The organism is Streptomyces canus, from assembly GCF_001514145.1.
Taxonomy (GTDB): domain Bacteria; phylum Actinomycetota; class Actinomycetes; order Streptomycetales; family Streptomycetaceae; genus Streptomyces; species Streptomyces canus.
Genome location: NZ_KQ948677.1, coordinates 1 through 56553 on the forward strand (window position 1 = coordinate 1; position 56553 = coordinate 56553).

The window sequence follows — 56553 nt, forward strand, 5'->3', positions numbered from 1 at the left end:
GGGGGCGGTCTCAGCCGGACGCGAAGATCGTCTTCTTCTGGCGCTCGATCGAGGACAGCAGGCTGTCGATCCCCTTGGGATCGCGGATGAACTTCTGCAGCGCGGGCTGCATGACCGTCGAGGTGAAGTCCGGTCGGCTGTCACGGTCCATGAACTGCGTGAGGTGCTTCGCGCCGCTGATCATCTCGTACGCCTTCTTCTGGAGGGCGCTGTAGGCGGAGGTGTCGGCCTTCGAGGAGGCGGCGATGAGGCTCGGGTCGGCCTTCAGGTAGGTCTCCTCGGCCTCCGGCGTGCCGAGGAATTCGAGCAGCTTGACGGAACCGGCGTGGTTCTTGGGCTTCTTGCTGAGCATGATGCCGTCGGTCGGCGCCTCGACGGTGTCCTGCCCGTACGCCGGGTCGATCTCGGGGAAGGCGAAGAAGTCGAGGTCGTCCAGGTCCGCCTTGTTGGTGAACTGCTGGGCCACGAACATGCCGAGCATATACATGCCGGCCTTCTTCGCCACCAGCGTCTGGGCGGCGTCCTGCCAGGTACGGCCGACCGCGCCTTCCTGGTGGTAGGGGAGGGTCTCGGCCCAGGTGTCGAAGACCTTGCGGACCTTCGCGTCGGTCCACGAAGCCTTGCCCGCCATCAGCTCGACGTGGAAGTCGTAGCCGTTGAGACGGAAGTTGATCTGGTCGAAGGAGCCCATGGCCGGCCAGGCGTCCTTGTCGCCGAACGCGATCGGGACCAGGCCGTCCTTCTTCATCTGCTTGCACAGGGCGATGTACGCGTCCCACGTGGTGGGGACCTCGTAGCCGTACTTCTGGAAGACGCTCTTGCGGTAGAAGACCGCCCACGGCGACGTGGTCAGCGGCACCAGGTAGTACTTGCCGTCCTGCCCCTTGCTCAGGTCGTGCATCGCCGGAGGGAAGTTGCCGCCGATCGTCTTCCACACGTCGTCGATCGGGGTGGCCAGACCCTTGGCCGCGAAGAACTGCATCCGGTATCCGGCGAACCACTGGAACACGTCGTCCGGCGTTCCCTGGAGGTAGGAGTTGATCTGCTCCTGGAAGGTGTTGTGGTCCTTGGTGTTGATGGCGACCTTGATCCCGGACTGCTTCGTGAAGGCTGCGTAGACGTCGCCGTACGCCTTCTTCGGGACGGCGTCTGACGCGTTGGAGCCGACGGTGACGGTCTTGGTGTCCGACGAGGCGGAACTGCCGGCGCAGGCACTCAGCAGGGGGATGCCGGCACCCAGGACCGCGGCTCCGCCGAGTCCGCGGAGCACGGTGCGGCGGCTGGTTCCGGACATGGGCTGACCGAGGGAGGAACGGTGCATTTCGGCTCCTACAGGGCTGGCGGTACCCAGGTATGGCACGTCAGCCGGACGGTGGGTATGACGGAGGGCGGGTCGTCGAGGGACCGTTTGCAGGTCAGTCGAGAGCCAGAATCCAACACGATCGAACAAACGCGATCGTCGGACGCCAGGAAGCGTGAACGCTCCGTGGACTCACTGTCAAGACTTTCCGTCTGGTAATCCATGAGGGGCCGGCTTCGTTCGCAAGCCCGATGTGGCGCCAACCGGACCGGACGGACGGGGCTGACATGGTCGGCCATCGAACTGCCGCGGACCCGCCAACCGGCGCTTGATCTGCAGGAATGCATGACGGGCACGCCTTCCTTTGACGCCTCAAGCGCCTCGCTCCGCCAGCCCGCGGACCTCGATGTCCGTCGCATCGCGGGCAAGTGGCGTTGCGCGGACTCTTGACGTGTGCTCGGCCGATGACTACACATTGACCGCGCGGTCAGACCGCGCGGTCAGGTAACTTGACTTCGTTCGATGGAGAACACGGCCATGGGGAGACTTCATGACAACAGGGCTGGAGCGCGGTGCGGGCTCCGCCGCGCCGCGTAGTGAGGATGTGGCCAGGCTGGCCGGCGTCTCACGCAAGACGGTCTCCCGGGTCCTCAACAACGAGCCGTATGTCTCCGAGGAGTCCCGCCGACGCGTCCTGGCGGCCGCAGAGGAACTCGGCTACCGGCTGAACCACGCGGCCAGGGCACTGGCCTCCGGCCGTACCCGGTCCATCGGTGTGGTCGCCCTGGCAACAGCCGGGTACGGAACCGCCTCCCTGCTCGTGGGCATCGAACAGGCCGTACGGGACGCCGGTTACGCGCTGCGCGTGGTCAACACCCCGGACGGCGACCCGCACAGCATCGCCGGCGCGCTGGAATCACTCCTGGAGCAGGGCGTGGACGGCATCGTCGTCTCCGTACCCATCGTCGAGGGCGAAGTCCCGCTCGGCGTGGACGTGCCGGTCCTCTTCGTCGGCGCGCCACCCGCCTTCACCGCCGCCCGCACCCTGTCCGTCGGCGTGGGCGCCCATGAGCTGGCACGTGCGGCCACGGAACACCTGCTGGACCTGGGGCATGCGACCGTCCATCACCTCGCCGGGCCGCGCCGCTGGTACGCCACCAAGGACCGTATCGAGGGATGGCAGGCGGCGCTGGCGGACCGGGGCGCGCACGAGCCGCCCGTGCTGAACGGCGACTGGTCGGCGGCCTCCGGGTATACCGCGGGCCTCGGGCTGGCCTCGGACCGCTTGGTGACCGCGGTGTTCGCCGCCGGTGACGAGATGGCCATCGGCCTGATCCACGGCCTGCGGGAAAGCGGTCGTCGGGTGCCGGAAGATGTCAGTGTCGTCGGTTTCGACGGCAACCCCGTCTTCGCCTACGTCTCCCCGCCCCTGACCACCGTCCGTCAGCCCTTCGAAGCCGCGTCGAGCGAGGGAATCCGGCTTCTCCTCCACGCCATCGAGAAGCCTGACACCGACCTGCCGCCCGCGAACGACCCACCCGTCGAACTCGTCGTCCGCGGCTCGACGGCACCCCCGCCCTCCCTCTGACCCACCCCACCCCCTCGCACCACCGCTCCGGCACACCCACACGCCGAGGCGCTCCACCTTCGCCGTTTCCGCGCTTGTCGCGCCGCGCCCCTGCGCGCGCAGCCGCGCCCGGCAGTGTTGCCCGGCTGCCCCCCGGGCCACGCGCCCAACAAACCCCGCCGCGTCACTCCGAGCCGTTCCGAGCCGGCGGACACCGAACACACCTTCCCCTGGGAGCCGCAATGTCCCCTGCGCAGCCAGCCGCCAGACCCGGCGTCGCTCCGCTTTCCCGTCCCGTCTCCTTCCTGTCCCTGGCCTTCATCCTGCTCGTCTCGGTGATGACCCTGGTCATACCCGCCGGCCGGGCAGACGCCCTGGCCCGTCCCTCGCAGACGATGTACACCCCGCCGTCGGGTGCGCCCTCGCCCGGGTCGCTCTACCCGCGGGCGATGCGGATGCAGCACAACGGCTCCGCCAACGGCACCATCCTCGCGACGTTCGAGCAGTACACCACCGGCACGCCGGTCCTTCCGATCTACCGCAGTACGGACAACGGCAACTCCTGGTCGAAGATCTCCGAGGTTGCCGACACGCAGAACGGCTGGGGCATGCGCTGGGAGCCCGAGCTGTTCGAACTGCCCACGGCGGTGGGCAACTTCCCCGCAGGGACCATCCTGGCCGCCGGTGCCTCCGTCCCCTCCGACCGCTCGGCCATCAAGATCGACGTCTATGCCAGCACCGACCGCGGGCAGTCCTGGACCTTCGTCAGCAACATCGCCACCGGCGGCCCGGCGTTCGACACGAACGGCAACACCCCCGTATGGGAGCCGTTCTTCCTCTACGCCAACGGAAAGCTGATCGTCTACTACTCCGACCAGCGCGACCCCGACCACGGCCAGAAGGTCGTGCACCAGGTCACCACCGACCTGCACACCTGGGGTCCGGTCGTGGACGACGTGGCGATGCCCACCTACAGCCAGCGCCCGGGCATGCCCACCGTCGCGAAGCTGCCCAACGGCAACTACGTCATGACGTATGAGTACGGCGGCTCGCCCTCGGGCAACTTCGCCGTCTACTACAAGATCTCCGCCGACCCGGAGGCCTTCAACTCCGTCACGGGCATCCCCCTGCAAGCGACGGACGGCACGATACCCACCAGCACCCCGTACATCACGTGGCTGCCCACCGGCGGTCCGAACGGCACGCTGGTCGTCGGCGCCTACAGCACCAGCGACCTGTTCCTCAACACCCAGAACGGTGCCGCGAACACCTGGACGCGCATCAGCTCCAACGTCGCCGGCGGCTACAGCCGGGGCATGGTGCCCCTGTCCGACGGCCACAGCCTGCTCGTGCTCAGTGGCGGCAGCGGAGGCCCCAACCTCTCCAACCCCGTCACCTACAGCACCATCGACCTGGGCGGCGGCATCTCCGACGGTGCCACCTACACCGTGGCGAACGCGGGCAGCAACCTCATGCTGAGCATCGCGGGCGGCTCCACCGCCAACGGCACGAACGCCACCCAGCAGAACGCCGACAACGCCACCGACCAGCAGTGGCGCTTCGTACAGCAGAGCTCCGGCTACTTCAAGATCCTCAACGTCGCCAGCGGCAAGGTCCTCGGCGTGGAGAACCAGTCCACCGCCGACGGAGCCAAGATCCTCCAGTGGGACGACAACGGCACCCTGGACCACGAGTGGGCCGTCGCCCCGAACCCGGCCGGCGGGTACAGCCTCACCAACCGGGTGACCGGCAAGTACCTGGAGATCCCGAACGCCTCCACCGCCACCGGGACTGCCGCCGGCCAGTGGAGCGGGACCAGCTGTGCCTGCCAGCGCTGGAACGTCACCCAGACCGCTCTGCCGGCGCTGGGCACCGGGCAGTACGTCCTCGTCAACAAGAACAGCGGGAAGTACCTGGACATCCCGCAGGGTTCGACGGCCACCAACACGGCAGCCCAGCAGTGGCAGAACTCGGCATGTTTCTGCCAGCTGTTCACCTTCCAGTCCGCCGGCGGCGGAGCCTGGACCGTCAGGAACGCCAACAGCAACCTGAACCTGGACATCCGTAGCGGCTCCACCACCGCCGGAGCCGCCGTCGTCCAGAACACGCCGTCCACCGCGAACTCACAGAAATGGACCCTCACCGACGCGGGCAACGGCTACTACGAACTCAAGAATGTGGGCAGCGGCTTCAACGCCGCCGTCGCCCAGTCCTCCACCACCAACGGCGCGGCAGTCGTGCAGTGGAACGATCTGAACATCGACGACCAGTTCTGGAAGATCGTGCGCATCAACTGAACGGTTTGACGAAGGGTCTTCTGCCGGCTCGGGATCGCGATGCGAACCGAGTGGCAGGAGACCCTGGGGCGCCGTCCCCTACGTACGTGATCGGTACGGTGGTACCGGGACGACGAGAGGGGCAGCGCGGCTGTGGATGAGGAAGCGGAGATCAGGACGGCGAAGGAGGCCGCCGACCATGAGCTCATCCTGGCGTTCGGACGGTTGCAGGGGGCGGCGAACCGACTGGAGTACATCCTCGGCCGGGCCCTTGAGGTGGAGTGCGGCATCAGCCACCTGGTCTTCGAGGTGCTGCTGATCCTCGGGCGGGCGAGTGAGCCGGGGCTTTCCATGCGGGCCGTCGCGCAGGAGCAGGTCCTGACCACCGGCGGTGCCACCCGGCTGGTGGATCGCATGGAGACGGCCGGCCTCGTGACGCGCGTGGAGTCCCCTGGCGACCGGCGCGGAAAGCTGGTGCGGCTGACCCCGCTGGGCGAGGAGACAGCCGTACGCGCTGCCAGGGTGCACCTGGAGAACATCAAGCGGTACTTCGTGGAGCCGCTCCCGGCGGCCGACCGCGAGCGGTTCGCGGAGGATCTGCGCATCCTCAGCCACACGGCCCGGGACGTACTGCCTCGACTTCCCTGACCTGCGGACCGGTGGTAGCGCAGATCCAATGGCATGGAGTGCTCGCCTGTGCCCCAGATCACACGAGTCGAGAAATATCTGACGAGTCAGTTACTGTTTGATCAGATGAATCGCTCGCAGTCGGCGGGCGCCCCTCTCTGCCGAGGTCCTCGATGAAGCTCGTCTACGTCTTCGACGCCTACTGCGGCTGGTCGCACGGATTCACTGCGACCCTGCGCGAGATCACCACGCGCCACCCCGACCTGCCGGTCGAGGTCGTCTCCGGCGGTCTGTTCACCGGCGGCCGCCGGGTCCCCATCCGTGAATTCGGCTACGTCCAGGGGGCCAACGCCCAGATCGCCGAGCAGACCGGTGCCGAGTTCGGCGAGGCCTACGAACGACTGATCGCCGACGGTTCGTTCGTGATGGACTCCGAGGCCGCCGCCCGTGGCGTCGCAGCCCTGCGGCAGGTGGCTCCCGACCGCGCGGCGGAGCTGGCCACGGCCTTGCAGCACGCCTTCTACGTCGACGGCCTGAGCCTGTCGGAGGCGGCCACGTACCGGACAGTCGCCCAGGCGGCCGGGCTCGACGCGGATGCCGTCGTCGCCGCCTTCGAAGCGCCCGAGGCGCAGACCGCGGCCCGCGCCGACTTCCGCCGCGCGGCCCAGCACGGAGTCTCCAGCTTCCCCACCCTCCTCGCCATCGACGACGAGCACATCGTCCCCCTGGCACTCGGACACGCCACCGCGGACGAGGTGGACCGGCGTCTCGCAAACCTCAACTGACCCCGCAACCCTCCACCCCTCCAAGGAGCCCCGAGCATGAGCACCCTCGACTACAAGATCCTCGACCTCGACTTCCCCGCCGGATCCAAGAACAAGACCGCCACCCTCGTCACCGGCGACACCGATGCCCTGCTGGTGGACGCCGCGTTCACCCGCGCCGACGGCCACCGCCTGGCCGCCGCGGTCCTCGACTCCGGCAAGAAGCTCACCACCGTCTTCGTCTCCCACGCCGACCCCGACTTCTATTTCGGCGCCGAGGTGATCGCCGACGCCTTCCCCGACGCGGTGTTCGTCGCCACCCCGATCGTCATCGAGCACATCCAGCACTCCTACGAGGGCAAGCTGAAGGCGTGGGCGGCCCTCGGCCCGAACCTGCCCACCCGCCTGGTCGACCTCAGCCCTCTGACCGGCGACCTCACCCTGGAGGGGCACCGCTTCGAGCTCAAGGGCGGCCCCGCGGGTCTGCCCGACCGCCACTACCTGTGGCAGGCGGAGTCCCGCGCCCTGCTCGGCGGCGTCCTGCTGTTCCAGCAGGAGCACGTCTGGGTCGCCGACACCGCCACCCCCGAGTCCCGCGCGACCTGGATCGACCTGCTCGACGAGATGGCCGCCCTCGACCCGCAGCTCGTCGTCCCCGGTCACCGCCTGCCCGACACCGCCGCCGACGCCTCCGCCATCACCGCCACCCGCGACTACCTGCTGGCCTTCGAGGAGGAACTCGGCAAGGCGGCCGACGGCGCCGCGCTGACCGAGGCGCTCGTGGCCCGCTACCCGGACAACGGCATGCTGATCGCCGCCCAGATCGGCGCGAAGGTCGCCAAGGGCGAGATGAAGTGGGGCTGACCATGAGCGAGTTCGCCACCTCCACCGCACCCGCCGACGTCGTACGGCGCCAGTACCTGGCGTCCGCCGCCGGGGACCTCGAGGCCCTGCGGGCCACCCTCGCCCCGGACGTGGAGTGGACCGAGATGGCCGGCTTCCCCCTGGCCGGCACCTACCGCACCCCCGACGGCGTCACCGCCAACGTCATGGAACAGCTCGGCAAGGACTGGGACGGCTGGACCGCCCATGACGACACCTACGTCGTCGACGGCGAGAACGTCGTCGTCCTCGCCCGCTACACCGCGACCAACAAGGCCACCGGCAAGCGGATCAACGTGCGGGTCGCCCACCACTTCGTCGTACGCGGCGGACTCATCGTCCGCTTCGAGCAGTTCGTCGACACCGCACTCGTCCGCGACGCCATGACCGGCTGACGCGTTTCCGTTCCATCCGCATGGCAGGAGAACTGCATGTCCGCTGACGACAACAAGGCACTCGTGATCGCCTTCTACGAGCAGGCGTTCAACGACTACCAGCCGGAACAGGCCGCCGAAGCCCACCTCGGTGAGACCTACATCCAGCACAACCCCGAGGCGCAGGACAGTCCGCAGGCGTTCGTCGGCTATGTCCACTGGCTGCGCGGGCAGTTTCCCGACCTGCGCCTGGACATCAAGCGCGCGGTCGCCGAAGGGGATCTGGTGGTCACCCATAGCAACCTGCACCTCAAGCCCGGCGACCGCGGCATGGCCGTCGCGGACTTCTGGCGCGTCGTCGACGGGAAGATCGTCGAGCACTGGGACGTGATCCAGGAGGTGCCGGAGAAGAGCGCCAACGACAACACCATGTTCTGAGGTCCGCGGTGGCATCCGCGCCGGGATCGGGTGCGGATGCCCCTGGATCTTCGGCCCGCCGCGGGAACGGCCCACTGCGCGGCGTAACTTCCCGCGCCGTGCAGTTGACCGGCAGCAACCCGGACCTGCGGTGGAGTTCCCGGGACCTGTGCCGTCGCTGATGCCGGGTCGACGCCGCGGTCGCACCAGCCGCGCTCGACCATTTTCAGCCTGCTCGGCATGCACAGGCATTTCCTGATGTTCTCTCAACCCCCGCACCGAGGGTTCCCATCGGCCACCGGGTCCACGGCGCGAGGCCCCGACAGGGGAGAGCGGGGTGTCGCGCCTGTTTCCGAACCACCGTGAAGGCCTGGTGCGGCTCGGGATGCGGTGCGACGAGACGTCACAGACGTTGCCGCGCCTCGCGCCGCCGCCGCTGTTCGGTCGGGTCCGGGACCGGTGCGGCGAGCAACAGGCGTTGGGTGTAAGGGTGTTCGGGGGTCGTGGTGACCTCGCCCGCCGGTCCGGTCTCGACGATGTTGCCCTGGTGGATGACGCTCACGCGGTGGCTCACGTGCCGGATGACCGTGAGGTCGTGCGAGATGAAGAGGTAGGCGACGCCGGTGCGCCGCTGGATGTCGACGAGGAGATCGAGGACGCGGGCCTGGGTGGTGAGGTCGAGCGCGGAGACGGGTTCGTCGCACACGATGAGCCGCGGTGCGGGAGCCAGGGCGCGGGCGATCGCGACGCGCTGTCGCTGGCCGCCGCTGAACTCCCGCGGCAGCCGCTGTGAGGCGTTCTTCGGCAACCCCACCTGGTCGAGCAGTTCCGCCACCCGGTGCCGGGCCTCACCCGCCGCGGTGCCCTGCACGATCAGCGGTTCGCTGAGGATGTCCCCGATGGTGAGGCCCGGGTTGAGGGAGGAGTAGGGGTCCTGGAACACCACCTGGATGTCCCGGGCCAAAGCACGGCGCTCCTTGCGTCCGGCGCGGGTGATGTCGTGGCCCTGGAAGCGGACCGTGCCGCCACTGGGCGCGACCAGACCGAGCACGGAGCGGCCGATGGTCGTCTTCCCGGACCCCGACTCGCCGACGACGCCCAGCGTCTCGCCCTGCCCCACGGTGAGCGACACACCGTGCAGGACCTCGTGCGGGCGGCCTCTGAAGCCCCGCCCCGGGTAGGCGACGCGCAGGTCGCCCACCTCCAGCACTGTGCTCATCGCTTCTCCGTTTCGAGTGCGTCCGCGGAGGCGGCCGGCGGGTCGGTGCGCAGCGTGGTCTCGTCGAGGACGGAGTTCAGGAGTCCCCGCGTGTACGGGTGCTTCGGCACGGCGAACAGCTCCTCCGTCGTGCCGGTCTCGACGACCGTGCCCTCCCGCATGACGGCCACGCGGCCGCAGATGTCCGCGACCACACCGAAGTTGTGGGTCACGAGCAGTACGGCCATGTTCAGATCCTTCTGCAGGTCGCGCAGGAGGTCGAGGACCTCCGCCTGGACGGTGACGTCGAGGGCGGTGGTCGGTTCGTCGGCGATGAGCAGCAGGGGTCGACCGGCGACGGCGCCGGCGATGAGGACGCGCTGTGCCATGCCGCCGGAGATCTGGTGCGGATACGAGCGGAAGGTGCGTTCGGGGTCGGGAATGCCGCACCTGGCGAGCAGTGCCAGGACCCGCTTGCGGGCCTCACCCCTGGACATGGGCATCGCGGCCCGCACGCCCTCGACGAGCTGGGCGCCCACCGTGCAGGACGGGTCCAGGTTGGACATCGGCTCCTGGGGGACGTACGCGATGGACGTCCCCCGTACAGCGCGCAGTTCGCGCTCACTCAGGCCGAGCAACTCGCGGCCGTCGAGCCGGATCGAGCCGCGTATGACGACCGCTTCAGCGGGCAGCACCCCGAGCGCGGCGAACGCGGTCTGCGTCTTGCCGGAGCCGGACTCGCCGACCAGGCCGAGGGTCTCCCCGGCGGCCACGCTCAGGGTGACGCCGCTGACGACTTCCTTCAGTTCGCCGGTCGGCGTCGGGTAGGCGATCGCCAGGTCGTTCACGGTGAGCAGTTTGGTGACGGCGTCACCCTCCGCGGCAGGCGGCCGGTACCCGGTGGTGGTCACGATCCGGACCGGCTGGGGACGCCCGCCCTCCAAGGCGTCCCGCAGCGCGTTGCCCAGGAGCACCAGCGAAGCGGTGATGATCCCGAGCACGAGGCTCGGCCACAGGAACTGCAGTGGCTCCTCGTACAGGTTGGTGAAGCCCTCGGAGATCATCGCGCCGAAGCTGGGCACGGTGCTTGAGCCCAGGCCCAGGAAGGCCAGGCCCGACTGGACGGCGATGGAGGAACCGGCGAGGAACGCGGTGGCGATGATCACCGGGCCGCGCACCACGGTGAGCACGTGCCGTCGCAGGATGCGCCGGTCGGGCAGTCCGGAGACCCGGGCGGCGTCGACGTAGAGCTCGTTCTTCACGCCGAGGACGAGATTGCGCACGAGCCGGTAGATGCCGGGGGAGAGCAGTACCCCGAAGACGACCATGGTGGCCCGGTAGTCGCCCTTGGTGACCGGCATCAGGATGATGAGCAGGAGCAGCCCGGGGAACGTCATGATCAGACTGAAGAGCCATTCGGCGGCGCCGCTGACCCGCCTCCCGAAGTATCCGCCGATCAGCCCGGACGTGATCCCGATCGCGAGCGCGATGCTCGCGCCGATGAGCGCCGAGACCACGCTGGTGTTGATGGAGTACAGGAGTCTGGCGAGGATGTCGCGGCCGCTTTTGTCCCCGCCGAGCAGGTAGCCGTGGTCGCCGATGCCGACGTTGACCGCGTCCAGGTTCGCCTGGTTGGCACCGTGGTCGGTGAGGGCCGGCGCGAGCAGACCGAGCAGGACGACGACGGTCAGCAGGCTCGCGCTGACCATGGCCTGGGGGTCGGTGAGGAGGCGCCGCAGGGCCGGCCTGCGCCGTGCGTCCGTACGCGCTGTGGTCAACGGACCATCCTCGCCTTCGGGTTGAGCCAGCCGCCCAGCAGGTCGACAACGAGGTTGACGGCCACGACGAGCAGCACACCGAACAGACTGATGCCCATGATGATCGGTACGTCGCCCTGCAAGGAGGCGTTGAACGCGTACTGACCAAAGCCGGGCAGCGCGAAGATCTGCTCGATGATCAGGGCCCCGCCGAGCATCTGGAGGAACTCCAGGGAGAGCACGGTCAGGGCCGGTCCCGCGGCATTGCGCAGGGCGTGCCGCAGCACGATGGAGTGGGTGGGGATGCCCCGGGTGCGCAGCGTACGGACGTAGTCCTTGCGCAGTTCGCCGATCATGGCGCCGCGGATCTGCGAGGTCAGACCGGCGACGCCGCCCATCATCAGGGCGACCACGGGGATGGCGATGCTGCCGGCCCAGCGGCTCGGGCTCTCGCTGAAATCGGTGTATCCGGTGGCCGGAAACACATGCATCTTGATGGCGAACACGTAGACCAGCGCGATGGCGACGAGCAGGCTCGGGACGACATAGCCGATCATCGCGGCGCCCTGTGCGAACCGGTCGACGGCGCCGCCGCGTGCGGCGGCGGCCACACCGAGCGCGACGCTGATGACCGAGGTGGCCAGCAGCGCGACCACGACGATCGACAGGGTGACGCCCAGCCGGGCGGTGATGGCAGAGCGGACCGGTTCGCTGGTGAAGTACGAGGCGCCGAGGTCGCCGCGGACGGCGTGCGCGAGCCAGTCGGCGTACTGGACGGCCACGGGCCGGTCGAGGCCCATCTGCGCTTTTTGGGCGGCGATTTGATGCGGGGCGGCGCCGTTGCCGAGGACACTGCCCGCGACGTCGTCGAAGGACGTGCTGAGCAGCAGAAACGTGATCATGGTCACCAGGACCGCGAGCGCGAGGCCCGCGGTCAGGCGACGCAGCAGATAGACCGTCATGGGCGCGGACTCACTCTCCGGACTGCTGCGAGGAGCCGGCGACGCCGAACTGCCGGATGGTGGACATCGTGGAGGAGCCGTCGCCGAGGTAGGTGATGCCCTTCTTGGTGGCCCAGTCGCTGCCGAGATGGAAGACGGGCGCCAGCCAGGCGTTCTCGACGCCGAACTCGTTGATCTTCCGGTAGATTCCGGCGGCCTTCGCCGGGTCGAGTTCCCGGGCGGCCTGGCCGAGAAGTTCGGTCAGCTTCGGGTCGGTGGTGCGGAAGACGTTGCGGAAGCCGGTCGGGGTGTAGAAGCTGCGGGTCATGATCGCGTCGGAGGCGAGGCCCTCGACGAGCAGGAACATCGGGTACTTGCCCGACGCGACGGCTGACGCGGTTTGCTGCGCGGGCACCGGTTCCCAGGTCGCCTTGATGCCGATGTCGGCGAGCGCCTGGGTGAAGATCGGCTCGAAGCTCTTGGTGAAGACCAGGCTTGGCATGGTGACCGAGAAGCCGTTCGGGTAACCGGCCTCGGAAAGCAGCTTCTCGGCCCCGGCGACGTCATACGGGTACAGCTTGTTGAGCGTTTGGTCATAGGCCCCGCCCTGGGGGTTGAACAACTGGTCGGTGGCCTTGCCGGAACCGCGCAGCACCTGTGTGACGATCTTCTGCCGGTCGAAGGCCATATTGATGGCCTTGCGGACGCGCAGGTCGCCGAGCGGCTTCAACTTGGTACCGGCGCGGTCGGCGAGGACGAGGAAGGCACCCGCGGTCGCCTTCACGTGCGTGATCTGGAAGCCGGCCGCCTTGAGCGCGGGTAGCTGAGAGACGTCGGCGGTGCCGGCGTTGGTCTCGCCCGCCTTGAGGGCGTTGGCCGAGGCGGTCGGATCGGTGATCACGCGGATCTTGACCGTCCGGAACGGATACGCCTTCTTGTTCCAGTAGTCGTCGCGCCGCTTGAGGACGTACACGGAGCCGTTGACCGTGGCCTTCGTGTCCAGGATGTACGGGCCCGAGCCGACCGGGTTCAGGGCGCTGCTCTTGTTCGCCATCGTCTTCGGGTCGCCGATCACGCCGGGCGATGTCGACAGGGCGCCGAGCAGCGAGGCGTCGGGCTGCTTGAGCTCGATGACCACCGTCGAGGCGTCGGGGGCTTCGACCGCGGAGACGGAGGATAGCGACAGCTGGCTCTGACCCGGCGTCGACCGGATGCGCTCCAGGGTGGCCTTCACCGCGTTCGCGTCGACCGGATCGCCGGAGCTGAACTTCATGCCCTGGCGGATCTTCAGCGTCAGCGTGCGCCCGTCCTTCGCGTACGACCAGCTCTGCGCGGCGCCGGGATGCAACTCGCCCTTGTTGTCCTGGAGGAGCAGCGTGTCGAAGATCGAGTCCCAGACGTAGGTCTGCTGGCCCTCGATGAGCTGGGCGGGGTCGAACGAGTTGGGGGTGCCGAGGATGGACAGTGCGAGGGTCACGTCGGTGCCGGAGTTCGACGTGGCGGCCGGGGTGCTGTCGCAGGCCGCTGTGGCCGTCGCCAGCACTGCGACGGCCACAGCGGCCGCCAGGGCCTGCGAGAGCTGTCGCGGCGGTCGGCCGGGCCGGGGGTGCGAGGAGCGGATGCGCATGAGTGGATTCCTTCGTCCTGGAACCTGAAGAGCCGAGGCCTTCGTCAGTGCGTCGGTGTGTCGGTGCGGTCATGCACGGGTGCACGAGAGGGCCGATGCACGTGTGGGGATGTGCGACGGGGCCCGTGAGGCCGGCATGCGGGTGGTCAAGGACGCTGCGGCGGTCGCGGATCCGCCGAGTGGTCCAGTCGCGTGAACAGTTACCACGTGGTTGAATTTCATTCGGAAGGTAAGCCCCGGCGGGAGGTGCGGGAAGATGGGAGACTCTGTTCGTGACCAGAGCGTTACCTGGCGCGAAATCGCCGTGGCCCGCCCCTTGTGCTCGCGACGGTCGCCGCCCACACTGCCGAGCAGGCAAAATGCTAAGTCTTGGAAGGTTTTGAGAATCGTGATGCGGGATTCGAGAAGAGGAAGCGCACTGTGACCCAGGCCAAGGCCCGCGGCCCGTACACCAAGACCCCCGCCAGACGGGCCGAGATCGTCCGGGCGGCGCGTGAGAGCTTCGCGGAACACGGATTCACGAAGGCTTCGCTGCGTGACATCGCCGAGCGGGCCGGCATCACCCATGCCGGGCTGCTGCATCACTTCCGCAACAAGGACGACCTCCTGGCCGCCGTGCTCGCCGAACGCGACGCCGAGGAGCGGCAGTACGCCGAGTCACAGGTGCCGGACATGGACCATCTGGCGCCGTACCTCGGCGACCTGCTGCGCCACCATCAGAAGGCCCCCGAACTGATGCGCCTGTGGATCGAGCTCGCGGCGGCCGCCTCCCGCCCGGAGCACCCCGCGCACGACTACTTCGCGCAGCGCTACGCCTGGGGACGCGAACAGTTCGCCCAAGGCATGAGCGGGAAGGCCGATCGCGGAGAACTGAACGAAGCGCTCGCCCCCGAACATGCGGCCACGCTGCTCCAAGCCGTGCTCAACGGCCTGCAATTGCAGTGGCTGCTGGACCAGGATCTCGACATCGTCGGGCCGGTCCGGGCCTTCATGCGGATGACCTTCCCGCAGGTCGCAGAGCCGGAGGACGAAGAATGAGCCCCGGTCGCCTCGGCGGCCAGCTGTGCAGCGTGATCGCGGCTCTGGACGCCGACTGCGCGGTGGCCCACGTCCCCTGACGAACTGCTTGCCGCGGCACGTGAGTTACGCGCGGATCTGAGTGAGGCCGGCCACGGCGTCAGTTCCGTACACATCGCCGTTCCGGCCGAGGCTGGTCCGTCGCGAAGCCCAACCGGCGTAGCGAGCCGGTGTGGAGGCGATGCGAGACGCTGTCCGGCCTGCGGACCGCTCCGCACGACCACCCGCCCCGGCGGCGGGCTGCCCGCGGCGACACCGTCGGCGGGTCGGCTCCCGGCCACCGCGGTCATCGGGCGTCACCAGTGACGGGCCCCTCGCGGTTGAGGCCGTCTCAACTCGCCTTCCCCACACGCCCGGTGGCGCTGAACCTGCCGGGTCCCACAAGCCCCTCGATCGTGCCGTCGGGGAAGACGATGCGGGCGGTGGTGGCCGGTGGGACGTCGACCGTGATGGTGAGGGTGCCGCCGGTCGTGTTCCAGTCGACGGCGATCGTGCCCTGCGGGGACTCGTGGGTGCCCCGGGCCCACGGCACGGACGGGTGCGGGACGGGCGCGACCTCGAAGGACTCCCAGGCGATCGACCCTGGCGTCTGCCGCAGTCCCAGGGTGTGGGTGTGCAGGAAGCGGATCACCGCGCCCTTGCTGTAGTGGTTGAGCGAGTCGTGGGCCGTGCCGTTGTCGTCGATGCCCTCCCAGTCCTCCCAGATGGTGGTCGCGCCGCGATCGAGCATGTACAGCCAGGAGGGTGCGGTGCGCTGGAGGAGCAACTCGTAGGCGACGTCGGCGTGGCCGGTGTCGCCCAGGACGAGGAGCAGATCGCCGGTCGAGAGGAAACCGGTGGTGAGGTGGGTGCCGGCGGCGCGGATCAGCTCGACCAGCCGCGCGGCGGAAGCCTCGCGCAGCTCGTCGGAGACGAGCCCGAAGGAGAGTGCGCGCACATAACCGGCCTGCGTGTCGCCGGCGGTGCGTCCGTCGGGGGAGAGGAACTCGGTGCGCCATGCGTCACGGACCCGCTCGGCGATCGCGGCGTAGCGGTCCGACTCTTCGATGCGCCCCAGCGCCCGGCCGACGCGGGCCACGGTCGCCGTCGAGCGGTACAGGAACGCCGTGCCCACCTCGCCCTTGTCGGCCATGAACCAGGCGGCGGGATCGTCCATGACCGGGTCGACACGGGTGCCGTCGGCCGCCTTCGACTTGGGCTCGGTCCACTCTCCCCAGTGGAAGGAGCCGTCCCAGAGGTACTGCTCGTGCGGCAGCGGTTCAGCCGAACGCTCGACCCGGGACGGATGGCGGGCGGTGCGGGCGGTCGTGAGCGCCCACTCCACCCAGCGGACCATCGCCGCCCAGTTCTCGGCGAGGATCTCCCGGTCGCCGTACGCCTCGTACAGCTCCCACGGGACGGCGACGACGGCGTCTCCCCAGCCGGCCGAGCCGGTCATCAGGGCGAACTGGTCGTCCAGGTGGTGTTTGATCCGGCGCCCGTCCGGCGAGAAGTTGGCGATCCGGCCGTCGGGCAACTGGTCGTCGCGCACGGAGCGCAGCCATTTGCGGCTGAAGCCCAGGACGTCGTACAGGCGTGTCGCGGTGGGAGTGAAGACCTGGTAGTCGCCGGTCCAGGCGAGGCGTTCGCGTGTCGGGCAGTCCGTGGGCACGTCGACGGCGTTGCCGCGGAAGCTCCACTCGGCGATCTCGTGGAGGCGGTCGAGGTCGTCGTGACCGCACGCGAAGGTGCCGGTGCGGCGCAGGTCGGAGTGGACGACCCGCATGACGAGGCGCTCCGGGTCCAGAGGGGCGCCGTCGCGCCGGATGCGGGCGTACCGGAAGCCGTGCACGGTATGACGCGGCTCGAACGTCTCAGCCCCTCCCGCGGAGACGGCCACGTCGCGCTGGACGAAGGGGATGGGGGCCTGCCCGGGGCGCGTCGAGTCCAGGTGAGTGGTCGTCAGGTCGCCGTCCGGGCCGAGGTGCTCGCCGTGGTCGACGATCGTGCGGGTGCCGGCCGGGCCGAGGCCGCCCAGGGCGATCCACCCGGAGGCGTTCTGGCCGAAGTCGGCGATCCACACGCCGTCTTCGCGCTGTTCGACCGACTGCGCCGGGCGCGACTCGACCACGCGGACCGGGGGTGCCGGCGACCAGTCGACCTCGGGCGCCTCCACATGGTCGACGAGGACGGGCCGCCCGGTCCCGGGGCGCACGCGGAAGTCGGTGGTCTGGCCGTCCATGAGGTCGGCCCGGGTGATGGCCGACTCCGCGCTCGTCCACGTCCCGTCGGTGCGGACGACCTGCCGTGCACCGTCCTCGTAGACGAGGTGCAGTTCGGCCCGCGCTCCGGGCACCGTGCCCCAGCCGGCCGGGAGGCGGAAGGCGCCGACCTGGCCCCGGTACCAGCCGTCGGACAGCAGGATCTCGACCCGGTTGTCGCCCGTGTCGACGGCGGCTGTGACGTCGTAGGCCTGGGCGTACAGCGTGCGGTCGTACGAGGTGGACCCCGGCGACAATTCGGTGGTGCCGGCCCGCTCGCCGTTGACGTACGCCTCGTACACCCCGAGCGCCGTCGCGTACAGCCGCGCCGAGCGCACCCCGGAGCGCGCCTCGAACCGGGCCGACAGGACGTATGCGGGCCGTCTGCCGTATCCGCGGTCACCGGACTCGGCGGGGCTGATCCAGCGCGCCCGCCAGTCGGTGGCGAGCAGACCGCTCTCGAACGTGTGCCACTGCGACCACGGCGATTCGCCGTCGGGGCCGAGCGCCCGGAGCCGCCAGGCCACCCGGCGCCTGCTGTACAGCGCCGCCCACGGCCAGGGGAGGAAGCGGTGCCCGCCCACGGCGGTGGTCACGGCGGCCCGCGCCTCGCCGTCGACGGTGCACTCCACCTCGTACGCCACCGGGCGGGCCGCGTCCGACGGCGGCTTCCACGACAGCCGGGGCGTGGGCCCGGACACGAGGAAGGCGTCCCCGCCGCTGTCGATGGCCAGGTCGTACGGTGCGTCGCGCATGGTGTGCCTTCTCGGAACTCGGTGGACGGAACACTTCTCGGGACGCCGGGCGGGAGCAGCCGCTACCGCACCGACTTGATCTTGAACTTGACGATGAGTCCGCCGACCAGTGCCAGGACCGCGCCGATCAGATAGAGCTGGGTGTAGTTCTTCTCGCCCCCTGCACCGACGCCCAGGGTGATGACGAGCGGGGCGATCAGCGGGGCGACGGCGCTGGGGATCTTCTGCGCGAACCCGACGACGGCGAGGTAGCGGCCCGCCTCGGCCCGGTCCGGCAGGACGGCGAACACGATCGCCTGGTCGACGGCGCCGAACACCGCGATGGCGAACTGCATCAGTACGGCGCCGACGACCAGCTGGGGCAGCGAGTGGGCGAACGCCTCGGTGACGGCCCCGGCGACGAACACCGCGGAACCGATCAGGGCGAACAGCTTGCGCCGGCCGAGCTTGTCGGAGAGGAAGCCGCCCCCGATGGCGCCCCCCGCCGCGGCCACCACACCGATGGTCCCGATGACCGCCACGATCCCGGCGACCTCCTTGACCGGCAGATCGAGCCGCTGCGCGTAGAAAAAGGTGCCGAACGTCGTGTTGAAGTACAGCCCCATGAAGAACACGAAGCGGCCGAGCCAGTTCCAGCCGAAGTCCGGGTACCTGCGGGGGTTGAAGCCGTAGCTGGTGACCATGCTCCGCAGCGTCACGCCGGTGGTGTGCACCAGCGCGCGGGAGTCGCCCTCGGGCCTGAACACCGGGAACAGCACCACCAGGGCGGCGCCCAGGACGCCGGGGACCAGGAACACCAGGAACGTGCTGGAGGCCACCGCGTAGGCGAGGCCGATGCCGACCACCGGGGCGATCTGGGTCATGACGCTGGTCAGGGCGGAGACCCGGCCCCGCTGCTCCTCGGGCACCCGGTCGGCCTGGACGTTCTGGATGGCCTGCCCGGTGGTGGACCAGCCGATCATGCCGACGACCCAGGCCAGGCCCAGCAGGAGAACGGACGGCGCGAGCGCGACTGCGACGAGCGCGGCGGTGCCGAGCAGGGTGCCGCCGATCATGAAGGGGGTCCGGCGGCCGAGCCGGGAACGAGTCCGGTCGCTCCAGAGGCCGATCAGGGGGCTGAGGACCAGGTAGACGACCTGGGCGGAGCCGGTGACGTACCCGAGTTGCTCCTCGTGCCCGGGGGCGAGGTCGTCGATCCGCACCGCGAGCGAGTAGGACAGGGGGACCATGAGGGCCAGGGAGCCACCGAAACTGGCGATCATCAGCCACAGGAGATAGCCCCTGCCCACCCTCCGCATCGGCGGTGCCTCGATCTCCGGCGCGGGGGGCGGCTCGGGGGGACCTCCGACGGCGTCCCGCGTTGTCGCCTTCGCAAGGGGAACCACCACGCTGACGTCCCGGTCGTCGTGAGGCATGCGCACTCCTTTGTCACATGATCGCTAGGGGCGGTGGCAACCCGTGGGGGAGAAGGCGGGCACGCGGGGTGCGGGCCGTACTGGACGGGGCCGGAACACCGGCCGTGTCGGGCGCTGGGGAACCCGGTCGCGGACGCCGCGGGGAGTGGTGGTTCCAGCTGCTCGGCGAGGAGCCGTGGTGCGAAGCGGTCCCGGCGGCTCCGGCACCACAGTCGCTCTACGAACGCCCCGGGGGCGGGCGTTGCCGCGGACCGGGCGGTGTCCGCCGCCGATGACGTGGTCGCCGTAGGCCGCGCGACCTGCGGACGGCATCCGGCCACGGCGTCGGCATCCCGTGATGACGCCCCTGCGCGTCCTCCGGCCCCCTCACCGCCGTCTCCTGAACCGGTGTCCCGGGGCGCCGATGCCAACAGCGCACGGCAGGGAATCGGGGTCCCCTCGCGCAGTCGCGGATGTCAGTCGGCCGAGACCTGCCCGGGCTTTCGACCGCCCAGTGGGAGCCAGCGCCCGCGCAGGGCGAACGCGGCCGACTTCGGCTTCCGGTCGCGGGTGAACACGCCCTTCTTGTTGCCATCGACGCGGTGGATGCCTGGGGAGGTCTGGAAGTCGGCGAAGTTCCATACGTGCTCGCCGACGAACTCGGGGATGCGGTCGAAGACCCGGTGGTACATGGCGAGGAAGTCGCTCTGGTACTCCTCGCTCCAGGGGGTGTCCCAGACGGAGTGCAGGCCCGGCTGGGTGTCGGCGCCGTACTCGGACATCATGACCGGCTTGCCGAAGCGCTGGACCCAGCCGCGCAGATCCTGCTCCAGATAGCCCTCGGAGGTCGCGAGGTCGCCCGTGAACAGGTACCAGCCGTAGTAGCGGTTGATGCTCAGGACGTCGAACAGGTCGCCGATCCGGTCGTTCTGCGGGGTCGCGAACATGACGGCGGCGTAGGTGAGTGGCCGGGTCGGGTCGAGCTTGCGGGCCAGTTCGACCAGCGGCTCGAAGTACTCGCGGGCTCCCTCCTCGTTGGAGGCGGGCTCGTTGGCGAGGCACCACATGACCACGCTCGGGTGGTTCCTGTCCCGTTCGATCAGCTCCCGCAGGTGCTGGGCGTGGACGTCCCGCGTGGTCCCGCCGAAGTTCTCCGGTGCGAACGTCGGGGTCGGTGGAACGCCGGTGAGCCCGCCCTGGACCCCCAGGTTGAGGCCGACGGCGGCGGTCTCGTCGATGACGACGATGCCGTGCCGGTCGGCGAAGTCCAGAACCTCCTCGGCGTAGGGGTAGTGGGAGGTACGGAAGGAGTTGGCGCCGGTCCACTGCATGAGCTGGAAGTCGTGGACGAGGTAGGCGTCGTCGTGGCCCTTGCCCCGGACGGGGGTGTCCTCGTGCTTGCCGAAGCCGGTGAAGTAGAAGGGTTCGCCGTTGATGAGGAAGTCGGTGCCGCGCACCTCGACGGTACGGACACCGAAGGGCTGGGTGTAGCTGTCGACGGTCTCGCCGTCCACGGCCAACTCCACGACGAGGTCATAGAGGTAGGCCGCGCCCGGCTGCCAGAGCGTGACGTCTTCGATGCGCAGGGCGCCCTCGGGGCCTTCTCCCTCAGCTACGGTCCGGCCGGCCTCGTCCACCGCGCGCACCCGCACGGTGACCGTGTCGGTGTGCTCGCCGGCGGTCTCCACGCGGTAGCCGACGGTACCGGCCGCGCCGTCCCGTCCGGTGACCACGATGACGTCCTCGACGAAGGTCGTCGGCGTGCTGTACAGGCGGACCGGGCGCGCGATGCCCGCGTAGTTGTAGAAGTCGTGCAGATACGACTGCCGTTCGCGGCCGTCGGGGCCGGTCGTGACGGTGCCGGGCGGGATCGTCACGTTCGTCAGCCGGTTGTCGACGCCGACCGTCAGCCGGAACGCGGCGCCGGGGCGGACGATCCCGGTCAGGTCCGCCTCGAACGGCGTGTAGCCGCCGGTGTGTTCGGCCACGAGCCGCTCGTCCACGTAGACCTGCGCGGCGTGGGTGACCGAGCCGAAGCGCAGGACCACGCGCTCGCCGGTCCAGCCGCGCGGCACGCGCACGTCGCGCTGGTACCAGACGACGCCGACGTGGTCACGGATCTCCGGGTCCACGAACAGGTCGTTGTAGCTGGCGGGCACGGGCACTTCGAGCGGCGGGGCGAGCCGTGACGCCCATGGGGTGGCGCCGGCCCGGGTGCCGGGAGCGAACCGCCACAGGCCGTCGAGGCCGACGAGGTCGCGGGTGGGGGTGGTACGGGGCGAGAGCATGGAGTTCCTACCGGGGGCTCGGTGCGGTCGGGGTGGTCGGGGCGGCGTGGCGGTCACGTCGTTTCACCGGCGTCGGCGAGGAGCGTGCTGCCCGTCATGAAGGCCGAGAGGTCGCTCGCGCAGAACAGCACCACCCGGGCGATGTCGTCCGGCACACCGAGCCGGCCGAGCGGGCCCGGCCGCATCACGGACAGGAGCGCCTCGGAGTCCAGCGGCACACCGGCCGCCGCGGCCGCCGCCATGTTGCCCTCGGTCGGCACGAAGGTGGGTGCGACGCCCAGCACACGGATGCCGAACGGGGCGAACTCCAGGGCGAGTTGCCGGGTGAGGCCGCGGGCCGCGTGTTTGGAGCCGACGTACGCCGCGAGCCCGGGGGCCGTCCCGCGGAACCCGGCCGTGGAGACGACGTTGACGATGACACCCCCGTGCCCGGCCTCGCTCATCCGGCGCGCGGCCTCGCGGGAGCCGAGGAAGACCCCGCGGGTGTTGACGGCGAACACCTTGTCGAAGGCCTGGTCGGACATCTTCAGCGCGGGCACGCTGGGGAAGATCCCGGCGTTGTTCACCCAGATGTCGATCCCGCCGAGCTCCCGGACCGCGAGGTCGGCGGCGGCCACGACGCTGTCGGGGTCGGTGACGTCCAGACGGGCGGCCAGGGCGCGGCCCCGACCCCGGGCGCCGAGGTCCTCGGCGACGGCGGTGGCGAGCTCGTCCTGGATGTCCGCGACGAGCACGTCCGCTCCCGCTTCGGCCAGCCGCTCCGCGACGGCCCGGCCGAGCCCCCGGCCCGCGCCGGTCACGACGGCGCGCCGCCCGGACAGCGAGACGAGTTCGGCCAGGGACTTCGACGAGACGTCGGGTACGGATACCTGCACGATGTTCCTCCGAGTGCCGGTGCGGTCAGATCCGGCCGCGGCGGGCGGTCTCGCCCAGCCAGGCCAGCGAGGGCTTGGGGCGGCGCTCGAACGTCTCGCGGTCGACCGCGACCAGGCCGAACGTCGGCGCCCAGTGGCCCCACTCGTAGTTGTCGAGCAGGCTCCAGTGCAGATAGCCGCGTACGTCCACCCCGTCGGCGATCGCCTTGCCGAGGTGCTCCAGGGCCTCGCCCGTGTAGGCGATACGGCGGGTGTCGTCGCCGGTGGCGATGCCGTTCTCGGTGATCAGGATCGGCAGGCCACCGGTGACCTCGGCGGTGTGCCGTACCGCGATGCTCAGCGCGTCGGGCCGGTAGGCGGTTCCCACGAGCGTGTTGTCCGGGTGCGGCGGATAGGGCTCGATGCCCTCCGGGCCGACCCACTGGCTGGAGTACGACTGCACACCCACGAAGTCGTCTCCGCGTGACCCCTCCAGGTAGAGGTCCTCCCAGACGTGCTCCAGCTCCCGCTTCTTCTCCTCCGCCCCCGGACGGGCCACGAAGGCGCGATTGGCGACCGTCCAGCCGACCTTGGCGCCGGTGCGCTCGCGCACCACCTCCCGAGCGGCCTGGTGCGCCTCGACGAGCGCCGCGCCGATGACCGGGTCGGGGGCCGGCAGCGGCGGACGTGGGCCCTCGTTGTCGAGGGTGGGGCTCTGCCACTCTCCGTCGGCCTGCGGACTCTGCAGGGCCCGCGCCATGCCGGCCATGATGGCCAGCATGTTCGGCTCGTTCATGGTGACGATCCACTCGACGCCTTCGAGGATCTGCGCGACCGTCTCGACGTACGTCCGGAACCGGTCGACCGCGCGCTCGCCGAGCCAGCCGCCCTCCTGGGCGAACCAGAGCGGGCTGGTGAAGTGGTGCAGGGTCACGACCGGCGTCAGGCCGAGCTCGAACGCCGTCTCGATCATGCGCCGGTAGTGGGCGAGTTCGGCCCGCGAGAACATGCCGGGGATCGGCTCGATCCGTGCCCACTCGATGCCGAAGCGATAGGCGTTGAGCCCCGCGTCGGCCAGCAGCCGCATGTCCTCGCGGTACAGGTGGTAGCTGTCGCAGGCGTCGCCGCTGCGCTCCATGCCCGGGATGCGTCCCTCGTTCGCCCAGAAGTCGCTGTTGAGGTTGTTGCCTTCGATCTGGTGCGGTGCGGTGGATGCGCCCCAGAGGAATCCGGGAGCGAGTTCGGTCATCGTGGAGTGCCTTCCTGACGCCAACAGTTACCATGTGGTTGGTTTTCGCTGGAACGTAGACCGGGATCGTGAGGCGGGGAAGGGCGCAGGGTGGTTTCGTAACCTGAGCGTTACACGAGGGAGTGTTGGCGGACCCGGGCGTGGGTGAGCTGGCCGGGCTCGGCCGGCTTCTCCCAGGGGCGGCGGAGGTCCGCGGTCGACGGTCGGGACCGTCCGGGCCGGGGGCCATGCGGTGTGGCCAGGTCGATGTCGTGTTCGACGTGATCGGCGGCGACATCCTCGACCGCTCGGCTGCCCTCGTACGCCCCGGCGGCACGCTCGTCAGCATCGCCCATCAGCCCACCGTGCGCCCCGACGACGGGCAGACCGTGTTCTTCGTCGTGGAACCCGACCGCGTACGCCTCGCCGACCTCGCCCGGCGTCTGCGGGACGGCCGGCTGCGGGTGCGCGTCGGTGAGGTGCGGTCGCTTGCCGACGCGCCCGCCGCCTTCACCTCGCGACAGCGTGTCCCCGGCCGGACGATCATTCGGGTCGCCGAGGACTGAGAGCAGCAGGGGCGACGTGATCGGCGGCGTCCAGGTACAAGCCACCCCTGCCACTGCACTTGCGAGCTTGCCGCCGGGCCGTACACGTCCGGACCGAAGGGCGTGTCCGGCCCGGCGGGTGTCAGTCGCCCGGGTGGGAGAGCTCGATGTCGTGGCTTTCCACGCCCGAGCCGTACACGGTCACCTGGGTGGCCTTCGGCGGGTAGCCGCCCGCCGTGACCGTGTACTCGCCACCGTCCAGATCGGTGAAGGCGTAGCCACCGTCCTCGCCGGTGGTCGCGGTGGCCACCACGTTGCCGGCCGTGTCGATGAGCGTGACCCGCGCGTCGTTCAGCGGCCGGCCCGCGGCTTGGACCATGCCCCGTACATGCAGGCCGGGGGAGAGTTCGAGCTCGGTCCTGGTGACGCCCTGCGCGGCGATCTCGACGGGCAGCGCGATCGGCCGGTAGCCGGCCGCGGTCACCGCGAGGGTCAACTGGCCGGGCACCAGGACGCCGAAGCCGAAGGTGCCGTCAGTGTCGGAGAGCCCGGCGGCGAGCACATCGCCGCGCACGTCGGCCGCGACCACCATGGCGCCGGCGACCGGCTTCCCGAGGTCGGCCGACCTGACCGTGCCGAACAGGCCGCTGGTGCCGGAGAGCCGGATGTCGTAGGAGACCGGCTCGCCGCCGACCACGACCGTGGACGCCTGCGGCTGGTAGCCCTCGGCGGAGGCGATGAGCACGTAGCTTCCCGCGCCCGGCGCGTCCACCGCGTACGCACCGTCCGAATGGGCCACCATGCGGCCCACCTGCCGCCCGCCCAGCGAGATCAGGGTGATGACCGCCCGCGGCACGGGTGCCGACTCGGCGCCGATGACGCGCCCGCTGACCGCGACGCCGATGGAGGATCGGACGGCGGCCGGGCTCGGCACCTTCGCGTCGTGCTCGGTGTGCTCGGCGTTCTCCTGGGTCCCGTCCTCCCGGCCGCGGAGGCCGAACGCAGCCAAGGCGGCTCCCACGAGGGCGAGGATGCCGGTGACCAGGACGGCGGTGTGGACGCCGTTCATGAAGGCGGTGTGGCTGCCCTCCACCACGGCCGCCCGGAGCTGGGCGGGCATCGCGTCGGAGACCGGGGCGACACCCATCGCGACCGCGTCCTTCGCCTCCTCGAAGCGAGCGGCCGCCGAGTGGGGCACGCCGGCCTCGGTCAGTGAGTCCGTGAGCGTGGAGCCGACGCGGCTGCTGATGAGGGAGACGAGCACCGAGGTGCCGAGCGCGCCGCCGACCTGGAGCGAAGTGGCCTGCAGGCCACCCGCGATACCGCCGTCCTTGACGGGGGCGTTGCCGACGATCGCGTCGGAGGACGCGGCCATCACGATGCCGACGCCGAGACCGAGCGCGACGAACGGCGGCCACATGGCGGCGTACGAGGAGTCGGCGCTCCACGCGAGCATCGTGAAGGCGGCGCCGGCCTGGAGCACCATCCCGAGCGGCATGGTCAGGCGTGGGCCGAACTTCTCGGTGAGCTTCGCGCCGAGCGGCGAGGCCACCATGGAGGCGAGGCTGAGCGGCAGGGTGCGCACACCGGACTCGACGGGCGTGAAGCCGTGCACGTTCTGCAGGTACAGCATCACGAAGAAGATCGCGCCGAGCAGGACGAAGAAGTTCAGCGCGGTGACGAACACACCGATGGTCAGGGCCGGGTTGCGGAACAGCCGCATCGGCAGGAGAGGATGCGCGACGCGCGTCTCGTACCAGCCGAAGAGGACCAGGACGACGATACCGCCGACGATCGCGCCGAGTGTGCCGGCCGAAGTCCAGCCCCACGTCTCGCCCTTGACGACGCCGAAGACGACGGCGATCAGTCCGAGCGCGAGCAGCACCACGCCGGGCACGTCGAACTTCTCGCTCGCCGCCGCCTCGTTCCTGGACTGCGGCAGCACGACGAGACCGAAGACCAGGGCGATCACGCCGATGGGGGCGTTGATGTAGAAGACGGACTCCCAGTTGACATGCTGGACGAGCAGTCCGCCGACGATCGGGCCGAGCGCGGTGGCGACGGACGAGATCATGGCCCAGATGCCGACCGCCATGCCGAACTTCTTCGGCGGGAACACCGCACGCAGCAACGCCAGGGTGTTGGGCATGAGCATCGCGCCGAAGAGGCCCTGCAGGGCCCGGAAGGCGATGACACCTTCGACGGAGCCGGCGAGGCCTATCGCGACGGACGCGAGGGTGAATCCGACGACGCCGACGAGGTAGACCGTGCGGCGCCCGAAGCGGTCGCCGAGCTTGCCGCCGAGGATGAGGGCGGCGGCGAGGGCGAGCAGATAGGAGTTGGTGACCCACTGCAGTTCGGCGGTGGTGGCGTTGAGGTCGCGGGCGATCTCGGCGTTGGCGATCGAGACGACTGAGCCGTCGAGACCGACCATGAACAGGCCGAGCCCGACGGCGATCAGCGTCAGCCAGGGATTGGCGCGAAGACCACGCGGGTGGTGGTGGGATACGGGACTGGGCGCTGTGGAAACAGCGGTGACAGACATGTGTGAGCTGTGTCCTCGGGACGTGAGGCGCGCGGCTGGGGCGCGTGGACATGTGGGGGCGAGCTGTGAGGAGGGCTGCGCAGGGGCCGTCACACCCGGCCCTGCCGCAGCAGCGGCAAGGGCAGCAGGCGTATGGCGCCCGGACCGAACGGTCAGGCGGCGGAGTGGTCGCGCAGGCGCCGGGTGAGAGCCTCGAGGGCGCCGAGCGCCGAGCCGAGGGCGTCGCGGTCGCCGTCCGTGAGAGTCCGCAGCGCGGCCGCGAGCTGTCGCGCCGCGACGTCCTCGGCCTGGCGGATGCGTTGACGCGCCTTGGCGGTGACACGCAGGTGCGCGACGCGCTTGTCGGTGTCGTCCTGGTGCCGTTCCAGCAGGCCCGCCTCGGTGAGGCGGGTGACCAGGGCGCTGACGTTGTTCGGCATCATCCGCAGCGCGCCGGCAGCCTTGTGGACGGTCGCGCCGTCGTGCTCGGCGACGTACTGGAGCAGGGCCAACTGCCGCTCGGGGAGCCTGGGATACGGCAGTCGCCGGTCGATGCTCTGTTTGACGTACCGGTTCAGCGCGGGCAGGCACGCCACGAGGCCTGCGGCCACCTGGTCGACGCCCTGGCTCGGAGGAGCCTCACTGGTTCCGGTCACGACATCAAGTTACCTATGAAAAGAAACCTATGTCAAAATACTGAACTGGCGGGGCGGGGCGTCAGACAGTGCTGGCCGGTGGGGCCCACCGGCGGGTGCGGGGCACCGCGCCGGCGATGCCGTAGTCCTTCTTGAGCGTCTCGGGGATCGCATAGTGCATGACGCGTCCACGGGTGAGGGAGGACAGTTCGAGGACCGTGGTGAGGTGGCCGAGGCGGTCCAGGGCCCAGGCGCCGAGCGGGGAGCGGTCCTCGATCGTCTCCAGGACGCCGAGGAGGTGGGGCACGGCTTTGACGACGGTGTCCCACGAGGTGCGCGGCACGTGGAGCCAGTCGGCGCAGGTGTCGCCGATGAGGTGACGCATGAGCGCGGAGACGACGGGGTCGAAGAAGGTGCCGGGCACCACCTCCTCGTAGAGGGCGATCAGCTGTTCGGTCAGGTGGGCGCCTTCCTCGGAGGGGCCCATGTGCCGGACCATGTACAGGTCGAGGAACCGACGGGCCTCGTCCAGGGTTCGCGGTACGGCGTCCTGGTCGACGCCCAGCATGGCGCCGACGACGCGCCACGCGTAGTAGTACGCTTCCGCGCCCTCGGTCGACATGTGGATGCCGAGGCGGTGCAGACTGTCCAGGACGAGCAGGGAGAAGAACATCTGCCCGCCGATCATGTCCTCCTGGCAGATGGGCGTCCCGAGGGCCGCGGTGTCCCAGCTGTTCTCGCGGGTGAGGTGGTGGCGGATGGAGGCGTGCAGGAGGCGTACCTTCTGGGCGGCCGGGATGAAGCGGCTGCCGGCCTCGAACGCGTCGGGCTGCATCAGATGGACGGTGAACTGCCCGGTCTCCGCCATCCGTTTGGACGGGTACTTCAGGCCGTGACTGGCCGACAGCAGCTTTGCCACGTGCGGGACGACGTAGCAGGCGGGCATCGAGGCGAAGGACAGCGCGGTGGAGATGTGCACGTTGTTGTCGATGAAGAACAGCCGGGCCTTCTCCATCTCCGACCAGTCCACCCAGGACGGCGGAGTGCGGGTGGCTTCGAGGTACTCACGCGCGACGTCCGGCAGACCGTCCGGCAGGGGAGCGCCGGCGGTGGAGACGTATCGCATCAGGGTGTTGAACGTGCCCACCTCCCCGCGTGCGAACAGCTCGGCGACGGTGGCATCGGCGAGTTCGTCCCCGGTTCGCCGCAGGGCGTCCAGCGATGCGTCGGTGTAGGGCATGGCAGGTTCCTCGTCTTCCTTTGGAGCGTCCACGACAGGCGGGAGCGGCGGCTGCCGGGAGGGCAGGGCTCTCGCTGGATGCGAGCGGTCAGGACAGGCGTACCGCCGCGGAATGGGCCAGCGCGGTCAGTCCGCCGGCGGCGTGCGCAGGGAGATCCAGTGCGTGGAGGGCGCAGAGAGCCTCCTCGACCCGTGCCTCGATCATGCCCTCGATGCGGTCGGGTGCCCTCAGCCGGCGCATCACCTCGCGCACCGTGTCCAGCCCGGTCCCGTCCGGGTCGTCCCGGCCCAGCAGCGTGTGCAGCAACTCCCGCTCCGCGTCGTCGGCGAGACGCCATGTCTCCGCCAGCAGCGCGGTGGGCCGTCGGCCGCGCACATCGTCGGCATTGGCCTTGCCGGTGAGCTCGGGATCTCCGAACAGCCCGAGCAGGTCGTCCCGCAGCTGGAACGCCTCTCCCAGCGGCAGCCCGTACGCGGAGTAGCCCTCGCGCAGCCGCACGCCCGCGCCGGCCAGCGCACCACCGATCAACAGGGGCTGTTCGACGGTGTACTTGGCGGTCTTGTACCGGATCACCTTCAGTGACGCCTCGGTGTCCGGACCGGCACCGGTACGCAGGATCTCCAGACACTCGCCCGCGATCAGCTCACGGGCCATCACCGCCCACAACGGGCGGGCCCGGACGAGATACGCGGCGGGCAGACCACTGGCGGCGAACAACTGCCCGGCCAGCGCCATCAGCAGGTCTCCCACGAGCATCGCCAACGACCGCCCGGCGGCATCGGCGTCGGGACGATTCCCTACGGCCCCGCGCAGGGCGACGTGGGTCGTGGGCCGGCCGTGCCGCAGCGGGCTGTCGTCGATGAGGTCGTCGTGCACGACCGCGGCGGCATGCACCAGCTCCATCGAGGCAGCCGCCCGCACCAGCGCGTCGCTGTCCGGCTGCCCCACCGCCCGCCACCCCCAGTAGCAGAACGCCGCCCGCAGCCGCTTGCCGTGCGCGACCGCCGCCTCCAGTCTCTCGGCCACGGCACCGAGCATCGGATCGACCGCCGCGAACTCATCGGCCTCCCGCGCGACGAACCGCCGCAGCACCTCGTCCACGCGGGCCTTGAACAGGGTCGGCTCCCACCGCTCATACGCCACCGGCGGCCTTCCGGGCCAGGGCACGCTGGGCGAGGATCTCCAAGTGGGCCGGGGGCACGCCCGCATACCGGTCCAGCACCAGACGCCCACGCGCCACGAGTTCGCGCTCCGCCTCCCCGGCCAGCTCGGTGGCGTCCGACCGGCGCAACAGCCCCCGCACCGTCCCCAGGGCCGAACCCACTGTGCTCACCGCCAGATCGGCCAGTCCGGCAGCCAGCAGGAGTGCTTGGCTGTCGCTGTTCATGCCTCCGGGCGGTCCCGCTTCTCGCGTCACGCCGTCTCCCTCGTCCGTCGTACGGCCAGGCGACCCTGGGCACACACCGCCCGTCCGAGCATCGCGTCACGCAGGATGCGACCGTGGAAGAACTCACGATCGAGTGATCTCGTCGCTCTCCCGTGCGGATCCAGCGGTTCCCTCCGAAGAGACCCCTCAGCGGCGCGTGCTTCCGCCGTCCGCGACGACGATCTGCCCCGTGATGAACGCGGCGTCGTCAGAGGCGAGAAACGCCACGACGCCCGAGACGTCGGCCGGCATCTGCACACGCTTGATGTTCTGCATCCGCACGGTCTGCTCGAAGAAGAACTCGCTTGTGTTCTGCGCGGCCGTGGCCGTGCGGACCAGGCTCGCCGCGACGCCGTTGACGGTGATGTGGTGAGCGGCGAGGTTGGCGGCCAGGACAGAGGTGAGTCCGTTCAGCGCGCCCTTGGCGGAGACGTAGGAGACGAAGGGAGGCGGCGGAGTCCAGTAGCTCGACGACGTGATGTTGATGATCCGTCCCGCCCCGGACTCCTTCAGATCGGGCAGGAACGCCCTGGAGGCCAGGAAGGGGCCGTCCACGTTGACGGCGAAGGTGCGACGCCACTCGTCGAAGGTCACGTGATCGATATCGGCCGGCAGAACGACGGCTGCGTTGTTCACCAGGATGTCGGCGGCGCCGAGTTCACGTCGGACCCGGGCGGCGAACCCCTGTACCGCGTCCTCGTCCGAGACGTCGACCTCGTCGCTGAAGAACCGCTGACCGGTCTGCGTGACGAGGTTCCGCGTCTCGTCGGCCGGATCGATGTCCGCTACCGCGATGTCCGCGCCCTCCGCCGCGAGCCTGCGGGCGATCTCCTGCCCGATGCCCGTACTGCCCCCGGTCACGACGGCAGTCCTGCCCGTCAGCCTCCCAGTCATGAGTCACCACTCCTTCCGGGCGGCCACGCCAAGGCCGTCCTGCACGGATGGTGCGCTGGGAGACCGCGGATCAGCGGCGGCTTGTTCGTCTAATGAACATGAGCGTTGAGCGTGACGGGGGTCGTTCCTACCTTGACGCTGCTCGGCGGGTCGGCCACCGCGCCGAGCGTCCTGAATCAGGTCCGGTGGAAGGGCGGCGCGGAGGCACTCCGCAAGGCTCAGGGGCGGCACGGCAGCGGTGTTGCCGGGATGACCGCGACAAAAGCACCCACAGCAGGGTCCGGCAGCGGACGCCGGTCCCACAGCAGCGCTTCACGCCAAGGAGTCGTCCATGGTTCAGATCGATTCACCCAAGGCGGTAGAGGGAGAGGGTGGCAGATACACCCTGACCTCGGGCACCCTGGCCGCGGTGGTTCTCGCCGTGTGCCTCGCGCAGATGGCCCTTGCCGTCCCCTCGCTCATCAACGGGCTGATCCAGCAGGATCTCGCGCCGTCCTCGGCCCAACTGACCTGGATCACCGACGCCTTCATGCTTCCCGTGGCCGCGCTGGAGCTGGGCTTCGGTGTGTTCGGTGACCTGTTCGGGCGTAAGCGTCTGCTCGTGGGGGGCGCCGCGCTCATCGCGGTCGGCTCGACCCTCGCGGTCCTGGTGCCTGGTTCGGGATACTCGACCGACACCCGGGTGTCGTTGTTGATCCTCGCTCAGCTTCTCAGCGGCATCGGGGCCGCGGCCATCTTCCCGACGAGCCTCGCCATGGTGGCGGCCGGCACGCACACCACCGCCACCCGCGCGCGTGGCGTGGCGATCTGGGCCGCCGCGCTGTCGATCGGCGGCTTCCTCGGACCGCTGCTGGCAGGCCTCTCCACCAAGATCCACAGCGGCTGGGCCGGGAACGCGAACTGGCGCTGGGCCTACGTCGGTGTCCTCGTCATCGCCGCGGTGAGCGCGCTCCTGTCGCTGGCCGTCGCCCGCAACTCCTCCTCGCCCGAGGGCCGGTCCCTCGACTGGCCTGGGCAGATCACCTCCGCACTCGGCCTGTTCGCTCTGCTCTACGCCGTGATCCAGGGCTCCGAGAGCGGCTGGGCGAGCCCGCAGATCGTCATCGCGTTCCTCGCCGCAGCCGTGCTCCTCGGGCTGTTCGTCTTCGTGGAGAACCGCGCGGACGCGCCCCTCCTTCTCCTGAGCGTGTTCAAGAACCGGGCGTTCGCCGTGAACTCGGTGGTCACCGTGATCGGGATGTTCGGCTTCCTCGCCATCATGTACTCGACCAGTATCCGCCTCACCATCATCCAGGGAATCAGCCCGCTGAAGGCCTCCGTCGCCTACCTCTTCTTCGGAGGCATCGGCCTCGTGCAGCTGCCCCTCACCTCCAAGCTGCTCGAGCGGTACAACCCCCGATGGGTCCTCTTCAGTGGCCTGACCCTCATCGGCGCCAGTGGGCTGTGGTTCGCCGCCATTCCGACCAGCAACCGGGCACTGTCCTCCATCTTCGGGCCGCTGATCCTCGCCGGCGTCGGCTCGGCATTGGCCTTCGCCGCCATCAGCGCGGTCGCGGTCAACACGTTGCCCAACCACCTCGCCGGCATGGCAAGCGGTGCCACGAGCACGTTCCGGGACCTCGGGTTCGCGCTCGGCCCCGCGATCATGGGGGCTGTCGCACTGAGCCAGGCCGCCAAGGAGATCTCCCGCAACCTGGCGGACAATCCGACCCTGAGCAAGGCCTACGCGGCTTTCCAGGCCGCTCCGGCCCATGCTCCCGCGGATCAGAAGCCGCAGTTGGAGGCGGCGGTGCACGCCGTGGGCTCGGGGCCGCTCGGCGCCAACTCGGTGCCGGGCAGCATCACTTCGCCGGACGGTCACGTCATCCCCTTCAACCCGCTCAAGGACGTCGCTTTCCACGCCCTCAGCAGCAGCTACTCCCTGGCGTTCGTCCTCGGTGGCGTGGCCGCTCTGGTGGCGGCGGCGCTCACCCTCGTGGGCGGGCACGGTGGCGTGGACCAGGTGCACCTCGACGACGACCCGCACACCCTCGACGGCTGACCGCCCGACGAGCACGCCGGCGCCGGGACAACCGGAGCGCTCGCCGCGACTCCCCGAAAGCGGTAGTCGCGGCGGGTTGTGGCGTACAAGAGAACGATCAACCGACACACTCGGACAGGAGGCGCACCATGACCACGACACACCCGGGGACGAGCAGGAACGACGTCCGGACACCGGCCACGGTCGCCGAGGCGGAGGCCGAGTGGCTCGTCGCGATCACGAAGGGAGACGAGGAACAGCGTGAACTCATGCTTCCCGACTGCGTGATCGTCCACGGCCCGGTCGGGAACGTCCATGAACGGGAGCGCTTCCTCGGCTGCAACGCGTCCATGGGACCCACCGTCGAGGCGGAGACCAGCGGGGTGACCTGCCGGGTGCGGGGCGGACGGGCCATCGCGACGTGCTTCCAGAAGATGCGCATCCGGCGCCTGCCCGACCTGCCGCCCTTCCTGGTTCAGGCCGTGGCCACCCGGGTGTGGCTCTCGACCGACGAGGGCTGGCGCCTCGGCCACATGCAGCTCTCCCGGCGGCGACCGTCGGCATGACGCGCATGACGTGCCGGTTTCCTCGCCCCGCGAGAGGTCACGAGGTGCGAATGGGGATGCCCGGCCTCCAGCCGAGACTCCTGGACAACCCCAGTCCGCTCGCGACCAGCGAGGGAACGGCCGCCTGCAGTTTGATCGAGCCCGCGGCCACCACGACGGAGAGGGCCGCGACGACTTTGCCGCGGCCGTCGACGATGCGCGTCGCGACCGACTCGGCCCCTTCGCTCAGCTCTTCCTTGACGACCACCGTTCCGGTCGAGCGACAGGACGCCAGCTGGCCACGGAGTTCGGCCGGGTCCACGATCGTTCTGGGCGTGAAGCGTCGCAGTCTTCCGGCCAACACCTCATCGATGAACGCCGGACTGCTGTGGCTCAGCAGTACCTTGCCGACGCCCGAGCAGTGCAGGGGCAGCTGGCCGCCGACCTGTGAGGTCAGACCGACGGCGTTGACGGCCGACAAGCGCTCGATGATCACGGCCTGGTCGCCCTGGAGGACGGCCAGCTGCACATGCTGGCGAAGAGCCGTGTACAGGTCCTCCACGAACGGCTGCGCGGCGCTGCGCAGCGTCTCGGCGCGTGGTGCGAGCGTCCCGAGGCGCCACAGCGGCAGGCCGATCGCGAAGCGGTTGTCGCTGGTGCGCTCCAGCGCGCCCGCCTCCACGAGTTCCAGCGTCAGACGTCTGGCGGTGGCGTGCGGCATGCCGGTGCGCCGGACCAGGTCGGCGAGGGTCAGCTCGGTGTTGTTGGGGTCGAAGGCGAACAGCAGATCCCAGAGTCGGGAGCTGACAGTGCGTCCTGGCTCGTTCGCGCGAGGCATGGGCCTCTCCTTCATCCGGTGCGGCGCAGGTGACTCTACCTTCTATGTTCGTTGGATGGATGAAGGTGTTCTTTCAGTGCGCATGTTGCCGGACGCTTGCAGGCAGCCAGTCACCACCTCGCCAGAGGTCAACGGGAGTGAAAGAGCATGATGACTAGGGAAGCAGGCCCCAGGATCGCGATCCTCGGTGGCGGCATCGGAGGCCTCGCTGCCGCGGCCTTCCTCCGCGACAAGGGCTTCCACAGTGACGTCTACGAGCAGGCCGCAGCCCTCACCGAGGTCGGTGCCGGTCTGGTGATCGCCCCCAACGCCGCCCGCCTGATCCGGCGTCTCGGCGTGCTGGACCGGTTCATCGAGCGCGCGGTGCAGATGGAGATCGGCTGGGAGTTCCGGCGCTGGGAGGACGGCACCGTCCTCTCCGCGGAGAACCTCCAGGACGGGTGCAAACGCCTGTACGGCGAGCACACCTACACCGCCCACCGTGCCGATCTGCTGAATGCCTTGAGGTCGGCCGTCCCCGAGGACTCGCTCCACCTCGGCAGGCGCTGCGTCTCGGTCGAGTTCGAAGGCGACCAGGCGGTGCTGCGGTTCGAGGACGGCGACACAGTTCGCCCGGACATCCTCATCGGTGCCGACGGAGTCCACTCACGCGTGCGAAGCGCGATCGTCGGGCCGACTCGGACCAGGGAGTCGGGCATCTGCGCCTTCCGGGCCCTCGTACCGGCGCGCAAGGCACCCGAATTCGCCAGGCGGCGCGCCCAGACCCTCTGGATCGGCCCCGACCACCACCTCGTGCACTACCCGGTCTCCGGCGGGGACTATGTCAACCTCGTCGCCTTCGCACCGGCGGGTGCCAACAGTGTCGAGTCGTGGACGGCCACCGCGACGGTCCGGGAACTGCTCGACGAGTTCGACGGCTGGGATCCGCGTCTGGTGGAGCTGATCAGGTCGGCCGACACGCCGGGACGCTGGGCGTTGCTCGACCGCGAGCCCCTCGACCACTGGAACCGCGGCAACGCGACCCTGCTGGGTGACGCGGCCCACCCGATGTTCCCGTTCTTCGCCCAGGGCGCTGCCCAGGCGATCGAGGACGGCGCGGTCCTGGCCCTCTGTCTCGCGGAGGACCCGGACAGCCCGTTGGCGGCGCTGGGACGCTACGAAGAACTCCGGCGACGCCGCACAGCGCGCTTGCAGGAGGTGTCGCACGGACGGTCCCACATCAACCACCTCCCGGACGGCCCTGAGCAGCAGGCGCGCGACCTGGCGTACTCGCAGGCGGACCCCCTCAGGGCCAACGGCTGGATCTACGAGTACGACCCCGAGATCGCCGTCTCGGCCTCGGTGTGAATCAGCCCCGACGCTCCCGCCCGGCGGGCCCGGTCGACGGGTCTCGACCTTCCCCTGCCGAACAAGGCGTTGACCATCCAACGAACACGGCCATTGTCGTCCCCCGGGCCACACCCGAGACTCCGGTACGGACGGCCCGTGACATGGCCCTGTTCCCCATGACCACTGTCGAATCCCTGAGTACGTCCCGAAGGGCGGATCACCCAATGGCACCCGCAACCGGTAGTGGGCTCGTCGTGCGAACGCTGCAGCGAGCCGGAGTCAACGTCGCCTTCGGCCTGCCCGGAGCACATATCGACGGCATCCTCCAGGACGCCCTGGACGCCAAGCTCCGGATCGTCGACGTGCGCCACGAGATGAACGCCGGCCACGCGGCCGAGGGCTATGCGCGCGTCACCGGCAACCTGGGAGTGGCCGTCGTCACGGCCGGCGGCGGCTTCACCAACGTCCTGACCTCTGTCGCCAACGCCCATCTGGACCGAACCCCGGTCCTCTACATCGTGGGCTCCGGGCCTCTTGAGACGGACCAGGTCAACGACCAGCAGGCCGGGTTCGACCAGGTGGCGATGGCAACCCCGGTGACCAAGTTCGCGCACCGCGTCACCCGTACCGAGCTGATCCCCCGCCTGGTCGCGCAGGCGATCCGGATCGCTCAGTCGGAGCCCAAGGGGCCGGTGCTCCTCGACCTTCCCTGGGACGTCCTGCGCCAGCAGACCGACGTCGAAGAGGCCGAGGACTACCGCGTCGAGATCGACGGCAGCGGCATCGCCTCCGCCGACGGCGTCGATCGGATCGTCGAGGCGCTCAGCGCAGCCGAGCGGCCGATCGCGCTGGTCGGCAAGTCCTTCGTCACCGCCGACGCACGGGCCCGGTTGCACGAGTTCGCCGCCCGCACCGGAGTGCCCCTCTTCTCCGACTGGGAGGGTCTCGGGGCGATCGTCGGCTCCGAGCGGCACGTCGGTCTCCTCCAGAGCCTGGCCACCGTCCCCGAGGACGAGCGGCCCGATCTGGTCCTGCTGCTGGGGCTGCGCTTCGGAATGGCCACCCAGTTCGGCACGGGCAGACTGCTCCCGAAGAGCGCGCGGATCTTCCAGATCGACCCCGACGGCCGTGAACTCGGCCGTCTGCAGGAGGTCGAACTCGGCATCCAGGCCGACGCGGTCGGCTCGGTCGGCGTGCTGAACGAGCGCCTGGGCGACAACCCCGTGCCCCCCGGGCGGGACGACTGGCTGAAGACCCTGCGGGACATCTCGGCCACCCGACGATCCGCGCTCGCCGCCGAGACCGAGGAGCACGGGGACGACGCGATCCACCCCTACCTCGCGGTCCGCACGATCGCCGAGAGCGTCCCCGAGAACGCCACCGTGGTCGTCGACGGCGCCCTGACCGAGCTGTGGCTCTCCGAGACGATCGCCCTCGCCCCGCTGGCCCACTACCTCGGGCACGGCTACCTCAGCTCGATGGGAAGCAACTTCGGCGTGGCCGTCGGAGCGCAGTACGCGACCCCCGACAAGGCGACCATCCTCGTCACCGGCGACGGCGCCGTCGGCTACAGCCTCGCCGAGTTCGACACCCTCGTCCGCGCGGGACTCCCGGTCATCGTGATCGTCCTCAACAACCAGGCCTGGGGCGCCACCCTGCACACCCAGCAGTTCTTCTTCGGACAGGACCGCGTCACCAACAACCGCCTGCAGAACGGCTCCTACAGCGGCGTGGCACGAGCTCTGGGTGCGGACGGTGTCGACGTCACGGAGATCGACCAGCTCCGCCCGGCGATCGAGGCCGCCCTCGCGGCCCGCCGACCGACCTGCATCGACGTGCGCGTGAGCCTCGCGCCCATTCCGCCTGAGGAGCGCGTCCTGAACGGCGGAGCTCCGTTCGGCGGCATCGAGATCGACGCATGAACCGCCACTCCTGCCCCCCCACGAAGGAGAACCATGAACGACACGACTGACGTCGGAACCCACGATCGGACCGTCGAGGACCGGCGTCAGCGTTTCCTCGGGAAGACATGCCCCGTCACCGGCGGCAACTGGGACTGGCAGCCGCACAGGCGTTCGCGCGCGAGGGCGCAAGAGTGGTCATCATCGCGCGCGACCCCGACCAACTGAAGATCGCGAGCGGTCTGATCGGCAAGGGCACGATCGCCGTGGCAGCAGACCTCTCCTCGCCGGCCGGCATCAAGGCCGCCGTCACGGAGGTCGCCGCACAAGTCGACCACGTCGATGCCGCGTTCCTCAATGCCGGGCAGGCGGGCATCAGTCGACTCGGACGGGTCGCGACCTCTGCGGGACTTCGCGGAGTTGCTGCCGGCCTGACTCGACGCGGCCCGCCTTCCTGTCGAAGGCCGGACGAACGCTGCGGACGACCGGTCGTCCGCAGCGTTCGCCGTCGTTGCCCGTGGACCGCTACTGGCCGTTGGTGAGTTCGATGTAGGTGTTGCCGGTGACCGGGCGGTGGTCGTAGGTGCCGGTGACGGCGGCGCTGCCTTCGTAGCCGGGTCCGGGGACCGTCAGTTCCTGGTTCTTGGCGTAGACGGTGACGTTCAGCTTGGCTTGCTCGCCCGGGATGGTGACCTTCCAGCGCGTGGGGTAGCTCTTGCCGGTGGTCGGGCTGGTCCAGAGGGTGGACTCGTCGGGTGCAAGGGTCGCCTCGGCAACGGTCTGGGTGCCGTCGGGCTTCAGGATGGTCGCGAAGTCGGTCTTCTTGCCGTCGTACTTCTGGTTCCAGACGCTGATCTTGTCGCCGTTGGACAGGTTGAGGTTCATCCAGGACCAGGAGGCGCGGCCCGTGCTGATGTCGGGGAGGGGTCCCCACTGGCGGTCCACCCAGGACTGCCCGCGGACCTTCTCGGCGCGGCCGCCCAGGGTCAGGGTCCCGGAGGTGTCCACGGTGGGCAGGGCGTACTCGTAGTTCGAGTACTGCGCGTCGCCGAACATGGGGAAGTACCCCGTTCCCATGTTGTAGAGGGTGCTTCCGCGGGGGCGGAACGTGACGTCGATGGTCCCCTCGGGGACCTTCGCGCGCAGCTTCATCTCCTTGCTGTCGCCCGTCCAGGTGATGTTGTCGGTGTGGATGTCCACGCCCTGCTTGTCGGACAGGCCCGTCGCGGGAGGCAGAGCGATCTCCGACTTCGTGTACCAGCCGGTGTCCTCGTTGACGATCGACACCCGGGAGACGGCGCCTCCTTGCTTGCCGAAGCCCGAGTTCAGGTAGTGGGCCAGGAACCCGTACCGGTGGCCCCCGGCGGTCACGTGCGCGGTCACGTACCAGGACTGGTTGGCCTGGCCGGGGTCATAGGTGAGGCCTGCGACGGGGTCGACGAGGACCGGGAGTCCGGTCTGGGTCAGTCCCTTCGCGGAGGCGGTGCGGTGCGCTGCGGTCGAGTCGGCGGCGGTCGTCGCCGTGGCCGGTCCTCCCGAGGCGAGGGTGAGTGAGGCGATGAGCGCGGACGCGATGGCGGCCGCGCCGACGGTGGTCTTACGCATGGGGACTCCTTGCGCGGAGGTTCTGCACGGATGCACAGAGGATGTGTGTACGAAACGGTTTCGTACTATCGGTGGTTACGGTTGTGCGTGGAGGGGGGCTTGTTGCATGGAGAGAGGGGTGGTCGGGAGCGTCCGCCCGATGGCGTGTGCGGCTGCCCGTAGGTGCGCCGTACGGACGGTCCGAAGTATTATCCGACAGGTGTCAGTTTATCTGGTGCCGGGCAGGTGTCAACCGGTGATCGGGCAGGGACCGCTGCAACGACTCCCGGTGAGGTGCCGACCTCGGACAATGCTCAGGCACGCAGATCCGGGCGGCTACGCTGATCCGACCGGCGGGTACGGCCCCGTACAGCCGGCTGAGGAGGACACGTGGGAGGCAGGTCGAGTACCACTCGACGCCCGGGGCGACCCAGCGGGGATTCCGCAGCGGTGCCCGCGGAGCGGGACGTCCTGCTGCGGGGCCTGGAAGCGTTCTCGGAGCTGGGATACGACCGGGCGTCGGCGCGGGAGCTCGCGCGCCGTCTCGAGGTCAGCCACACCTTCATCAACGACCGCTATGGGTCCAAGGCGGCCTTCTGGCGTGCGGTGGTGGACGCCGCGCTCGGGGAGCAGCTGACACGTATGGCGCCGGCCCCACGCGGGAGCGATGACGGGGACGTGGTGCGGCAGTTCGTCACGGAGTTCTACCGCGTCAACATCGGCGAACCGTACCTGGCCTTGCTGCTGGCAGATGAACTCGCACGGGACACGGAGCGGTTGGACTATCTCTACCAGCGTTACATCGAGCCGACGCTGGCCCTCGTCGTGCCCAGTATCGAGAGGCTGATGGCATCCGGGAGCATGGCACGGGTCCCGATGGACGTCCTGTTCTTCGCCATCATCGCTCCCGTGGCAGGACTGGTGCAGGAGCCTTTCGCCCGGCGCCTGGGCCGCCCCGAGCACCTGTCACGGACGGACCGTCTCGCCAGGGCGGAGGCCCTGGCCGGCCTGGTGGTGGCCGGCCTGCTGGCCCCGGGCGACGCGAAGCGTCGGTAGGCAGGTCATACGCCCTTGGGGGCGAGCACGATGTCGAAGCGCACCCGGCTCCACGTGCCGTCGACGACGCGGCCGTCGGGCGTCGGCGTACCGGCGGGCTGCTGCTCGAACCGCTTGATCAGTGAGTCCTTCACGCCGAAGACGGTGTCCTTGCGGCCGATCGGGTCGCCCTCGGGGAAGATGTGCGTCACCAGCGTGCGGGCCCCTTCGTGGGACACCATGAAGTGCAGGTGGCTGGCGCGCAGCGGTGAGCGGCCGACCGCTTCCAGCATCTTGCCGACGGGTCCGTCGTCGGGGATGGGGTACGGCGTCGGGGTGAGGCCCCAGAAGCGGTAGCTGCCGTCGGCCGCGGAGAAGAGGTGGGCCCGGCCGGCGCGTTTGCCGGCCTCGTACTGCACGTCGTACAGCCCGTCCTCGTCGGCCTCCCAGACCTCGATGAGCGCGCCGGCGAGCGGGGTGCCGTCGGTGTCGGTGACGGTGCCCTCGACCCAGCAGGGCTCGCCGGGGGCGCCGAAGGCCAGGTCGTCGCCGAGTTCGATGGCGGGGGAGTCCTCGACGAAGAACGGCCCGAAGACGGTGGCCTCGGTCGCGCCCTTGTAGGCCTGGTTGTTGACGTTGATGGTCTGCATGCTCGCGCCGAGGGTGTCGGAGAGCAGGATGAACTCCTGCCGGACCTCGTCGGTGATGTGGCCGGCCTTGGTGAGGAAGTCGATCGCCGTCCCCCACTCCTCCTCGGTCAGCCGGACCTCGCGGATGAAGGAGTGCAGGTGCTTGACCAGGGAGGTCATGAGTTCCTGCAGCCGCGGATCCTGGCACGCGTCGAAGGAGGCCAGGACGTTGTCGACGAGCTGCTGCTCGACCGCCTGCTGCTCCGGCGACACCTCGCGGTAGATGGTGCCGTGGGCCCCGGCCTGGGCCGAGCCGGGGTTGACATAGGTAGCCATGACGGCCTCCTTCAGTTGATCGGGTCGCCGGCCCACGCCGCCTTGAGCAGCGCGGTCAGGTTCGCGTCGGTGACGGGGGCCGGGTTGTTGTCGGGGATCGCCTTCATGATCGAACCCAGCGCCTTGGCGATGCCGTCCTCGGGCATGCCGTAGTCGCGCAGTGCCCTCGGCGCGTCGAGGGCACTGCGCAGGGTGGCCAGGCCGGCGCCGGCCTTCTGGGAGCCGAATGCCTGGGCGATACGGGACTCCGCCTCGGGAGCGTGCGGGGCGTTGAAGGCCAGCACGTAGGGCAGCACGACCGCGTGGGTCTGTGCGTGCGGGAGGTTGAACATGCCGCCGAGGACGTGGCAGATCTTGTGATGCATCCCGGAGCCGGCCGAGGCGAACGCGACGGCGGCGAGGTAGGCGCCGTACAGCGTCTGCTCGATGCCCTCGACGCCGGTCGAGTCGTCGGCCACCGCCGGCAGACCGGTCGCGAGTGCGCGGATGCCCTCCTGCGCCAGTGCCCGGTCGATCGGGTCGGCACGCGGTCCCCACATCGAGTCCACGCAGTGCGCCATCGCGTTCAGGCCGCTGGCGACGGTCATCTCGCCGGGCAGGGAGGTGAGCAGACCGGCGTCGTAGACGACCGAGGCGGGCAGCACCTTGTCGTCCACGCCGGTCGTCTTGGTCTCGCCTTCGGTCAGTCCCCACACGTTGGTCGCCTCGGAGCCCGCGTAGGTGGTGGGCACCGCGACGATCGGCAGCCCGGTGGTCAGCGCCACCGCCTTGGCCAGCCCCGTGGTCGAGCCACCGCCGACACTGACCAGGACGTCCGCTCCCGCGTCTGCCGCCGCCCGGAGGGCTCGCGCCGCGACCTCGACCGGTACGTGCATCACGACCTCCTCGTGACGCAGGACGACCGGGATCTCCTTGGCGATCGGGTCGGCCAGTTCCTTCTCGCGGTCCGACGCGATCAACATGACCTTGGAGCCGCCGAGTGCCTCGACCTCCGCCGCCACGGCGGCGGGTGACTCCCCGGCCGCGAAGACCACCCGCTGGGGAAGGGTCGCGTGGGTGAACTTCATCAGGCCTCCACCAGCCATTGCTTGCCTTCGCCGTAGAGCTCCTCGACGGCTGGGCCGGTGAGGCCGGGAAGCCCGTCCTTCACCGTGAAACCCGCCTTGGTCTGCAGGTAGGCCAAGTGCCGGTAGCCGGTCGGGAACCGGTCCAGGAGTTCCGGGTCCAAGGTGAGCGAGGCGGCGGGGTCCACGACGTCGAGCCGGTCCTTCTCGTAGATCGGCTGCCTGCGCACCAGGGTCCAGTGACCCTCGTGGCGGGAGAGGAAGTCGTAGAAGCGGCCGGTGCACAGGACATCGACCTCGACACCGTCGACGCTCGCGCGCTGATTGATCGTCATCTTCGTCTGGGCGATGGCTCGGTCGCCGACGATGTCCGCGGTGTGGCCGCCCAGGAAGTGCAGGATGCTGACGCCGTTCTCGAAGCCCTCGCGGCTGGCCTTGATGAAGTCGGTGGCGCTGCCCTGGAACCAGGTGGCGCTCATCCAGCCGTCACGCGGATGCCAGACCGTGGCGAAGCGGCCCCAGTCCCCGGCGTCGCGCCACAGCGCCCAGTTCTCGATGAGCCGCCGTATCTCGTGGCGGTCGTTGTCGGCCTGCGACATTTTGACTCCTCGGAGGGGTGGAGATGCTGGTACAGGGGCTCGTCAGACGGACCGGAAGAACTCCTCCAGCTCTCGGTCGAGCCGCTGGGATGCCTCTGTTTCTCGGGCGTCCGCCAGCCATGCCGCTCCCACCGCCGGGCTGAAGGCCGCGGCAAGGCACCACAGGCAGGGGAGCACGGACCGGAGGCGCGGCGCACGCCGTGTCACGTGCGCAGTACGACCTCGTCGCATCCTCAGATGGGGTAGTGGCGTGATCCCGACTGGATGGTGATCCAGCGCAACTCGGTGAACTCCTCCAGTGCGGCGCGGGACCCGAACCGGCCCCAGCCGCTGGCGCCGACACCGCCGAAGGGCATCTGGGGTTCGTCGTGCACGGTGGCGCCGTTGATGTGGCAGATGCCGGACCTGATCCGGCGGGCCACGTCGAGGGCGGCGGCCGCGTCCCTGCCGAAGACCGCGGCGGAGAGTCCGTACTCGGTGTCGTTGGCGACCGCGACGGCCTCGTCGGTCGAATCCACCTCGATGATCGAGACCACCGGTCCGAAGGACTCCTCGCTGTAGACGCGCATGTCCGGAGTAACCCCGCGCAGCACGGTGGGCTGCACGAACAGGCCGTCGGCCGTGCCACCGGCCAGGACCTGCGCGCCCTTGGCGCGGGCGTCCTCGATCAACGCGACCACGTGGTCGCGGGCGGCGCCGTGGACCAGCGGACCGATCTGTGAGGTGGGATCGCTCGGGGGGCCGACGACCAGCTTGGAAGCACGCTCGGCCAGACGGGAGGAGAGCTCGTCGGCGACAGTTCTGTCGACGATGACGCGCTCGGTCGACATACAGATCTCGCCCTGGTTCATGAAGGCACCGAAGCTGGCCGCGGCGGCGGCCTCTTCCAGATCTGCGTCGGGAAGCACCAGGAAAGGCGCCTTGCCGCCGAGTTCGAGGACCACACGGGTCAGGTGGCGACCGCCGAGCTCGCCGATGACACGGCCGACCCTGCTGGATCCGGTGAAGTTCACGCGCGTCACGGCGGGGTGGGCGATCAGAGCCTCGACGACGCTCGGGCCGTCCTTGGGGGCGTTGCTGATGAGGTTGACCGCTCCGGCGGGCACGCCGGCGTCGTGCAGCACCTGCACGATGGCGGCCTGGGTGAGCGGCGTCTGCTCGGAGGACTTGAGGACCACGGTGTTGCCCCACACCAGCGGCCACACGATGGCGCGTACGCCGAGGATCAGCGGTGCGTTCCACGGTGCGATGCCGACGACGACGCCGACCGGCTGACGTACGCCGAGGGCGGTGAGGCCGGGCACGTCCGACGGGATGACCTCGCCGACGGCCGCGTACGCCTGGGCTGCCGCCTCGACGAACATGCCCTTCGCGACATGCACGTTGAAGCCGCACCAGGGCAGAGTGGCACCCATCTCGCGGCTCATCGTGGCCACGATCTCGTCGGTGCGCTCGCCGAGCAGGACGGCCGCACGCTCCAGAACCGACCGCCGTGCGGCCGGCGGAAGGGCCGACCACTCCGGAAGGACCGCCGCCGCCGCGTCCACCGCGTGGTTGACATCCTCGACGGAGGCCGCGGCGACCCGTGCGATCGGTTCGCCGGTCAGGGCCTCGGTTGTCTCGAAGTAGCGGCCGTCCTTGGCCGCGACGTGCTCACCCGCGATGAAGAGGTCACTGGTGCGGACCGCGCCGGATGTGGGTGCCGTGATCTCAGTGGCTGACATGTGTTGCCTCATTTCCACAACAGCGGCGATCGCGGCATGAACCATGTATGTCGATCGCCGCAGGAACCATGTACCTCGAACTCTCCATGACCGGCGGCACGCCCTGAACCCTCCTGTCCATTCATCGAACAGCGGCGTGAGGGTCGTGCCGCCGGCCTTGCGGGACGTCAGACCGGCGGAAACCGCCTGCCCATGACCATGTGCGCCAGGCGCCAGCCCTCCGCGGTCTCCTCCCAGACCTTCGTCACGGTCTCCTGCATCGGGAACGGCGGGAGGTTCTCGTCGAGGACGGTGTACATATCGTGGAAGCACGTGGTGATCGCGGTGTTGCCACGCACAGTGATCTCGAGCTCCGTGGCCTTCGCGGAGACGGAGCGGCGGCGGGCCACATGAAAACGGGCCCAGGTCTCCCGGTCGTCGACCATTCCGACCGGGCCATGGACGACGCGGCTGTCCTCGAGCATGAGGGGGATCAACGCTTCTTCGCCCTCGACGAGAGCCACGAGCCATGCGGCCTCTGCCTGCTCGATCGCCTGGACGGCGTCGGTGGTTGCGTTGGACGTGGTGGTCATAGGTCCAGCTCCAGAATCGGTGAATGTGCTCGCGAGGAGCACGTGGTGAACATGCCGTCGGCGCGCTCACGATCGGTCAGGATGTCGTCGCGGTGGTCGGGTTCTCCGGCGAGTACGCGCACGATGCACTCACCGCAGATTCCCTGCTGGCAGGAGTAGGGGGCGTCGACGCCGTTGGCGAGCAGGACGTCGAGAACGCTCTCGCCGTCCCTGATCTCGTACTCGCCGCCGGCCTTGGCGAGCCGCACTGTGAAAGTCCCGCCGGCCGCGTGCGCGGCGGTGTCCTCCACGGGCGCGAAGCGCTCCTTGTGGATCGCTTCGGAGGGCCATCCCGCTCCGAGTGCGGAGGAGATCACGAAGTCCATGAAGCCCCCGGGACCGCAGACGTAGAGCGCCGTTTCGGGGTCGGGGCCGCCGACGTCGGTGGCGGTGCTGAATCGCTGGTCAGCCGGTCCGTCGTCGAAGTGGAGCCGAACACGGGGGTTGCGCTCCAACTCCTCGACGAACGCCGAATCCGCCCGGCTCCGGCCGCAGTAGTGCAACTCGTACTCCGCGTCCCTGGCTTCGAGCGCGTGCGCCATCGCCAGCAGGGGAGTGACACCGATACCGCCGGCCACCAGCAGATGGCGACGTGCCTCGTCCGAGACCCCGAACCTGTTGCGCGGACGTGAGATCCGCAGCCTGTCGCCCTCACGGAGCTGGTGCATCCCCAGCGAGCCGCCGCGCGAGGCCGCCTCGGCCAACACGGCCAGCCGATAGCGGGTGCGGTCGTGCGGCGGCCCGCACAGGGAGTACTGACGGACCAGCCCGGCGGCACTGTCCACGAGGACGTCGACATGGGCACCGGCGGCGAACTCCGGGAGCTCGGCTCCGTCGCGACCGACCAGGTCGAGCACCACGATCCGGGCGGTCGCGTCGCGCCGGGCGACCACGATGGTGTCGAACCACTCGTTGCTCATGGTTCTGGCTCAGACGGCGGCGGCCGCGGCGTCGTCGCCTGCCGGGCGCTTGCCGAGGGTGAAGAGGCCGGTCTCGACGCGGTGGACCTCCGACGGGTCGCGGACGATGTTGATCGGGTCGCGCCCGGCCTCGACGTCGTCGGCCATCGAGAGAAGCATGCGACGCAGCATGACGACGCCGCGGTCCCCGGTGGCCAGGGTCTCCTCGGAGTCCAGGGTGATCGCTCCCTGTGAGCCCTGGGCCTCCGTGTCGCCGGGGAACTTCTGGCGCTCCTCGTCGGTCAGCTCGTGGTTCTGCTTGCCGTTCTGCGTGATGCCGATGACGAAGCGGACCATGCGCTCGGGGTCGTTCGTGCGGATCGAGAAGAAGACGCGGTGGCTGGTGTCGTCGGAGGGCACGACCCACAGCAGCTGGTCCGACCGTCCGTCGGGCGTGGGCTTCACGTAGTCCGGCAGGCCGAAGACGTTGGGCAGGTGCTGATCGACCGCGAAGCCGTACTCGGTGACCTCGCCGTCCTCGCCCTCCATCTCGAACCGCTGGGTGTATTTCACGCCGTGGTCGGTGCGCTCGTACGTCAGGCGCTCGGCGATGGTGGCCGGGTCGAAGAAGTTCTCGGGGTAGCCGAAGGTGCCGGTGCCCAGCATCTGGTAGCCGCTGTGCGTGGAGTGGAGCCAGGTGACGTGCGTCGGGTCGGCGGAGTTCTCGTAGATGTTGAGCCAGCTGAAGTCCGTCGGCATGCCGAGGACTGCCGCGTGCGGGACCGGCCAGCTGGCGAAGTACTTCTCGTCCTCGGCGGGGTCCTCCAGCGCGTCGTAGCGGGGGAGTTCGGGCTTGAGCTCGGGCGGGCCCATGTAGACGAAGACCAGGCCGTAGCGCTCGGCTACGGGGTACCACGGCTGACGGGCGGCGTCGCGCCTGCGTCCCAGGCCCGGCTCGCAGGCCTGCTCGATGCAGCGGCCCTGGACGTCGAACTTCCAGCCGTGGTAGCAGCAGCGGATGCCGTCGTCCTCGACACGGCCGTAGAAGAGGCTGGCGCCACGGTGGGTGCAGCGCTCGATCACGACACCGGGGTTGCCCTGTCCGTCCCGGAACACGACCAGGTCCTCGCCCAGTACGCGGGTCTTCTGCGGCAGGGCGCCGGCGACGAGCGTTTCCGAGCTGGCGATCGGGTGCCAGTAGCGGCGCAGCGCCTCGCCCATGGGAGTTCCGGGCCCGACCTCGCGCAGCCGGGCGTTGTACGAGGGCTTCGGGCGACCGTAGGCCGTGCCGGTGTCGACTTCTGACGTGGTGGTCATCGTGCTGTCTCCCGTGCGGCTCGGGCGCACAGCCAGTGGCGCGCGCAGGGCAGGGGAGACCACCTGCGAGGGCACCGCCATGTGCGACTCGAATAGGATTGTTAATTCACATTCGCATTTCACTTCGCCGTGCGTCAAGAGTCACGTTCAGTGCTCCCTCGGACCGGGAGGGGTGGCCCGATGGCGGCCTCGGTCGCGGGTCGGTCGGGCATGTTGCCGTCCATGCCCGAGGTGTATGGCCCCTGGCTGCCTTTACGCTGGGGCGGTGAGTACCGAACCGACACTCGACCTGCCCCCGGCGCAGCAGGCGCGCAGCCGGCTGACTCAGCAGCGGATCCTGGAGGCGGGTACGGCCCTCCTCGAAGAGGGCGGTACCGAGGCGCTCACTGTCGCCGCTGTTGCTTCTCGGGCGGGCGTCTCGGTGGGCAGCGTCTATCGGCGGTTCGGTGACAAGGACCGCCTGCTCGCGGCGCTGCAGCACGACATGATCGACCAGTTTCGCGCCGACATCATTCACCGCTTCGCTCCACTGCGCACGGATCCGACCGCGCTGGTCGCCTCGGCGGTCACCGGGCTCACCGAGACGTATCGGGCGCATGAGCGTCTGATGCGCGTCTTTCTGGCCGCGGGCGCCACCGATGCCGCCGTGGCTCGGGTCGGGTCCGAGGCCGCCATGGACGCCAAGCGTGTCTTCCGGCAGTTCTTGGAGCCGATCGTGCCGGTGATCGATGCGCCGGAGCCGGAGTTGCGCCTGGACGTCGTCTATCGCTTGATCTATGGGGCCTGTCAGAACCGCGTGCTGTATGGCGAACTGTTCGAGTCCGACCGGCCGCTGACGTGGTGCCAGCTCTCCGACGAGCTCGTGGGGGTCGCCTGCCTGTACCTCCTCGGCGTACCGGCGCAGTGAGCTCGGGGCCCGTGATGTGAATGCGAGGATCGCTTCACATTTTCGCCGGGCGGCGACATACTGGGCGCTCGGTCGTCGAGGAAAGGACCCGCTCCATGCGAGAGCCGCTCAGCTATGAGATCGCGCACGGCGCCGCACTGGCCGCTCTCGAAGCTGGAAGGGCCGACGGGCACAAGGTGTGTGCTGTCGTGGTCAACCGAAGTGGCGTCACGAAGGTCCTTCTCAGCGACGACGGCGTTGGCCTCCTCGGCGTGGAGACCGCGCGACGCAAGGCCTACACGTCGGCCGTGAGTGGCGTCCCCACGGCCAAGTTCGCCGCATTCGCCGCGTCCCCGCAGATGCAGGTGGCGCCTCCCCACCTGGTCGATGCCAACCTTCTGCCGGTCGCCGGCGGCGTGCCGATCGTGACGGTCGACGGGGAGGTCATCGGTGCGATTGGCGTGGGCGGGGCGGACGACGTCACCGACGACCGCATCGCGCAGCAGGCTCGTGATTCCGTCGCGAAGATCGTTGCGTAGGTCGTTGCCTGGGGCCTGCCCCCTGGTCGGTGCGGCGGCTGGGCTGAGCGTCGCTGCCGTCGTCGCGACCCTGTGCGGCTGATCTCCGGTTCCGGTCGGCGTGACCTCGCATTGCTCGCCCGCCGCTCCCGGGAACCTTGACCCGGTTCGATGCGATGACGACGCTGCTCAAGCGGCAGGGTGAGCTGGAGTTCGCTGTCGAAGCACGTGTGTAGGACTCATGCCGAGGCCGGACGCAGTGGCGATCGTGACTCGCGCTTTGTCGCATGAGGCGGCGGCTCTCCCTGTTTTCGGGTCGGAGCCGGTCGCGGATCGGCCGTCTGGACTCCGGCGCGACGCCGGCCCCGCGGCCTGGCGCCTTCCGGGCGGCTGTGCATCTCGTTGGGCGACGCCGTTGCCCGGGGGTGTTCGATATGCGCGAGAAGCGAAAGTAGTGAGAAGCGCCGGCAGCCGGCCGTACGAGCCGGCTTGTCTTTGTGTTCGCTCCGCGAGGCGCGCCGGCTTCGGGGAGTCGGCGTGCCTGAGCCCACGGGTGGGCGCCCGGCCGGTGTGAGGGGCTCAGCCGCGGTCGCCGTCGCTGTGGTCGGGGTCGATGGCGTGCAGGATGCGCCGGCCGATGTGGGAGAGCTGTTTGACCTGCGCCTTGGTCAACGGGTCGAACACCAGGCGGCGCACTTCGGCGACGTGGCCGGGAGCGGCGCTGACGATCTTCTCGTATCCCTCGTCGGTCAGGGTGGCCAGGGTGTAGCGGCCGTCGGCCGGATCGGGGCGGCGATGGGCGTACCCCTTGCGTTCGAGACGGGCCACGACCTGAGAAAGACGGGAAAGCGAGCCCTCGGCGTACGCGGCGAGCGCGCTCATGCGCAGTTCCCGCTGCGGCGACTCCGACAGTGCCGCCATCACGCCGTACTCGAAGTGCGTCAGCCCTTCGTCGCGCAGTTGCGTGTCGAGTGCGTGTTCCAGGCGCCGCATGACGCCCATCAAGCCGAGCCAGGCGCGGCGCTCCTCCTCGTCAAGCCAGCGGGGCGCCACGTCAGTGGGGGTGTTCGTCATGCCCTCCAATGTACCGATGCTTCATGCTTGAAGTGAATCCACCTCCTCTTCACTTGAAGCTTGAAGTCATTGCGGCTAGTTTTGAGTTAACGCTTGAAGTGACTGCCCGGGTGTTCCGTGCAGCATCGAAGCCTTGAGGAGTCCTCCCGTGAAGCTGCTCGTACTCGGTGCCACCGGTGCCACCGGGCGCCTGGTCGTCGACCGGGCCCTGGCAGCGGGCCACACCGTGCGTGCGCTCGTCCGCTCACCCCAGAAGCTGGACGCCCGGCCCGGCCTCGACGTGGTTGCCGGGCAGGCGACCGACGTCGGTGACGTCACGCAGGCCATGTCGGGCGTGGGCGCGGTGATCGGTACGCTCGGCGCCGCCGGCGGAACCGTCATCACCGACGCCACGCAGGCCGTCATAGCCGGTGACGCCACCACCGGCGTCACCCGGCTCGTGGAGCTCTCCTCCTTCGCCGTGCTGCGCGAGCGCCTGAGCGCGCCCGCCAAGCTCATGTCCAGCACGGCCATGGGCGCCATGGTCAAGGACAAGGCTGCCGCCGAGGACGCGCTGCGTGCCAGCGACCTCGACTACACCCTCGTCCACGCCGTCCGCCTCACGAACGGCCCCGCCACAGGCGTCACCAAGCTGCTGCCCGAGTCGGCCACCCTGCGCATGGGGGACACGATCAGCCGTGCCGACGTCGCCGCCTGGATGCTCACCGCGCTCACCGACACGACCACCAGCCGCCGCTCTGTCGTCATCGCCGGCTGACCCGACCCGTTTTCCCTGCCGCCTCCCCACCCGATCTGGAGAATCACCATGAGCCACCAGCTCGCCACCCGCCCGGCCCGCCCCGGCGGTCTCGTCGTCGCAGGCGGTCTGATCGGTACCGCTGTCGTGGCGGTCGCCGTCAACGCCGTCGTCGCCGCGATAGCTCACGCCGCCGGCGCCTCGGACGACTTCGAGGCCCTCCAACTGCCTGCCTACGCCGTCCTCACCGTTTTCGGAGTCTTGGCTGCCGCTGCCGCCTGGGCGATCATCCGCGCGCGCTCGGCGGACCCGGCCCGGCTGCTGCGCACCCTGGTGCCCGTCGTCCTGATCGTCAGCCTGATCCCGGACATCATGGTCGGCGTCTCCGACAGTCGGCCCGGCACCAGTTGGGGTGCCGTCATCGCCTTGATGGTCATGCACGTCGTCGTCGCCGTCATCGCCGTCCCTGCTTACCGGCGGCTCCTGCCCCTCCCCGCCACCCAGGGCTGACCACCCAACATGCCGGGGCGACTGTCCCGGTCCCCCCTTCATGTCCCACTTCCCGCGCAGGCACATCTGCGTCCTCTCGAGAAGAGTGCGAAGCCCACATGGAAATCTCCGTAGCGGTCCCCACGGCAACCCTCCTGAAGAAGCGGTCCGGACGTGCGGCGTTGATCGCCGCGGCGGCCGTCCTGGTCTCGGCGCCGTACGCGTCCGCGGCGACGGAGCAGCCGTCCCCGAAACCGGTCGTCACCGATGTGAAGGCCCTCGCCGCACTCGACTTCACCGCCGGCGACTCCCCGGAGAACATCACTGTCAACCCGGACAACTCGCTGACCGTCTCCACGCTGGGCGGGCACACTGCGGCGGGAGAGCACCCGGCACTGTTGCGGATCGACCCGTCCGGGCGCAGCACGGTGATCGTGGCAGGACAACAGGGCGACGCATTCAGCGGCATCACGCGCGACCACGACGGCACCACCTATTACAACGTGGTCTCTGATGACGCCTCCCGAGCCGGCATATGGAAGCTGCCCCCGGGCGGCGCCCCTCGCCGCGTCGCCGCTCTGCCCACCGACGGACTCCCCAACGGCCTGGCCCTCGACCCCGCCGGGCGCACCCTGTACGTGGCCGACAGCAACAAAGGCACGGTCTGGGCCGTCCCGGCCTCCGGCGGAAAGGCGACCGCCTGGCTGACCGACCCCGCCCTCGCGCCCGACCCGTCCGTCCCGTTCGGCGCGAACGGGCTCCGCTTCCACAGAGGCGCCGTCTGGGTCTCCAACAGCGCGCAGGGCACCCTGCTGCGCATCCCGGTCACCGCCACCGGAGCCCCGGGCCGGATCCACACCGTGACCAGCGGCCTCACCAGCGTCGACGACTTCAACTTCCTCAACGACCGCACCGACGTGCTGTTCGCCGCGCAGAACGGCCTCAACCAGGTCGCGGTCGTCCACCCCGACGGGACCACCGAGACCGTCCTGACCGCCTCGGACGGCCTCGCTTCACCCACCTCCGTCGCGGTACGCGGAAACCGGCTCTACATCACCAACGCCGGTTTCGCCGAGCCCCACGACGCGAAGGTGCAGCGCGCAAGGATCAACCCCGCCGTACTGAACTGCGGCCCGGCCTCCTGAACCTGCCGCTGCCGGGATCCGCAGCAGTGCCTGCTGCGGATCCCGGCAACCAGGTCAGCCGAATTGAATGATCACAATGAACGGCCGGAAGTGACCGGGATCCGATCGAAGATGGTGCTCGTACAGGTCCACCCGGCCGCTCCGTCAGCGACGTGCTGACCCCTTCAGACGCCGATCCGGGCCCAGACTCTTCGAGCTGCCCGACGAGACCGTGGCGAGCACCGGCCAACTTGCTGGTGTGGATGAGTTTCCGCGCAGGCCTGGCCCGGCAATGCGCGACTGCTTTGCGACGGCAGCTCCGCAGGCCGGCGCGCACAGGGCTCACCGAGTCACCCCACGCCGCCAGGTAGGATCGCCGCGCCGAGCGGGGCCCACCCCGGCGTCGGTGAACGTCTCAGAACATCGCCCGGATGATTCCCACGGTGCGCGCCAGGTGCGGCTCGGAGCGGTCCGCGCGGTGGGCCACTGCCAGTTCCACGCGTGCGTCGGCCCCGGTCAGCGGTCGGTAGGCGACGCCGTCGAGCGCCAGCGCGGTCACGGGTTCGGGCACGACGGCGACGCCGAGGCCGCCGGCCACGAGCGTGACCAGCGTCGAGGTCTCGCCGACCTCGTGGCGGATGTGCGGCTCGACGCCCGCGTCGCGCAGCAGCCCCAGCACCACGTCGTACATCACCGACCGGCGGTCGGCGGAGTGCACGATCAGGTCGGCACCGGCCAGGTCCGCCGCCCGCAGCCGTTTCCTGCGGGCGAGCGGGTGGTCGGCCGGTACGGCGACGACGAGCCGGTCCCGACGCAGTGTGTGCACGGTGAGGGAGAGGTCGGCGGCCACAGGGCGCAGCAGTGCGACGTCGATCGCGCCGGTGCGCAGCGCCGCGACCTGGTCGGGCGCGAGCATCTCGCCGCGGAAGGAGAAGTCGACGCCGGGAAGCTCCTCCGTGAGCCGCCGCGAGAGCGCGGGCAGAACGCTGTACGTCGCCGAGCCCACGCAACCGATCGCCAGGTGGCCCACCGAGCCGGCGGCGACGAGCCGTGCGTGCTGGGCGGCCTCGTCGACGTCGGCGAGGATCGCGCGCGCCCGCTCCAGGTAGGCCCGGCCGGCCTCGGTGAGGTCGACGCGGCGTGTGGTGCGGTGGAGCAGCTGTACGCCGAGCTCGGTTTCGAGCTGGCGGATCTGCTGGGACAGCGGCGGCTGGGCCATGTGGAGCCGCTCGGCGGCACGACCGAAGTGGCGCTCCTCGGCCACCGCCACGAAGTACCGCAGGTGGCGCAGATCCATATGTCGTCCATATCAATCGGCTCGGATATGCGTACTTCAGAATATCGCGGCCGGGGATTAGCGTCGCTGCCATGAGTGCTTTCCTGTACGCCGCGACACGCACGCCGTTCGGCCGCTTCAACGGCGCGCTGGCCGGGGTGCGCCCCGACGACCTCGCCGCCGCCGCGATCACCTCGACGCTCGCCCGGGTGCCGGGCCTCGACCCCGCCGCCATCGACGACGTGGTGTGGGGCAACGCCAACGGCGCCGGTGAGGACAACCGCAACATCGGCCGCATGGCGGCGCTGCTCGCCGGGCTCCCGGTGAGCGTGCCCGGCACCACCGTCAACCGGCTGTGCGGGTCGAGCCTCGACGCGGCGATGACGGCGAGCCGCACGATCGAGTCCGGCGACGCCGAGGTGGTGCTGACCGGCGGCGTGGAGTCCATGACACGTGCGCCGTGGGTGCTGCCGAAGTCGGCGAAGCCGTTCCCGGCCGGCGATGTCACCGCGGTCTCCACCACGCTCGGCTGGCGGCTGGTCAACCCACGGATGCCGAAGGAGTGGACGGTCAGCCTCGGCGAGGCCAACGAACAGCTCCAGGAGCGCTTCGGCATCCCCCGCGAACGGCAGGACGAGTTCGCCGCCCGCTCCCACCAACTCGCCCACGCAGCTTGGGAATCGGGCTTCTACGACGACCTGGTGACACCGGTCGAGGGCGCCGACCTGGCCCGCGACGAGGGCATCCGGGCCGGATCCACGCCGGAGGTGCTGGCCGGACTGCGGCCCGTCTTCCGTACGGCGGAGCAGGGCGGCACCATCACCGCGGGCAACGCCAGCCCGCTCAACGACGGTGCCTCCGCGGTGCTGTTGGGCAGCGAGAAGGCCGCGGCCACGATCGGGGCCGACCCGATCGCCCGCATCGCAGGGCGCGGTGTGATGGCGCTGGAGCCGCAGGCCTTCGGCTACGCCCCGGTCGAGGCCGCCAACCGTGCGCTGGCCCGGGCCGGGATCGGCTGGGACCAGGTGGGCGCGGTCGAGCTCAATGAGGCCTTCGCCGTGCAGTCGCTGGCCTGCGTCGACGCGTGGAAGATCGACCCCGCCATCGTCAACCAGAAGGGCGGCGCCATCGCGATCGGGCATCCGCTGGGCGCCTCGGGCGGCCGCGTCCTCGCCACGCTGGCCAAGGTGCTGCGCGAGACGGGGCAGCGCTACGGCGTCGCCGCGATCTGCATCGGGGTCGGTCAGGGCCTGGCCGTCGTGCTCGAGAACTGCGCTGTCACGGGGGCGGACCGATGAGCCGCGCGGAGATCCTCGAAAGCACCGACGCGGCGGTCGCCGGGATCGAGGACGGCTCCACGATCCTCGTCGGCGGCTTCGGCCTGGCCGGGATGCCGTTCGATCTGATCGACGCGCTCATCCGGCAGGGCGCGAACGACCTCACGATCGTGTCCAACAACGCCGGAAACGGTGACGTCGGGCTGGCCGCGCTGCTGGCCGCCGGCCGGGTGCGCAAGGTGCTGTGCTCGTTTCCGCGTCAGGCCGACTCCTGGGTCTTCGACGGCCTCTACCGCGAGGGGAAGATCGAGCTCGAGGTGGTGCCGCAGGGCAACCTCGCCGAGCGGATGCGCGCCGCCGGTGCCGGCATCGGCGCCTTCTACTGCCCGACCGCGGTCGGCACACCGCTGGCCGAAGGTAAGGAGGAGCGCGAGATCGACGGCCGCAGGTACCTGCTGGAATACCCCATCAAGGGCGACTACGCGCTGATCGGCGCGCACGTCGCGGACGCGATGGGCAACCTCGTCTACCGGAAGACCGCCCGCAACTTCGGACCGGTCATGGCCACGGCCGCCACGACGACCATCGTCCAGGTCGACGAGGTCGTCGAGCCCGGCAAGCTCGACCCCGAGGCCGTCGTCACCCCGTCCATCTACGTCGACCGGATCGTCCAGGTCGAGGCCCGCCGCTACACCGTCCAGGGGGCACGATGACCATCACGCCAAACGATCAGGTGCGCGCCGACCACCTGCTCTCGATGGACGAACTGGCCGCCGTCATCGCACGCGACATTCCGTCCGGCGCCTTCGTCAACCTCGGCATCGGGCAGCCCACCAAGATCGCCGACCATCTGCCGGCCGGCTCCGGGGTGGTGCTGCACACCGAGAACGGCATGCTCAACATGGGCCCGAAGGCCGAGGGCGACGCGGTCGACCCCGACCTGACCAACGCCGGCAAGGTCCCGGTGACCGAACTGCCGGGAGCGGCGTACTTCCACCACGCCGACTCCTTCGCCATGATGCGCGGCGGGCACCTCGACGTCTGCGTCCTCGGGGCCTACCAGGTCGCCTTCGACGGCGACCTCGCCAACTGGACCACCGGCAAACCCGAGGACATCCCCGCCGTCGGCGGCGCCATGGACCTCGCCATCGGCGCCAAGGACGTCTACGTGATGATGACGCTCTTCACCCGCTCCGGCGAACCGAAGCTCGTGCCACGGTGCACCTACCCGCTCACCGGCGTCGGCTGCGTCAGCCGCGTCTACACCGACCACGGCGTCTTCGACGTCGGCCCCGACGGCGTACGGATCCGGGAGACGTACGGCGTCAGCGCCCACGAGCTCGCGGAACGACTCGGCATCCAGCTGTCGTAGACCGCTTTCTTGCCGCACCGCCCGGACTGTGCCGGGTTCCGGCGGAAGGCGATCACCCGGCTGGCCGGCCGCCACCGCTCTCCCGGCCGCTGAACAGTGTCAACCAGGTCGGGGTCGTCCACTCCGACGGGAGCACCGAGACCGTCCTGACCGCCTTGCTTCACCCACCTCGGTCGCGGTACGCGGAGACCCGGCTCCGCCGTACTGGACTGCGGTCCTGTTCTGGGTGACCGCGAGTGTCGGGCGGGGTCGCCGGACCCCGACCCTTGTCACGTGCCGCGAAAAGTGGACAACGCCGAGCAGTAACGGGACAGCGCGTCGGCACGAGACGCCTGGAGTGACGATGAGGCGCACGGTGCCGTGAGTCGGAGGTGAGTCACGGAGGTGGCAGTGGACCGCGGCCGATGTCGTCGTAGCGCCGTGGCGTGTCAGGTGTTCCAGGGGTCCGTTCGCAGGTGGCGGTCGAAGAAGCGCTCGATCAGCTGGGGGGTCAGCCGCACGGAGCCCTCGGCGTCCGGGAAGTGGGAGGACCGCACCGT

50 protein-coding genes and 1 pseudogene (1 of these 51 only partly in view) are annotated in these 56553 nt (G+C 69.7%); 23 read left to right on the top strand and 28 right to left on the bottom strand.

What is annotated here, in order from left to right:
* Positions 1-10: 10 nt before the first annotated feature.
* The gene (locus AQJ46_RS44025; RefSeq protein ID WP_208617089.1) at positions 11-1321 is read right to left on the bottom strand and encodes an ABC transporter substrate-binding protein; all 1311 of its coding nucleotides are present in this window, start codon (positions 1319-1321) and stop codon (positions 11-13) included.
* A gap of 529 nt (positions 1322-1850) precedes the next feature.
* On the opposite strand from AQJ46_RS44025, the gene AQJ46_RS44030 reads away from it, so the two are divergent.
* The 7 genes from AQJ46_RS44030 to AQJ46_RS44060 all read left to right on the top strand — a co-directional run bounded on the left by AQJ46_RS44030 (position 1851) and on the right by AQJ46_RS44060 (position 8228).
* The gene (locus tag AQJ46_RS44030) at positions 1851-2888 is read left to right on the top strand and encodes a LacI family DNA-binding transcriptional regulator (protein WP_059210980.1); all 1038 of its coding nucleotides are present in this window, start codon (positions 1851-1853) and stop codon (positions 2886-2888) included.
* Between the two features lie 221 nt (positions 2889-3109).
* Positions 3110-5164 (top strand): RICIN domain-containing protein, encoded by a 2055-nt coding sequence (locus AQJ46_RS44035; protein ID WP_059210981.1) that lies wholly within the window; start codon positions 3110-3112, stop codon positions 5162-5164.
* A 132-nt stretch (positions 5165-5296) separates the two neighbouring features.
* Positions 5297-5791, top strand: coding sequence for a MarR family winged helix-turn-helix transcriptional regulator (locus AQJ46_RS44040; RefSeq protein WP_059210982.1), 495 nt, complete (start codon positions 5297-5299; stop codon positions 5789-5791).
* A gap of 152 nt (positions 5792-5943) precedes the next feature.
* The gene (locus tag AQJ46_RS44045) at positions 5944-6555 is read left to right on the top strand and encodes a DsbA family protein (protein ID WP_059210983.1); all 612 of its coding nucleotides are present in this window, start codon (positions 5944-5946) and stop codon (positions 6553-6555) included.
* Between the two features lie 36 nt (positions 6556-6591).
* The gene (locus AQJ46_RS44050; protein WP_059210984.1) at positions 6592-7398 is read left to right on the top strand and encodes an MBL fold metallo-hydrolase; all 807 of its coding nucleotides are present in this window, start codon (positions 6592-6594) and stop codon (positions 7396-7398) included.
* A gap of 2 nt (positions 7399-7400) precedes the next feature.
* Positions 7401-7811 carry a nuclear transport factor 2 family protein gene (locus AQJ46_RS44055; RefSeq protein ID WP_199873916.1) on the top strand — a complete coding sequence of 137 codons (411 nt, stop codon included), beginning with the start codon at positions 7401-7403 and terminating at the stop codon, positions 7809-7811.
* 36 nt (positions 7812-7847) lie between these two features.
* Positions 7848-8228, top strand: coding sequence for a nuclear transport factor 2 family protein (locus AQJ46_RS44060; RefSeq protein ID WP_059210985.1), 381 nt, complete (start codon positions 7848-7850; stop codon positions 8226-8228).
* Between the two features lie 382 nt (positions 8229-8610).
* On the opposite strand, the gene AQJ46_RS44065 is transcribed toward AQJ46_RS44060, so the two are convergent.
* The 4 genes from AQJ46_RS44065 to AQJ46_RS44080 are packed head-to-tail and all read right to left on the bottom strand — an operon-like array spanning position 8611 to position 13730.
* On the bottom strand, positions 8611-9426 hold the full coding sequence (locus tag AQJ46_RS44065; RefSeq protein WP_059210986.1) for an ATP-binding cassette domain-containing protein: 816 nt from the start codon (positions 9424-9426) through the stop codon (positions 8611-8613).
* Positions 9423-11183 (bottom strand): dipeptide/oligopeptide/nickel ABC transporter permease/ATP-binding protein, encoded by a 1761-nt coding sequence (locus tag AQJ46_RS44070; RefSeq protein WP_059210987.1) that lies wholly within the window; start codon positions 11181-11183, stop codon positions 9423-9425. The genes AQJ46_RS44065 and AQJ46_RS44070 overlap by 4 nt, the downstream gene beginning before the upstream one ends.
* Complete coding sequence (locus AQJ46_RS44075; protein WP_059210988.1) at positions 11180-12124, bottom strand: ABC transporter permease; 945 nt, start codon at positions 12122-12124, stop codon at positions 11180-11182. The genes AQJ46_RS44070 and AQJ46_RS44075 overlap by 4 nt, the downstream gene beginning before the upstream one ends.
* A 10-nt stretch (positions 12125-12134) precedes the next feature.
* Positions 12135-13730 carry an ABC transporter substrate-binding protein gene (locus tag AQJ46_RS44080; protein ID WP_059210989.1) on the bottom strand — a complete coding sequence of 532 codons (1596 nt, stop codon included), beginning with the start codon at positions 13728-13730 and terminating at the stop codon, positions 12135-12137.
* Positions 13731-14150: 420 nt separating this feature from the next.
* Here AQJ46_RS44080 and AQJ46_RS44085 point away from each other — a divergent pair, with 420 nt between their 5' ends.
* Complete coding sequence (locus AQJ46_RS44085) at positions 14151-14768, top strand: TetR/AcrR family transcriptional regulator (RefSeq protein ID WP_059210990.1); 618 nt, start codon at positions 14151-14153, stop codon at positions 14766-14768.
* Between the two features lie 370 nt (positions 14769-15138).
* On the opposite strand, the gene AQJ46_RS44090 is transcribed toward AQJ46_RS44085, so the two are convergent.
* From AQJ46_RS44090 to AQJ46_RS44110, 5 genes are all read right to left on the bottom strand, one after another.
* Positions 15139-17802, bottom strand: a complete 2664-nt coding sequence (locus AQJ46_RS44090) for a family 78 glycoside hydrolase catalytic domain (RefSeq protein ID WP_059210991.1) — start codon at positions 17800-17802, stop codon at positions 15139-15141.
* Positions 17803-17864: 62 nt separating this feature from the next.
* Positions 17865-19217 (bottom strand): MFS transporter, encoded by a 1353-nt coding sequence (locus tag AQJ46_RS44095; RefSeq protein ID WP_059210992.1) that lies wholly within the window; start codon positions 19215-19217, stop codon positions 17865-17867.
* Positions 19218-19672: 455 nt separating this feature from the next.
* Positions 19673-21484, bottom strand: coding sequence for a beta-glucuronidase (uidA, locus tag AQJ46_RS44100; RefSeq protein WP_059210993.1), 1812 nt, complete (start codon positions 21482-21484; stop codon positions 19673-19675).
* Positions 21485-21537: 53 nt separating this feature from the next.
* A complete protein-coding gene (locus AQJ46_RS44105) occupies positions 21538-22359 on the bottom strand; it encodes an SDR family NAD(P)-dependent oxidoreductase (RefSeq protein ID WP_059210994.1) in 822 nt (273 codons plus the stop codon).
* A 25-nt stretch (positions 22360-22384) separates the two neighbouring features.
* Complete coding sequence (locus AQJ46_RS44110; protein ID WP_059210995.1) at positions 22385-23587, bottom strand: glycoside hydrolase family 1 protein; 1203 nt, start codon at positions 23585-23587, stop codon at positions 22385-22387.
* Between the two features lie 236 nt (positions 23588-23823).
* Between AQJ46_RS44110 and AQJ46_RS44115 the strand changes: the two are divergent.
* A pseudogene (locus AQJ46_RS44115) lies at positions 23824-24132 on the top strand (zinc-binding dehydrogenase); the annotation flags it as partial.
* Positions 24133-24253: 121 nt separating this feature from the next.
* Here AQJ46_RS44115 and AQJ46_RS59530 read toward each other — a convergent pair.
* The 6 genes from AQJ46_RS59530 to AQJ46_RS44145 form a co-directional block, all read right to left on the bottom strand.
* On the bottom strand, positions 24254-26656 hold the full coding sequence (locus AQJ46_RS59530; RefSeq protein WP_455770096.1) for an MFS transporter: 2403 nt from the start codon (positions 26654-26656) through the stop codon (positions 24254-24256).
* A gap of 152 nt (positions 26657-26808) precedes the next feature.
* Positions 26809-27291 carry a MarR family winged helix-turn-helix transcriptional regulator gene (locus AQJ46_RS44125; protein WP_059210997.1) on the bottom strand — a complete coding sequence of 161 codons (483 nt, stop codon included), beginning with the start codon at positions 27289-27291 and terminating at the stop codon, positions 26809-26811.
* A 61-nt stretch (positions 27292-27352) separates the two neighbouring features.
* A complete protein-coding gene (locus AQJ46_RS44130) occupies positions 27353-28510 on the bottom strand; it encodes an oxygenase MpaB family protein (protein WP_059210998.1) in 1158 nt (385 codons plus the stop codon).
* Positions 28511-28598: 88 nt separating this feature from the next.
* Positions 28599-29654: a polyprenyl synthetase family protein gene (locus AQJ46_RS44135; RefSeq protein ID WP_059210999.1), complete on the bottom strand. Its 1056-nt coding sequence runs from the start codon at positions 29652-29654 to the stop codon at positions 28599-28601.
* A complete protein-coding gene (locus AQJ46_RS44140) occupies positions 29644-29928 on the bottom strand; it encodes a hypothetical protein (RefSeq protein WP_059211000.1) in 285 nt (94 codons plus the stop codon). Before AQJ46_RS44140 ends, AQJ46_RS44135 begins: the two co-directional genes overlap by 11 nt.
* A gap of 156 nt (positions 29929-30084) precedes the next feature.
* Positions 30085-30831 carry an SDR family NAD(P)-dependent oxidoreductase gene (locus tag AQJ46_RS44145; protein WP_059211001.1) on the bottom strand — a complete coding sequence of 249 codons (747 nt, stop codon included), beginning with the start codon at positions 30829-30831 and terminating at the stop codon, positions 30085-30087.
* Between the two features lie 331 nt (positions 30832-31162).
* Between AQJ46_RS44145 and AQJ46_RS44150 the strand changes: the two genes are divergently transcribed.
* A complete protein-coding gene (locus AQJ46_RS44150) occupies positions 31163-32872 on the top strand; it encodes an MFS transporter (RefSeq protein WP_063803928.1) in 1710 nt (569 codons plus the stop codon).
* 128 nt (positions 32873-33000) lie between these two features.
* Entirely contained in the window at positions 33001-33417 is a 417-nt protein-coding gene (locus tag AQJ46_RS44155; RefSeq protein WP_059211002.1) for a nuclear transport factor 2 family protein, read from the top strand.
* Positions 33418-33454: 37 nt separating this feature from the next.
* Here the strand turns inward: AQJ46_RS44155 and AQJ46_RS44160 are convergent, their stop codons facing one another.
* Positions 33455-34234, bottom strand: a complete 780-nt coding sequence (locus AQJ46_RS44160; protein WP_059211003.1) for an IclR family transcriptional regulator — start codon at positions 34232-34234, stop codon at positions 33455-33457.
* A gap of 147 nt (positions 34235-34381) precedes the next feature.
* Here AQJ46_RS44160 and AQJ46_RS44165 point away from each other — a divergent pair, with 147 nt between their 5' ends.
* From AQJ46_RS44165 to AQJ46_RS57855, 3 genes are all read left to right on the top strand, one after another.
* Positions 34382-35581 carry an FAD-dependent monooxygenase gene (locus tag AQJ46_RS44165; RefSeq protein WP_059211004.1) on the top strand — a complete coding sequence of 400 codons (1200 nt, stop codon included), beginning with the start codon at positions 34382-34384 and terminating at the stop codon, positions 35579-35581.
* Between the two features lie 206 nt (positions 35582-35787).
* Positions 35788-37485, top strand: coding sequence for a thiamine pyrophosphate-binding protein (locus tag AQJ46_RS44170; protein WP_079072719.1), 1698 nt, complete (start codon positions 35788-35790; stop codon positions 37483-37485).
* Positions 37486-37658: 173 nt separating this feature from the next.
* Positions 37659-38006 carry an SDR family oxidoreductase gene (locus AQJ46_RS57855; protein ID WP_263972908.1) on the top strand — a complete coding sequence of 116 codons (348 nt, stop codon included), beginning with the start codon at positions 37659-37661 and terminating at the stop codon, positions 38004-38006.
* Here AQJ46_RS57855 and AQJ46_RS44175 read toward each other — a convergent pair.
* Positions 37990-39069 carry a lipocalin family protein gene (locus tag AQJ46_RS44175; protein ID WP_059211006.1) on the bottom strand — a complete coding sequence of 360 codons (1080 nt, stop codon included), beginning with the start codon at positions 39067-39069 and terminating at the stop codon, positions 37990-37992. The two genes, AQJ46_RS57855 and AQJ46_RS44175, sit on opposite strands and share 17 nt — an antisense overlap.
* Positions 39070-39498: 429 nt before the next feature.
* Here AQJ46_RS44175 and AQJ46_RS44180 point away from each other — a divergent pair, with 429 nt between their 5' ends.
* Complete coding sequence (locus AQJ46_RS44180) at positions 39499-40104, top strand: TetR/AcrR family transcriptional regulator (protein ID WP_059211007.1); 606 nt, start codon at positions 39499-39501, stop codon at positions 40102-40104.
* Between the two features lie 5 nt (positions 40105-40109).
* Here AQJ46_RS44180 and AQJ46_RS44185 read toward each other — a convergent pair whose 3' ends face one another.
* The 7 genes from AQJ46_RS44185 to AQJ46_RS44215 form a co-directional block, all read right to left on the bottom strand.
* Positions 40110-41048 carry a dioxygenase family protein gene (locus AQJ46_RS44185; protein ID WP_208617090.1) on the bottom strand — a complete coding sequence of 313 codons (939 nt, stop codon included), beginning with the start codon at positions 41046-41048 and terminating at the stop codon, positions 40110-40112.
* A gap of 11 nt (positions 41049-41059) precedes the next feature.
* The gene (locus AQJ46_RS44190) at positions 41060-42115 is read right to left on the bottom strand and encodes a maleylacetate reductase (RefSeq protein ID WP_059211009.1); all 1056 of its coding nucleotides are present in this window, start codon (positions 42113-42115) and stop codon (positions 41060-41062) included.
* A complete protein-coding gene (locus AQJ46_RS44195) occupies positions 42115-42711 on the bottom strand; it encodes a nuclear transport factor 2 family protein (RefSeq protein WP_059211010.1) in 597 nt (198 codons plus the stop codon). The genes AQJ46_RS44190 and AQJ46_RS44195 overlap by 1 nt, the downstream gene beginning before the upstream one ends.
* A 233-nt stretch (positions 42712-42944) precedes the next feature.
* A complete protein-coding gene (locus AQJ46_RS44200) occupies positions 42945-44435 on the bottom strand; it encodes an aldehyde dehydrogenase (RefSeq protein WP_059211011.1) in 1491 nt (496 codons plus the stop codon).
* A 167-nt stretch (positions 44436-44602) separates the two neighbouring features.
* Entirely contained in the window at positions 44603-45007 is a 405-nt protein-coding gene (locus AQJ46_RS44205) for a nuclear transport factor 2 family protein (protein WP_059211012.1), read from the bottom strand.
* Positions 45004-45966 carry a PDR/VanB family oxidoreductase gene (locus AQJ46_RS44210; RefSeq protein WP_059211013.1) on the bottom strand — a complete coding sequence of 321 codons (963 nt, stop codon included), beginning with the start codon at positions 45964-45966 and terminating at the stop codon, positions 45004-45006. Before AQJ46_RS44210 ends, AQJ46_RS44205 begins: the two co-directional genes overlap by 4 nt.
* A 9-nt stretch (positions 45967-45975) precedes the next feature.
* Positions 45976-47262, bottom strand: coding sequence for a Rieske 2Fe-2S domain-containing protein (locus tag AQJ46_RS44215; protein ID WP_059211014.1), 1287 nt, complete (start codon positions 47260-47262; stop codon positions 45976-45978).
* A gap of 265 nt (positions 47263-47527) precedes the next feature.
* On the opposite strand from AQJ46_RS44215, the gene AQJ46_RS44220 reads away from it, so the two are divergent.
* Positions 47528-48169, top strand: a complete 642-nt coding sequence (locus tag AQJ46_RS44220) for a TetR/AcrR family transcriptional regulator (RefSeq protein ID WP_059211015.1) — start codon at positions 47528-47530, stop codon at positions 48167-48169.
* Between the two features lie 95 nt (positions 48170-48264).
* Positions 48265-48687: a GlcG/HbpS family heme-binding protein gene (locus AQJ46_RS44225; protein WP_059211016.1), complete on the top strand. Its 423-nt coding sequence runs from the start codon at positions 48265-48267 to the stop codon at positions 48685-48687.
* 558 nt (positions 48688-49245) lie between these two features.
* On the opposite strand, the gene AQJ46_RS44230 is transcribed toward AQJ46_RS44225, so the two are convergent.
* Positions 49246-49740, bottom strand: a complete 495-nt coding sequence (locus AQJ46_RS44230) for a MarR family winged helix-turn-helix transcriptional regulator (protein WP_059211017.1) — start codon at positions 49738-49740, stop codon at positions 49246-49248.
* 148 nt (positions 49741-49888) lie between these two features.
* Between AQJ46_RS44230 and AQJ46_RS44235 the strand changes: the two genes are divergently transcribed.
* The 3 genes from AQJ46_RS44235 (at position 49889) to AQJ46_RS44245 (ending at position 52110) form a co-directional block, all read left to right on the top strand.
* Entirely contained in the window at positions 49889-50497 is a 609-nt protein-coding gene (locus tag AQJ46_RS44235) for an NAD(P)-dependent oxidoreductase (protein WP_059211018.1), read from the top strand.
* Between the two features lie 48 nt (positions 50498-50545).
* Positions 50546-50986 carry a DUF6069 family protein gene (locus AQJ46_RS44240; RefSeq protein ID WP_059211019.1) on the top strand — a complete coding sequence of 147 codons (441 nt, stop codon included), beginning with the start codon at positions 50546-50548 and terminating at the stop codon, positions 50984-50986.
* A 98-nt stretch (positions 50987-51084) separates the two neighbouring features.
* A complete protein-coding gene (locus tag AQJ46_RS44245; protein WP_059211020.1) occupies positions 51085-52110 on the top strand; it encodes an SMP-30/gluconolactonase/LRE family protein in 1026 nt (341 codons plus the stop codon).
* Positions 52111-52504: 394 nt separating this feature from the next.
* On the opposite strand, the gene AQJ46_RS44250 is transcribed toward AQJ46_RS44245, so the two are convergent.
* Positions 52505-53386 carry a LysR substrate-binding domain-containing protein gene (locus AQJ46_RS44250; RefSeq protein WP_059211021.1) on the bottom strand — a complete coding sequence of 294 codons (882 nt, stop codon included), beginning with the start codon at positions 53384-53386 and terminating at the stop codon, positions 52505-52507.
* Between the two features lie 71 nt (positions 53387-53457).
* Here AQJ46_RS44250 and AQJ46_RS44255 point away from each other — a divergent pair, with 71 nt between their 5' ends.
* From AQJ46_RS44255 to AQJ46_RS44265, 3 genes are read left to right on the top strand one after another with little or no spacing between them, the layout of a single operon-like run.
* Positions 53458-54663: a thiolase family protein gene (locus AQJ46_RS44255; protein ID WP_059211022.1), complete on the top strand. Its 1206-nt coding sequence runs from the start codon at positions 53458-53460 to the stop codon at positions 54661-54663.
* Positions 54660-55355 (top strand): 3-oxoacid CoA-transferase subunit A, encoded by a 696-nt coding sequence (locus AQJ46_RS44260; RefSeq protein ID WP_059211023.1) that lies wholly within the window; start codon positions 54660-54662, stop codon positions 55353-55355. Before AQJ46_RS44255 ends, AQJ46_RS44260 begins: the two co-directional genes overlap by 4 nt.
* Positions 55352-56014: a 3-oxoacid CoA-transferase subunit B gene (locus tag AQJ46_RS44265; RefSeq protein WP_059211024.1), complete on the top strand. Its 663-nt coding sequence runs from the start codon at positions 55352-55354 to the stop codon at positions 56012-56014. The genes AQJ46_RS44260 and AQJ46_RS44265 overlap by 4 nt, the downstream gene beginning before the upstream one ends.
* 428 nt (positions 56015-56442) lie before the next feature.
* Here the strand turns inward: AQJ46_RS44265 and AQJ46_RS44270 are convergent, their stop codons facing one another.
* On the bottom strand, positions 56443-56553 hold the final stretch of the coding sequence (locus AQJ46_RS44270; RefSeq protein WP_225887579.1) for an alpha/beta hydrolase. 903 nt of this gene lie beyond the right edge of the window; the window shows 111 of its 1014 coding nt (coding positions 904-1014); its start codon lies beyond the right edge, outside the window; the stop codon is at positions 56443-56445.

Bases quoted from the DNA above. Each gene is read 5' to 3' on its own strand.
- AQJ46_RS44110 (WP_059210995.1), bottom strand. From the start codon at position 23,587: ATGACCGAACTCGCTCCCGGATTCCTCTGGGGCGCATCCACCGCACCG.
- AQJ46_RS44075 (WP_059210988.1), bottom strand. From the start codon at position 12,124: ATGACGGTCTATCTGCTGCGTCGCCTGACCGCGGGCCTCGCGCTCGCG.
- AQJ46_RS44170 (WP_079072719.1), top strand. From the start codon at position 35,788: ATGGCACCCGCAACCGGTAGTGGGCTCGTCGTGCGAACGCTGCAGCGA.
- AQJ46_RS44130 (WP_059210998.1), bottom strand. From the start codon at position 28,510: ATGCCCTACACCGACGCATCGCTGGACGCCCTGCGGCGAACCGGGGAC.
- AQJ46_RS44210 (WP_059211013.1), bottom strand. From the start codon at position 45,966: ATGAGCAACGAGTGGTTCGACACCATCGTGGTCGCCCGGCGCGACGCG.
- AQJ46_RS44245 (WP_059211020.1), top strand. From the start codon at position 51,085: ATGGAAATCTCCGTAGCGGTCCCCACGGCAACCCTCCTGAAGAAGCGG.
- AQJ46_RS44145 (WP_059211001.1), bottom strand. From the start codon at position 30,831: ATGACTGGGAGGCTGACGGGCAGGACTGCCGTCGTGACCGGGGGCAGT.
- AQJ46_RS44065 (WP_059210986.1), bottom strand. From the start codon at position 9,426: ATGAGCACAGTGCTGGAGGTGGGCGACCTGCGCGTCGCCTACCCGGGG.
- AQJ46_RS44030 (WP_059210980.1), top strand. From the start codon at position 1,851: ATGACAACAGGGCTGGAGCGCGGTGCGGGCTCCGCCGCGCCGCGTAGT.
- AQJ46_RS44185 (WP_208617090.1), bottom strand. From the start codon at position 41,048: ATGGCTACCTATGTCAACCCCGGCTCGGCCCAGGCCGGGGCCCACGGC.
- AQJ46_RS44230 (WP_059211017.1), bottom strand. From the start codon at position 49,740: ATGACGAACACCCCCACTGACGTGGCGCCCCGCTGGCTTGACGAGGAG.
- AQJ46_RS44050 (WP_059210984.1), top strand. From the start codon at position 6,592: ATGAGCACCCTCGACTACAAGATCCTCGACCTCGACTTCCCCGCCGGA.
- AQJ46_RS44240 (WP_059211019.1), top strand. From the start codon at position 50,546: ATGAGCCACCAGCTCGCCACCCGCCCGGCCCGCCCCGGCGGTCTCGTC.
- AQJ46_RS44190 (WP_059211009.1), bottom strand. From the start codon at position 42,115: ATGAAGTTCACCCACGCGACCCTTCCCCAGCGGGTGGTCTTCGCGGCC.
- AQJ46_RS59530 (WP_455770096.1), bottom strand. From the start codon at position 26,656: ATGTCTGTCACCGCTGTTTCCACAGCGCCCAGTCCCGTATCCCACCAC.
- AQJ46_RS44045 (WP_059210983.1), top strand. From the start codon at position 5,944: ATGAAGCTCGTCTACGTCTTCGACGCCTACTGCGGCTGGTCGCACGGA.
- AQJ46_RS44025 (WP_208617089.1), bottom strand. From the start codon at position 1,321: ATGCACCGTTCCTCCCTCGGTCAGCCCATGTCCGGAACCAGCCGCCGC.
- AQJ46_RS44225 (WP_059211016.1), top strand. From the start codon at position 48,265: ATGCGAGAGCCGCTCAGCTATGAGATCGCGCACGGCGCCGCACTGGCC.
- AQJ46_RS44175 (WP_059211006.1), bottom strand. From the start codon at position 39,069: ATGCGTAAGACCACCGTCGGCGCGGCCGCCATCGCGTCCGCGCTCATC.
- AQJ46_RS44250 (WP_059211021.1), bottom strand. From the start codon at position 53,386: ATGGATCTGCGCCACCTGCGGTACTTCGTGGCGGTGGCCGAGGAGCGC.
- AQJ46_RS44055 (WP_199873916.1), top strand. From the start codon at position 7,401: ATGAGCGAGTTCGCCACCTCCACCGCACCCGCCGACGTCGTACGGCGC.
- AQJ46_RS44205 (WP_059211012.1), bottom strand. From the start codon at position 45,007: ATGACCACCACGTCCAACGCAACCACCGACGCCGTCCAGGCGATCGAG.
- AQJ46_RS44155 (WP_059211002.1), top strand. From the start codon at position 33,001: ATGACCACGACACACCCGGGGACGAGCAGGAACGACGTCCGGACACCG.
- AQJ46_RS44265 (WP_059211024.1), top strand. From the start codon at position 55,352: ATGACCATCACGCCAAACGATCAGGTGCGCGCCGACCACCTGCTCTCG.
- AQJ46_RS44160 (WP_059211003.1), bottom strand. From the start codon at position 34,234: ATGCCTCGCGCGAACGAGCCAGGACGCACTGTCAGCTCCCGACTCTGG.
- AQJ46_RS44095 (WP_059210992.1), bottom strand. From the start codon at position 19,217: ATGCCTCACGACGACCGGGACGTCAGCGTGGTGGTTCCCCTTGCGAAG.
- AQJ46_RS44080 (WP_059210989.1), bottom strand. From the start codon at position 13,730: ATGCGCATCCGCTCCTCGCACCCCCGGCCCGGCCGACCGCCGCGACAG.
- AQJ46_RS44195 (WP_059211010.1), bottom strand. From the start codon at position 42,711: ATGTCGCAGGCCGACAACGACCGCCACGAGATACGGCGGCTCATCGAG.
- AQJ46_RS44150 (WP_063803928.1), top strand. From the start codon at position 31,163: ATGGTTCAGATCGATTCACCCAAGGCGGTAGAGGGAGAGGGTGGCAGA.
- AQJ46_RS44255 (WP_059211022.1), top strand. From the start codon at position 53,458: ATGAGTGCTTTCCTGTACGCCGCGACACGCACGCCGTTCGGCCGCTTC.
- AQJ46_RS44200 (WP_059211011.1), bottom strand. From the start codon at position 44,435: ATGTCAGCCACTGAGATCACGGCACCCACATCCGGCGCGGTCCGCACC.
- AQJ46_RS44260 (WP_059211023.1), top strand. From the start codon at position 54,660: ATGAGCCGCGCGGAGATCCTCGAAAGCACCGACGCGGCGGTCGCCGGG.
- AQJ46_RS44035 (WP_059210981.1), top strand. From the start codon at position 3,110: ATGTCCCCTGCGCAGCCAGCCGCCAGACCCGGCGTCGCTCCGCTTTCC.
- AQJ46_RS44090 (WP_059210991.1), bottom strand. From the start codon at position 17,802: ATGCGCGACGCACCGTACGACCTGGCCATCGACAGCGGCGGGGACGCC.
- AQJ46_RS44165 (WP_059211004.1), top strand. From the start codon at position 34,382: ATGATGACTAGGGAAGCAGGCCCCAGGATCGCGATCCTCGGTGGCGGC.
- uidA (WP_059210993.1), bottom strand. From the start codon at position 21,484: ATGCTCTCGCCCCGTACCACCCCCACCCGCGACCTCGTCGGCCTCGAC.
- AQJ46_RS44060 (WP_059210985.1), top strand. From the start codon at position 7,848: ATGTCCGCTGACGACAACAAGGCACTCGTGATCGCCTTCTACGAGCAG.
- AQJ46_RS44215 (WP_059211014.1), bottom strand. From the start codon at position 47,262: ATGACCACCACGTCAGAAGTCGACACCGGCACGGCCTACGGTCGCCCG.